Here is a 56,222-nt window from a genome sequence, read left to right on the forward strand (position 1 = left end):
CCCCCCCCCGGCCCCACTGCCGGGCCCCCCCCCCCCCCCCCCCCCCCCCAGGACCGTGGCGGCGTAGGTGCCGCCACCCTCTCCGGTGAGGTCCCGGTAGGCCTTTTGCACTGTCAGCGCGGCGGCCATCAGACCGGCCGCGACGCTCAACATCATCGCGGCTCGTCCTGCGGGGTCTCGTGCGGTTCGCACGACTCATGGCAAGTCTCCGGGCAAGCGTGGAGGTACCGTCACGTACCGACGAGCGCGCGACCATTTGACGCGCGCCCTGGCTCACCGTCGGGCGGTCCGGTCAGGCTCGCGCGGCCCGTCCGGGACCGGCACCGCTTCCGTTCGCACATACGACCGAGGACGGCGTCCGGTTCGCGCCAGTGCGCCTCCGGTGAGTCGCTCCACGAGACGGCCCGGTCGTTCTCGTCCAGGGCGCCGTCGGCGCCGTGTTCAACGAAGCCCGCTCCCAGTCCGGCCCTGCGCGTGCGCGGCCGCGCACGGCCGTCCCCGCCGGTGAACCGTCCGTCGGGTCCATCCGTAGGAGGGGGTGGGGCCCGAAGGGCGCCTGTACGGGCCCAAGGCGGCCGCGGGTGTTCCCGCCGCACGATGTGTGAGGAGAGCAAGGTTGCGAGCCCACTCCATCGAGTATGACGCTGAGCGGATCCTTGTCTTCCGCACGGCGCAGCGAGACGACGGCGCACAGGGGTGGCGGGCCGCACCACGGCTGCGGATCGCCCTGGCCCACGGCGAGCAGGCCCCGTTGGTGGGATTGGGCTGGCGGACGCTGGACGGCGCGGAGGCGGCGATCGGCTTCGAGAGGGACATGCAAGGCTTCCACGGATATCGCCGAGCCACCGACGGCATGCCCGCGGAGTACCGAGGGGTCCTGGAAAGGTGCGAAGAGTTCCGGGACGACGCGGCACACCGGTTCCGCACTCAGCGGAGTCGGGGTGCCGAGTGGCGTGATGGGCCTGATCTGCGACTGCTACTGGAAGACGGCGACGCCTGTGCGGAGCGCCTGGACTGGTGCGATCGAGCGGGTGAAGCCGGCGCGCTCTCCCTACGGGTGGCCCTCAGCGAACCCCACGCCGCGAGCGAGGTGACCAGAGGGGTCGGCACGATCCGGGCACACCACGAGTTCCGGGCAGCGGGTGAGGTCGCCGACAACCTGCTGGACGGCTTACCCAACAAGTGGCTGGGCGACTGGGCCGACGGGGCGTGGCTGGAGTTCGACCTCGTCCGGCCCGCCGCCATCCGCTACTACCTACTCACTACAGCGAATGACTGCCCGGACCGCGACCCGACGGACTGGGCCCTTAAGGGCTCGCACGACGGCTGGCAGTGGAATCGGCTGGACTTACGTGGCGGACAAGTCTTCACCCGCAGGCACGAGGAGCGTGGCTTCACCGTTGCCGAGGGGGACGGCACCGCCTACCGTCATTACCGCATCGACTTCACCGCGAACGCCGGCGCCGATCACGTCCAACTTCGCCGGGTGCGCCTGTTCGAGACGCCTCCGCTCACCACGTACCAGGGTTTCTTCGGCTGTCTGAGGCAGGCCGACGGTATTCCTTCGGGGCTTCGCGGCTCGCCAATCCCGAGGGCGTCGCGGCCCACCGCTGCTGGTATCCGCACGGCCGAGCTCCAACGCCCGCTACCACGCACCGTCTCGGACTGGCACGGCTATCTCTCGGAATACAGCGCCGACATCATCCGCGTCGCCGCTGGCGACGAACTGTCCGGTGTGGGCAAGCGGCGCGGGGCCGGCTGGCTGGGCTACGAGGGTGCGAGCGAGGAGCGCCTGGCGGGCGCCGAGGCGCGCCTAGGTACCCGGCTGCCGCCGAGTTATCGCTCGTTCCTCGGGGCCTCCGACGGTTTCCTCCATCTGGGCCCCTTCATGCGGGAAATGCGCGCTACCCGAACGGTGACCTGGCTCAGAGGGTCGGCCCCGGAGTTCTCCCACTCCATGGACGGCAAGGACAGCCGGGTGTTGGAACGTGCGCTGCTGATCTCCGCGGAGGGGGACGCGCAGCACTGGCTGCTCGACCCGGGTGACGTCTCGCAGGACGGGGAGTGGGCCGCCTACATCTGGGCGAGTTGGTACCCGGGCCTGGGCGAGCGGTACTCGTCGTTCGCCGAACTGGTCGCGGCGGAGCGCGCGAGGTTCGAGCGCCAGGCCGGATACGAGGGACGTGGAGTCCGGCCGGAGGGGGCCAACGAACTGGTCGCCCAGGGGCGCGACCAGGTACGGCGAGGACTACCGGAGCAAGCACTGGCGAGTTTCGAGCGTGCCGCGGTCAAGGGCTCGGGGGCCGGTCTGTACCTCAAGACCCTTCTGGGCGCGTTCTTGGACCTGCGGAGCGCGCACCACGACATCCGCGACGACGTCCTCGGCCGCAAGCACGTCGTAGAGACGATCGGTGCGGACCAACTGCGTGCTGAAGCGGTCCCGTTGTACCTGCGACGCGTGGTGGAGAACCAGGGACCGATGGTCGCGCTTCCCCAGCTGGCGGTCCTTGAAGGGCTCGTCCCCGAACTGGCCCTCATGGCGGGCGAGTCCGCTGCGGAATGGATCGCCCGCGCCGCGGCCCATGTGCCTCCCGCGCTGCCCGAGACGCCGGTCTTTCAACAGGCGCTGGACCAGGCGCGCGTCCTGGCCGGTCGTGGCGCGGGCGACGCGGCGTGGGCCGTCATCGAGGCCGCCCTGCCGCACTGGCACTCCTTCAACCCGCATCGGGTCGTCCCGGTCATCCTGCTCACCGATCCGCTGTTGCGCAATGTGGTCACCCCGCGCCGTGCCCGGTTGGCGGTGACGCTCCCACGAGCGACGGGTCGGACGGCGTGACGCCAGAACGCGGTCACTTGCCTGGGCCGACCCCGCGGGCGGGCAATGGACCAACGCCGCGTAGGCGGCCATGGTGTGTGTCCCGCCGTTGCGATGACGACGCACCGGGTCTCAGCCCATCGCGGGCTGGTGTGGATGATGGTCCTTTGGCCGCGTCGCTGGCTCGAGACGACGGTCGACTGTGCTGTGTCATATGATGCGTCCGTCCTCTGTGTGTCGCTGTCACGATTCGACGTCGGCGCTGTCTTGTCGTCACGTTCCGCTCAGTGACGTTAGTTCCGCATCAGAACTTTGCGTTGCCGTTTCACCAACCCGGCTCGCGGCGGTCTGCGTGCCTCCGCGTCGGGGGTGTCCCGCGAGCTTGCCGTTGCTCAGATGGAACAGGTCGAAGATTCGCTCATGTTCAGACAGAAGTCTCCTTCGCCCAGGACAAGGTGGAGGGCGGGTACGGTCAGCGTCCGGTGGAGCTCGGCGGCCCTGTCGCCCAGTCGAAGGTTGTGCCGTGTACACCCGTCCCCGTCGAGGAATGGGAGGACCGCGTCGACTTGACACCCGATCAGGACGGTCCTGACGAATTCTGAGACAAGCCGGCTTGTTGTTCTCGGTCCGGTCGAATTCCTGAGGTTCCGACCGACCGTCGAGCATGGTGTGTCCCTTGGGGTCCAGGTGTCCTGGGATGGGCTGGAGGTTGTCGGCAGCGCCGACCGGCTCGCCGGATACGCCGGCCTGTCACCGGCCACGCAACTCCGGCCGCGTCAGCGGCAACCTCCGCAAACCGCGGCGCTTCCACTGTGGCCTGCTCAACGCGATGCAGCTCTCCCCGCTCTGCAGCCTGAAGAACTGTCCGGCGTTTAAGGCGTACTACGCGCGCCAACACGCCGAGGGCAAGGGCCACCTGTTACGGCAGCGGCTTGACATCAGCTGTGAGTCTGTTGGGCAGCGAGAAGGGATCCGCAAGGCGATCATCCCCTGAGGGCGCTGGTCGCGGTGCGCGGGTAGAAGTCGGCGTTGCCTTCGAGGGGAACGGTCCTGGCGACGGTGAGTTCAGCGATCAGCCACGCCTCGCCGACCCTGTGCAGGCGAACGTCCCAAGTGCCTCGCATGATGCAGGCGGCCTCACATGGCTCCGGCGCCTGGGCGAAGTGGTGGTAGGCCACAACGTGGCAACGGCAGGCTGCTTGGTCGACGCTGAGTTCGATCACTAGGTTCGCAGTCATGTGGTGGGTGCTCGTGAAGGTGTTGGCCACTGCTCGCGCCTTCTCCACGAAGGCCTCGGCGCTGAGTTCCACAGGGGACGTGCCGAGGTGTGCGCTCAGGTCGAGCCGGACGTGATCGGCGAGAACACCGCGCAGCCCTGCCCAGTCCCGGGCATCCTGTGTAGCAGCGAGCCGGGCGATGGCGTCGGCTATCGCCAGCCGGTCGGCGGGTTCTGCGATGCTGGTCATGACATGCTCCCGGTGCAGTATGCGTGTGGTAAGACGGCAGGGCCGGCGTGGATGTGAGCCCCGGCCCGATAGGGGATCACGGTCCGGTGCCCGGCCGTGATCCCCTATGTGAGCCCGTCCAGCGGGCTGAAGTCAGCGCTCGAGGGGGACAGCGACTCGCCCGGGGAACCGCGGAGTCCGCGCCTCGTCGAGCATGGCCGCGGCGACCGTCTCCCGGCTGACGCGGGCGGGGAAGAATCGCTTGGGCGTCTCGTCGAGACCCACGGTGCGGCGTGTCGCGCTCACGGGACCGTTGGAGAATGGACCGCAGTGGAAGACGGTGCCCCCGGCCTCCAGCACTGCGGCGTCGCCGGTGACCTTATCGGCCAGCTCGGCGCCCATCGCCTTGAGGAGGGTGCGAGTGGCGAAGCCGGCGGCTTGCGAGGACGGCCCCGTGCCATAGGCGCCGAGCCAGATGATCCGGCCCGGGTGTGAGTCGATCACGGCGTGGGCTCCGGCCGCGAGTGCGCCGGGCTTGTCCCCCTTGGCCACGCCCAGGCCTGAGAGCACGATCTCGCTGTCGCTCAGCGCTTCCGCGATGCCGTCGGGATCGCGTACGTCAGCGGCCACGCGGATCAGCCGCGGTGAGTCGGGCACGGTGATACGTGCCGGGGTGCGAGCGATCGCGGTGACGGTGTATCCGCGATCGAGTGCCTGGCGGGTGAGGGCGAGCCCAACGGCGCCGGAGGCGGCAAGGACGGTCACGTTCATGGCGGACTCCGAAATTTCGCGATTCTCGATGTTCGGGCGGTTGCGGGCCGGATCAGGCGATCGTTGAGAGGACCTTGACGGCAGCGGCGTGCAGGGCGGGCGTGGTGACCACGATGGTGTCGGCGCCCGGGGTCCACGGCGTGCCGTCGATCCGGGTGACCACGCCGCCGGCCTCGGTGATCATCAGGGCGCCGGCCGCCACACCGGGCAGGACTGGCTCGTACTGCCAGAACACGTCGTTGTGTCCGTCGGCCACCAGGAGCATCGGGAAGGTGGAAGGCACAGTGGCGCGTACCAGCAAGGCGTGGTCGAGCATTGCGGTGATCGACTGCCCGATGCGGCGGTAGGTGCCGTCCTGGTCGGCTTCGGCCTGGCCAGTCACCACGATCGCGGCGTTCAGGTCGGTCTTCGCCGAAACCTTGAGTGCCCTGCCGTTGAGATAGGAGCCCGCGCCGCGCAGCGCGGTGTAGGTCAGGTCGCCGATGGGCTGGCGCACCACGGCCAGCACTGGCTGTCCGTCGCGGACCAACGCGACGGACACCGCCCACTCGGGCAGACCGTGCACGTGGTTGACGTTGCCCTCGACCTCGTCGACCACCCACCACTCGCCGGATGGCAACTCGATGGTCTCGTATTCGTCGGTCAGCCAGCGCGCTTCCGGGCGCAGCGCGGTCAGCCCCGGGCGCAGGATGTCCAGCGAGACCTGCCCGTCGACAGTGCCGATCCTGAACATGTCATTGCGCCCGGTCGGGCGAGTGGCGGTGGAGTACCTGGCCTCCAGAGCCCGGCCGGCTTCCGCGGCGGTCTCGACCACAGCGGCGAGCAGGACGCGGTCCTCGGCCGAGGCTTCCGGAGTAGCGGAGACAGCGGAGGGGGCGGGAACGATCATGACAAGGCCCTTTCACGAGAGGCCCGGGCCCGGTCGGCCCGTGACACCTCAACGTTATGAGCGAGCTTGGATGATTTCCAGTGCACTGTTGTAAGGCCATCCGTTACTTTGGTGCATGTGGATTTGAACTTGCTGATCGCACTGGACGCCCTGCTGGAAGAGAACAGTGTCGCGGCGGCCGCCGACATGCTGCACCTGTCTCCTCCGGCCATGAGCCGCACCCTCGCCCGTATCCGCAAAGCCACCGGCGACGACATCCTCGTACGCACCGGTCGCACAATGACCCCGACCCCGCACGCACTCGCGATGCGCGAAGAGACCAAAGCCCTGGTCGCCCGCGCCACAGCGCTGCTGACACCGGTCACCGCACTCGACCTCGGAACCCTCGACCGCAGCTTCACCCTGCGATGTCACGACGCCCTCGTCACCGCCCTCGCCCCGGCGCTGACCGCGGCGATCTCCGAGGCCGCTCCGAACGTCTCGATAAGATTCCTGGCCGAACCCTCCGCCGACCTAGCTGATCTCGCACGCGGCCAGACCGATCTGGAGGTCGGAGCCGCAGCACCCGAACGGCCCGAGATCGTCGCCAGGAACGTCGGCAACGACCGCATGGTGGCGGTGATGCGCACAGACCACCCGCTGGCTACCAGCCTGCTGACGCCCCAGCGCTTCGCCGACGCCGACCACGTCACCGTGTCACGCCGCGGACGGCTCACCGGCCCCATCGACGACGCCCTCGCCGATCTCGGCCTCCGCCGACGGGTCCGTGCCTCCTTGCCCACCAGCAACGCAGCACTCGAACTCGCCGCGCGCACAACCATGCTCACCGCGGTCGCTGAACAGGCGTGCCGAACGGCCTGGACCAGCCTGGGACTCTGCGCGCGTGCCCTCCCCTTCGACCTACCTCCCGTACCGGTCATCGTGGCCTGGCATCGCCGCTACGACACCGACCCTGCTCACACCTGGTTGCGCGACCAACTGCTCACCACCCTGCGGTCCATCCTCACCACGCCAGGTCCGGAAACGCTCCGGCCGACCGCGCCTGATCCGTCGTGAAGGTTGCGACGATGTCTTCTCGGCGCCCTGCCCCGCTGCTCGGGGGGCCGTGATCCCGCGTCGTATGTCCTGGACGTTCACCGTCCGTCGTCGGTTAGCGCTCTCGTGCTTGGTAGGTGTCGGTGCTCCCAAGAAGCGTGTGTACGCCGCGCGGAGTGCCGTCAGTCACCTATCGAGACCCGGGCCCGCAGAATGGCGGAGCCTCCGTCAGCCGCGCCGGGGCGTGCGGTGTGCCCGGCGGGCGCAGCCGCGGGCTGGACCAGGGAACGGAAGTTCGCAGCGGTGACCGATCGAGCGTCTCACCACGCAGAGGAGTGACCGCGGCCACCAACGCAGTTGCGACGCTGGCGGGGTGGCAGTCCGGTCCAAGCGGTAGAAGTGAAACCGTGGGTCGACCGCACCGTCAGGGCCTTGGGGACTGGTTGGCGGATCCGGGCGGCACATGATCCTCTAGGTGAAATACGTTGTAGGTCGACCTGTGCAAGATCGGCTGAGTGGAATCCGCGCTGAACGCCTTCGACGTCAGCTTCGACGGCCGACTCTCAACAGCGCGTCAATACCCCCAACCACCCACCCCAGTTACACCGTTCACTTGACAGACCCTACCTGGGACCCGAAGGCACCCACCCCGCCGGCCTCATCCCATACATCCCCCTCGGCAACGCGTCGCCTACCGCCACCAGCAACGCAACCTAACTCGTGGTCTGGGTCACATGAGGGTGCCGTACAGGGAATTTCCGATGGAATCGGCATACGTGTCCGGGCACGCTCGAGGACGACGCGTCCCGCCCGCGAACGGGCTCCGGCCCTGCTCTCCGGCCCCTGGCGCGGACGGTACGCGCAGGGCACGAGGGGCGGACGGGGAGAACCAGAACGCGGCGCTGCCCGTACTACCGATCGGGACCGTCCGCTGAACCGACCCCCTCACGGTCCCGCTGACGCCCCCGACGCGCGCCGGTGCGCGGCCGCGACCGTGAGGTGGCCCGTACAGCACCACAGGAGAGGTACTCGAACCATGCCCACCGCCCTCAACTCACCCCGGCCGTACGAGCCCGGGCCGTCCGCAAGCGGGCGACCCGCGTGCCGGGATGCGGATCCTGCGCTCTTCTTCCCCGGGCCCTCCAAGCGGCGGGAACTTCGCCGAGTCCGCATGGCGAAGCAGATCTGTTCGACCTGCGGTGTGGCCGCGGCGTGCTTGGCCATCGCCGTGCTCAACGGAGAACCGGACGGTATCTGGGGCGGCTACACCACTCCCGAACGCCAGGCTCTCCTGTGGGACGCGCGCTGCCTCTCCCGCGATGTGTCGGACACCGTACGGCAGTTGGAGAGAGGGCAGCGAATAAGGGTGCGTCCGCTCGACTGCCTGCCGGTGCTGCACGCGCTGAGCCAACGCGGGTGGAGCACCGAGCGGGTGGGCGAGGCGCTGCGCCTGTCACCGCAGTCGGTGCTGCGCGCGAGGGAGCGGGCCAGGGCCGCAACCGACTGCCTCACGGCGCTCCACAATGCCGACCGCACGGCGCCGGGAACCGCGAACACGGGCGCGGTCAAAGCGCTCGAGTAACGCTCCCAGCGAGGACGAACTCCTGCGCGCCGGAGGACGGTGACGGAACGCGGTCTGCACGTCGCGCCCGGCCTCGCGGCAGCCCGCCACGGATCCCGTGCTCGCGCTGGCACACCGCGAAGCAGAAGCCCTGTCCTGGCTCACAACTGGACTGACGTTTGGCCAGGTCGTGCGTCATATGGGACTGAAGGGGACCACTGTCAGCAACCTATGTCGAGCGCATCCGCGGCAAGCTGAACGTGGGCAGCAAGCCGATCTGACCTCCCGCCGCCTGACGACCGCCCGCCGCTTCCCACGATGGTGCCGGCCATGCCTGCGGGCCGAGGTCCCTGTGTTCCGGCCTCCCGGTCGGCCGGTGGTGACAACTGAGCGGGCGGGCCGTGGTAGGGCGTCGCGTTCCGCCCCGGGCGACGCCCGCCTCGGTCGGCCACGCCGGGGCTCGCCGCCCGGTTGTGGTGCCGCGCGTGCGGCTCGGTGACGAGGGACGGTGCGGGCAGACGGTGGGGCGTTCGCCCGCATCGCGCCGCACGTTCGGTTCGGGTGTGCTGCGGCAGCGCTTCGTACGGACCTGTCTCAGGCGCGGGCCGCACCGGCGGCGCAGACCATTCTCCGGAAGGCGTCGACAGTCCGGGGATGGGCGGCCTCATCGAGGACGTGCCGCCACTCCGGAGCATCGCCCGTCCAGTGCGCCTCCTCCCGAGCGCTGATCGCAGCTTCCAGTTCCTCATGTCGCCGGGGGTCCGCCGGGCGTGCTTTGGTGACCATGTCCAATCCTCGGTCGGGCTGTGGACGTACGCGTCCTAGACGCAGGTACGGGACACCGGACCGAACGGTTCGCCTTCTCCCCTGAGCCGTAGCGATGACGGGTGATGACGGGTGAGAAGAGCACCCCGCGAGGGCGGCTCACGGACGCCCTCACCCCCGCTGACTGGTCCGCCGCGTCGGCCAGGCGGCCCCGACCGCTGGGCACGGTCAACTCGCAAGCGCTTTCACCTGGCCATATTCCTGTGCGTACACGGCCGGGATTTCTACGTGAGTCTCACGGATGTCTTCGTGGGAGCACCGCTCGAGGATGGCCCCAGGTTCGCAGGAAGGCGAAGGGGCCAGACCATGACCAGCACGGCAACCGAAGTCCGTCCACTCCCTACGCTCGCGCCGCGGGGCGCCGAGGAGAGAATGCGGGTGCTGTACGAGGTGCACGCCGCTTCGTTGCTGCGCACCCTGCTCGGCTGGACCAAGGGTGACCGCCAGGCCGCGGAGGACCTGATGCAGGAGACGATGCTGCGGGCCTGGCGCCACTTGGGCGCCCTGCACGAGGATCCGCGCAGTGTGCGTCCGTGGCTGCTGACGGTGGCTCGGCGGCTGGCCATAGACGCGCTGCGGGCCCGCGCGGCGCGGCCACCGGAGGTGGAGGACGAGCCGCTGGCGCGCATCCCGGTGGTGGCCCAGCCCATGGAGCAAGTCCTCGACCGGCAGGTGCTGCGCGACGCCATGGCTAGCCTTACGGCGACCCACCGCACCGTGGTGGTCGAGGTGTACATCCGTCAGCAGTCGGTGCGCGAGGTCGCCGAGCGCCTCGGTATCCCCGAAGGCACCGTCAAGTCCCGCTCTTACAACGCCTTGCGGGCCCTTCGTGACGCCCTCGGACATGACCCGGCGTTCGAGAGCCGGGGTCCCGGCCGCGCTGTCGCCCTTCGCGGCGGACGCGCGGCGGGGCGTGCGCTGACGGCCCAGCGGGCCGCCTGAAGGCGCATGGCCGAGCGTCACGGCGGTCTCGCACGCGGGATGCGCGCCGATCGTGGCAGCGCCTCCCCGACGGCGGGGCACAAGGGAACCGCTCCGACCGCTCTCGGCAGATGGGGCGAAGGCGGCCCCCCGCTCAGCCCGTCACAGGACCACAGGGTGACCGCTTCGCTCCCGGCGGGCGCGCACCGAAAAGAGCATCGGGACGTCAGCGGCGTTGAACCTGGTACGCCGCGCTCCGGAGGGAAACCGGTAGATCGCCTCACGCACCTCCAGGGCGGCGAACTCGTGTTCGTGGAGCGCTCACGACGTCACCCAGGCCGTGCTGCCATTCGTAGGCGGTGTTGTGGCGGGCACGCGCGTCCGGGTCCGCGTACGTCCCGGGAGCTCGCCAAACCAACGTGGTCCTGCGGAAGTAGTCCCTTGCGACCGTCTGACAGTCATCGGCGAGGATGTCGCCGAACGGATGGAAGTCCGCGAGGTACAACAGCCCGCCGGGCGTGGTGAGCGCCGCGGCGACCCGCGCCCAGCGGTCGATGTCGGTCAGCCACCGCAGCGAACCGAGGCCCGAGTACACGATGCCGAAGCGGCGGCCCTCCAGGGCGCCAGCAGCCTGGTAGACATCGGCTTGCACGAAGCGAACCCCCGGCAGACCCGCCCGCACAGCCAGCGCCCGGCCCTCGGCGACGGCACGCCCGGAAAAGTCGAGGCCGGTCACTCATGCCCCCCCTGCGGACCAGAGAAAGCGAGTCGATGCTGATGTGACACTGCAGGTGGATCAGATCGAGCCCCCTGACATCGCCGATCTCCCCGTCCTCGAAGCAGCGCAGCGAATCGCGCCCCTCCAAGAATTCCATGATCCCGTAATAGGCGCTCTCCAGGTGGATGGGCACCCGTTCGTCCCACAGAGCGCGGTTGGCCTCCAGCCACTCCATGTCCGCCGATGCCACCTCGCCGGCCATCCGATGCCTCCGTTCTCCGCGATCGGACACGACAGGCCGCCCCGGGCACCGCCTTGTCCGGAGCTGCGTGAATCCACCGTGATGCGTGATGGCGCGGTGTCCATCAGAGATACGGATGCTTCGGTCCCTGGGTTCGCCAGAGCACACCGAACCGCACCCCGCCTTCGAAACGAAGGTGCGACCACTTTGATGTCCCCCATTCTGGGACTCCTGCTCGCTTCAACGCTACGGTTCCACGATCCTTCAATGCATCCGCCTGGCAAGCAGTTGGGTGGCACCGGGGGCTCCGAATCAAGAGAGCCATTGCCCCGACGCCGGGCCGCACCCACTGCGAGTGGTCCCAGGAGGTACACCCCATGGTCCGAGCGGACACGCCGCGACGCTGGTCGCGCATGCGTCGCCCTGCGGAACGTCTCCAGCGGCAACTGCCGGGCCAGGCATCGGCGCCAACGGGACACCACCGCCCGGCCGCCCCGCGCCGGCACAACGCACCAAGCACACGCGACGAGCGAGCACACGGACCACACGAACACACTGGCTCCCGACACGAAGACGGACGACTGACGTGAGCGAACCATCCCTGCCGACGGCCATGGCGCCCGCCACGGGCCCCACCACCTCGTACGGAAGCGGGCCGCACGGCGGCACCGCCGACGCTGGTGACAGCGGGTACAGCAAGTCTCTGAAGTCCCGGCACATCAACATGATTGCCATCGGCGGCGCGATCGGCACCGGGCTGTTCCTCGGGGCCGGTGGCCGCCTCGCGAGCGCGGGGCCGTCCCTGGCTCTGGCGTACGCCGCCTGCGGCCTCTTCGCCTTCCTGGTGGTGCGCGCCCTGGGCGAACTCGTCCTGCACCGACCCTCCTCCGGCGCGTTCGTCTCGTACGCCCGCGAATTCCTCGGAGAGAAGGGGGCGTTCGTCGCCGGCTGGATGTACTTCCTCAACTGGGCCACCACCGGCATCGCGGATATCACCGCCGTGGCCACTTACACGCACTACTGGGGGGTGTTCACCTCCGTCCCGCAGTGGGTCATCGCACTCGTCGCTCTCGGCGTGGTGCTGGCGGTAAATCTGATCTCCGTGCGGATCTTCGGTGAGCTGGAGTTCTGGTTCTCGATCATCAAAGTGTCAGCGCTCACCATCTTCATGGTGATCGGCCTCTATCTCCTGGCTTCCCACCACAAGGTCGGCGGCCATGCCGCGAGCCCGACGCTGATCGTCGACCACGGCGGCGTGTTCCCGCGCGGGGTGTGGCCGATGCTGCTCGTCATCCAAGGCGTGGTCTTCGCCTACGCGGCAGTGGAACTGGTAGGCGTGGCCGCGGGTGAGGCCCAGGAGCCGGAGAAGATCATGCCGCGTGCGATCAACTCCATCATGTGGCGAGTCGCCCTGTTCTACGTAGGCTCCGTCGTGCTGTTGTCGATGCTGCTGCCCTGGAACGCGTACTCGGCGGCGGAAAGCCCCTTCGTGACGGTGCTCTCACGCATCGGCATCCCTGCGGCAGGCGGCGTGATGAACCTCGTGGTGCTCACCGCCGCCATGTCGAGCCTCAACTCCGGCTTGTACTCCACCGGTCGCATCCTGCGCTCGATGGCGCTGTCCGGGTCCGCGCCGAGTTGGACCGGCCGCATGAGCCGCACCAAGGTGCCGTACGGCGGCATCCTGCTGACGACGGGCCTGTGTCTGTTCGGGGTGGTGCTCAACTACATCGTGCCGAGCCAGGCGTTCGAGATCGTGCTGGACTTCGCCGCGATCGGGATCCTCAGTACCTGGGGCATGATCATGCTCTGCAGCCTGCTCTTCTGGTACCAGGCGCGGCGCGGGACCGTGACGCGTCCGGGCTACCGGCTGCCGTGGGCCCCGTACACCCAGATCGTGACGCTTGCCTTCCTCGTCTCGGTGCTGGCGCTGATGTGGGCGGACGGGGGCGCCAGCCGGGACGTTGTGGAGGCAGTGCCCGCCGTGATCGTCGCGCTGGTCATCGGCTGGTACGCGGCGCGGGGCAGGGTCGCCGCGATCGCGCGCGCCGCCGACACCCAGTCCGCTCACGCCGACTGACCCGCCGGCAGCCGAGTCCTCCCGGTCGGCCCGGAGCCGTCCGACACCCCGCTCATTCCTGCGATCCCGTGAAGGACGTCATGCGCAACACTCCGTCGCAGCCCTCCGTGCCGGTCCCCCGCACACGGCGGCCCGCGCCACCGTGCCGTGTTCCGACGCACGTCCCGATCGCTCACCTGGTCCGCGGCGACCTCGTCGAAGGGGTGCACCACGGCTCGTTGGCCGTGCTGGGGCCCACCGGCGATGTCATGCTCGAAGCCGGAGACACTGAGGCGGCCTTCTACCCGAGGTCGGCGCTCAAGCCACTCCAGGCGGTGGCCATGGTCCGGGCCGGGCTGCCCATCCGCGAGGAACTGCTGGCCTTGGCGGCCGGGAGTCACTCCGGTGAGGAGCGGCACGTCACCGTGGCCCGGTGGATCCTGGCCCACGGGGACCTGGCCGAGGAGGACCTGCGCAATCCGCCCGATCTCCCCTACGGCTCGCTCGCCCGCGACGCCTGGCTGCGGCGCGGCCTCGGGCCGTCCCGTCTGGCCCACAACTGCTCCGGCAAGCACGCCGCGATGCTACTGACCTGCCAGGTCCGCGGCTGGAGCACCAAGGACTACCTCGACCCCGGCCATCCCCTCCAGCGGGAGATCGCGGCCACGATCGAGGAGTTCACCGGGCAGTCAGTCGCCGCCGTCTCCGCCGACGGGTGCGGCGCGCCACTGTTCGCCGTGTCCCTGCGCGGGCTGGCCCGTGCGGCGAGGCAACTCGCCGTGGCCGTCCCGACTGACGCCGCGGCGGCACGGGTCGCGACCGCGATGCGGGCGCACCCGGAGATGGTGGGCGGCACCGGGCGGGATGTGACGCGGCTGATGCGCGCGCTGCCGGGGCTGCTGGCGAAGGACGGGTTCGAGGGCGTGCAGTTCGCTGCGCTTCGCGACGGCCGTGCAGTCGCCGTAAAGATTTCTGACGGCGGCGACCGGGCCCGCATGCCGGTGACCGCGGCGGCCCTGGAGCGAGCCGGGGTGAACCCCGCCCTCCTGACCGCCTTCGCCACCACGCCTGTGACGGGCGGGGGCATGTCCGTGGGCGAGCTACGGGCGGTGGGCCTCCTCGCCGGAGCCCTGTCATAAGCGGCCCGAGCTCCACGATGACCGCACGCAGCCCGGTGGTGGCCGCCAGGGATGCGCGCGTCCCAAGCCCCTACTACATCGGAGTGCACACGTGAAGGCAGCCGTCATCAGCTCACCCGGTGTGGTCGATGTCGAGACCGTTGACGACCCGGCACCGGGCCCCGGTCAGGTGGTGGTGGAGGTCGCCGCCTGCGGCATCTGTGCCACCGATCTGCACGTGCTGGAGGACCACTTCTTAACCGCCCTGCCGTTCATTCCGGGTCATGAGTTCGCCGGCGAGGTGGTCGCCGTGGGCGCTGGGGTGACCGGCCTCCGCGTCGGTGACCGGGTGGCGGTGGACCCCTCACTGCCCTGTCGGCGGTGCACCGCCTGTCGGCTGGGCCCTGGGGCGGTCTGTCCGCGCCATCGCGTGATCGGTGTCGCCACGCCGGGCGGGGCTGCCGAGTACGCCAGCGTCCCTGCCGCCAACTGCCTCCGGTTGCCCGACGACGTCCCGGTCCGCGAGGCGGCGCTGATCGAGCCGCTGTCCTGTGCCGTCCCGGGTTACGACCTCCTTCGCGCCAGGCCGGGCGCGTCGGTCCTGGTCTACGGCGCGGGCACCATGGGGCTGATGATGCTCCAGTTGGCCGAGCGGACCGGGGCGGCGAGCGTGGACGTCATCGACCCCAACGGCCCCCGGCTGGCGGCCGCCCGCCGACTCAGGCGGACTCGGGCGGTGATGACTGCCGACGACATCGACCGGCCCGATGGTTGGGACGTCGTCATCGACGCCACGGGCAACGAGCGAGTGGTCGAAGAGGCTCTACCACGTGTCGCGACAGGCGGTGTCTACCTACGGACGGGTGCCTCGGATCAGGCGACCCGCGCCGTGGTCGACGCAATCCACCTCCGCGAACGCGACATCACGGTGGCGGACTCGGCCCGCGGGCCCGACAGCTACCGGCGCGCCGCCGACCTGTTCGCCGCCGGGGCGCTGGCCCCTCGTTCCCTCATCAGTCACCGGATGCCACTGTCTGACTATCCAATGGCGATCAAAACCCTTCTGGCCGGGCACGGCCACAAAATCGTCGTGATCCCCGGGTCGTGAGGAGTGCCGGATGCCCACTTCCTCCCGCACCCCCATGCCCGAACCCGCGGCCGACGCTTCGGCCACGATCGATGAGCCGGCCTGCCGCGACATCGATCCTGCGATCTTCTTCCCCAGTTCACGTCAGCAAGAGGCGCGGCGCAGCGTCCGCGTGGCCAAGGCGATCTGTGTGTCGTGCGCCGTCTCGTCGAGATGTCTCGCCACGGCAGTGCGCAACGACGAATCCGATGGCATCTGGGGCGGCCACACTCCTTCCGAACGCCGCTCCCTCGTGCGCGACGCCGAGACACTGACGCGTGATGTCTCGTACGCCATCCGGAGCTTGGAGGCCGGAGAGTCGCTCCGGGTCAATCCGCTCGACCTGCTGGCGGTCGTGCACCTGACGACGATGCGCGGATGGTCGGCCGAACGGCTCGGCCGAGCCCTGCACGTCTCGACGGACACCGTGCTCCAATCCAGGCGAAGCAGCCCTGGTGTGCTTACGGGCGCTCGCCGACGCCGCCAACGCGAATCACATCGCCTGAGACCGTGCCGCCCCGGGCCCAGGCGGTGAACCTGCACCACACGGTGGTGCGCCGGCGGGTGCGCTCCACACCCCAGCGGTGTGCCAGACGCGCGACGATCATCAGGCCTCGGCCGTTCGTGGCCAGCGGCTCCCCGGGACCGGAGGCGTCCGCCCCCCATGCCCCGGCGCCGCGGGGACTGTCACTCACCTCGATCAGCACCTCGGCCGGGGAGATCCCGGCGTCCAGGGTGACTACGAGCACGACGGTCCCGTCGCCGTGTCTGAGAGCGTTGGTGACTAGTTCCGAGACCACGACGCGCACGTCGTCGGACAGATGGGACAGACCCCAGCAGGCGAGCGCACCGACGGCGTGGTGGCGGGCCAGACCCGGAGCCGTGGCACACGACGCGAGTTCCCACCGGAACTGCTGGACGGCGTTCCTGCGCTGGGGAAGGGACATGACGGCGGCGGCGTTGCGGAAGTTCACGGCGAACCACTCCAGGTCCATCCGGGCGGCCTATCGTGTCCCGGCTGTCGATACGGCCCTTTTGCCTGGAAATACGTACGCCGAGCGGTGCGGGTTCATTCCATATGCCCGAAACGGATGATCCGCTTCTGATATGGAGACTTCTGTCGGCAGGTCCGCACCGTTCAGGACGCCGAAGGCCCCTGGCCCGGACGGGCATTCGAGCGACCGGCCCGTGGGCCGGTGCTCCCGGTGACGTGGCGGGAGCGGCCTGGCCAGACGAGACGGCACGGCTCCGGACCCGCCAGCGCGAGCGCCACGGCATGCGGGGCGGGGACGGGCAGATCGTACAACCGGAAGGAGCCCGGCAACCGTCCGGTGGGATCAGCCACGACGAACGTCGGGGCATCCGCCGACGCGGGGGCCCAGACCCCGCAGAATGCGCCCCCCCGCCGCGTTCACTGCGGCCTCCTTGCGGGTCCAGACCCTGCGGCAGGACGCCTCCCGCTCTTCGGGGGGGCGTGATCCTCCACCAGCGCGGCCTCCGTGGGAGGGAAGAACCGCTGTGCCAGCCGGAGGCTTTGCCGCCACGGCCGCGCCACATCGACGTCGATGCCCACCGCCCGTCCTGACCGCGAGCACCACGGCGCCAAAGGTGTGGGAGAGGCTGGACACCAGGTCGACGCCGTGCTTTTCGTGCAGACGCGGCTTGCCCCACCTCCCGGTGGTAAAAGGCCAAGTCGGCTGCCGGGCAACCCACATAGGCGGCGAGCACCTCGCGCAACGCCTGGTGAGCCTCTTCGGTCGGCAAATGCCACAGGTGTGCCGTTCTCGGAGTCGGTGGCAGACCGGCTCCGGGGACCGGTGGGCCGTCACTCATGGCCGCCCGACTCGGTGGAGCGGACGGCCGGCCGACCCCGCCAAGACGCTTGCGGTCGATCTTCCCGTTCAGGGTCAGCTCGAAATACGTCGCGTGGGCGATGGTCTTCGGGACCAGACTTCTCGGCAGGGTCCTGGAGAGCTTCTCGCGCAACTCCGCCGTGGTGCGCCGCGGACCAAAGGAGAAGATAGCCAGATTCCCGTCGACGACGATCGTCACGGCCCTGGTCACGCCGTGGCACCGGTTCAGCGCGTGGTCTATCTCGCTGAGCTGCACACGGTTGCCGAGGATCTGCACCTGATCGTCGCTGCGCCCCAGGAACGCCAACTCGGCATTCGGCAGCGCCCCGTACGATGTCCCCGGTGCGGCACCAACGGACCCTGTTGTAGTCGACGAAGCGGCCTTCGTCGTCCCTGGGGTCGAGGTAGCCGGACATCGTCTGCGGTCCGGACACGCACAGTTCGCCGGGCTCGCGGTTGATGTTGCCCGCGCTGTCGAGCAGGACGTGATCAAGCCCCTCGTACAACGTCCCTATCGGCACGATGCCGTTGACGGAGCATCTCGGCGAGCTCTCCGTGTCCCAACGGTGCACCGTGCAGGTGATGTTGAGTTCGGTGGGGCCGCAGTGGTTGTCGAGCACGGCGTTGGGCACGGCGGCGTACCAGCCCCGGGCGTCCGCGACGTGCGGTGCCTCACCGGCAAACAGGGTGACGCGGAGCGTCGGCAGTGAGCCCGGCCACAGACCCCACCACCGACGCACCAGACCGATGCACTGGGCGCCGACCGTGCGCCACGACGGTCGCGGGACCGGAGCCGGTGGCACAGCGCAGCGCGATCGCAGAGATCTCAGCGAGTGACTACCCTTCCAGGCAGATCGGTGGCTGATCCACCACGAGCAGGGTGGCTCCGGTGTCGGTCATCATCGCAGGTGAGGACGTCGAAACGGGCCGCGCCCGCCGATCCACCGAGATGGGTGAGCGTCATCTGGCCCTGGCCTCATTCGCGTTGTGTCGCCAGACGAGCCATACCCGTGACGAAAGGGTCGGGGTCAGGGTCGCAGCGCACCGGGTACAGCGGCTGCGGCACGGGGGACGACCCCAGCCAGCCGGTCGAGGGCGGTCCTGGCCACGTCGTTCGTGTCCTTGTCGGGAAGAAACGGAAGGTCCGCGCCCTCGGTGCCCGCTCGGGAGTGCCGCGATGACCACTTCTCGTACGCCGTGCGCCCTTCCGGCATCTCAGAGAGCCCGTACGTAGCGCGTGACGATGGAGGTGTGTTCCTCCAGCAGGGGGTTGTCGCCGAACTCTCCAGCGAGGACGTAGCGCGGGTGCGGCACCATCGCCGGGGACAGGCCGGTGATGTTCAGGTCAGGCACGGCCGCTCTCCTTGAGGTGGCCCTGGGCGATGTGCAGTCGCTGGACGTTGCTCGTGCCGTCCATGAACTCGAAGCCCCGGGCGTCCCGGTTCCACTTCTCCAGCAGGGGATGCTCGGTCCAGGCGCCCGGTCCGGCCACCGACAGCGCCCAGGCACCGGCTTCCACGGCCAGGCGTGTGCCGGCGAGCTTGACCCGGGCGCCGAGGTGCGCGCGGTCCGGATCAAGGTCGATGGCGGAGGCGGTCTCCAGCGCGTGGAGGCGGGCGGCCTCGATCCGGTCCTCCAGCGTCTCAGCGCCCGGCGCGTGGGGGAAGTGCTCCCTGGCGTAGTCCCAGATGGCACGTGCGGTGCCGATCGCCAGGGAACCGACCATCAGCCGCATGCTCTGCAACGACCGGATGGCTCCCCACAGCCCCCGGCGGGTGGCGGGCAGGTGCTCGCCCAGCAGCATGCCGGGCGGTACCCGGACGTCCTGGAAGAGCATCTCGCTCAGACGGGCACCGCGCAGTCCTAGCATCGGAAGCGGGCGTGTGACACACCCCGGGGCCGGCAGTTCCAGCAGGACGGCACGCATGCCCAGCATGTGGTCGCCGGTCTTCGCCCACACCACGCCGATGGAACCGCGGTCGCCATTGCCCACGTACCGCTTGGCGCCGTTGAGGACGTGGCCACCGCTGGGGACGGGGTCGAGGCGGGTGCGCACGTGAGCGGCGTCGCTTCCCACGTCCGGCTCGGTCATGGCGAAGAAGGCCCACGTCCGTCCGTCGGCGAGTTTGTCGTAGAAGAACCCCTTCTGCCGCTCGTCACTGAGCAGGTCTACCGTGAGCCCGGCCAGCCCGGGCCCAGGACAGGCCATGACCGCTCCCGCGTCGCCGCGGGCCCACTCGATACTCGCCACGATCCAGTCGACCATGGAGGGCGTGTCGGGGAAGGAGGTGATCAAGGGGTTGCCGGATGTGCGGTAGGCGGACGGCATGCTGCACTCGCGGTACCACGCGTAGGTCGGCGAGTCGAAGTGCGGCTCCATGACGGCCGGGTCGGCGTCGATGGCCAGTGCGCGGCGGCGCAGGTCCGGGGCGAGCCTCGCACACAACTCCTGAGTCTTTCGCTGATCGGCCGTCAGTTCCATGCGGTCTCCCCTTCGCCCGACGCTCGCACCCAAGTGTTGGCGACCAGGTCCGACAGGTACAGGGCGGTCGCGGGGTGGTCGGTGATGTAGCCGCTCGCGCCGAAGAGCATGCACACCCGCCAGTCCAGCCGGTCGATGCGCGCGTGCAGGTAGGCGGCCGAGGCCGGGCGGGGCCGCAGCAGCAGCCCGTCGGCATGGCGGCGCAAGGTCTGCAGCTCGGTCACCGTGTCGGCCACGGACCCCAGAATCAACTGCTTGTACAGCAGCGGCTCCCCCACAGACGTACGGGCCGACAGATGGGCGACCGCCTCGTCCAGCGTCCTGCGCAGCAGTCCGATACGGGCCCGCGCCAGCCGGGGGACGACGGCGGCGCAGGCGTCCGCGTCGGCCGGGCGGTCCTTTGGGAGTCGGACGAACGCCAGCGAGTTCCATCCCGTCGCCAGAGGGACGTCCACCGCCTCCCCCGCCACGGGCCAGCCCTCGGGTACGCCGACCACCGCGCCCGGCGCCGCCGCCGCGATGTCGACGTCCCTCAGCACCAGGGCCAGGGCGGTGGCGAAACCCTTGTCATAGGCGGTTTCCTCGCAGCGGTCGAGGACTGACCGCGACGGCTCGGTCATGCTCCGGCCACCACTTCCACTACGTCGACCTGGATGTAGTAGCCCTGCCCGATGGCAATCACCACGCACCGGTCGCCCTCCTTGAGACAGCCCGAGTCGTCGGCCGTCCTCAGCGGCTTGAGGGCGTCCGTGCCGTAGGTGTGCCCCTCGGACGCCAACAGATCGAGCACGACGCGATCGTTGGGGACGCCCGAGGCGCGGCAGAATCTGTCCCACAGCATCGCGTTGGCGAGGTGAGGCATGGCCCAGTCCACGTCCCGCGCGGTGAGGCCGACCTGGTTCATGGCGGCCTCCACCGCTTCGACGAGCATTTCCAGGTATCTCTTGGCGAACGACCGGCTCCTGCCCGACGACAGACGGATGCCCTCGTGGAAGTCGAGGTCCTTGCACGTCACGCTGGTGAGGTAGCGGTAGTTCTCGCGGCTGACCATGACCGCAGCCGCAGCTTCACCCATGACGGTCATCTGAGGAGTGATCCGTCCCAAGTCGCTGGCGGTTCCCATGCCTGCGCCAACGACGAGCACGTCCCCGCGTGTGGTGGACGGCGACGTCGACCGCACGCAGAAGCGCGGTACATCCCACTCCCGAGATCCCGTAGAGCGGGGCCTTCTCGTCGAGGCCCACGCCTGTCCTGACCCAGTGGACGAAGTCCGGACGCAGGGCGGCTTCCTGCAGGGACAGGGTGTGCCCGTAGACGACCAGGGCGACCGCGCCGTGGCGGGGCAGGGGCCGACCCACGTCGACCAGCAGGTCATCGAGGACCACGTCCTCACCCCAGGCGGGCTCTCCCGCAGCTTGTACATGTGGGCGAACAACCCTTGCGTGAACGCGTCCGCGCCGGCCCGGTCGAGGATCGAGGTCACCGAGTCTCTGTGCTCGGGCACCTTGACCGCGACCCACGACCCTCCCAGGTCCATCAGCGTCGCCTTCCCGTCGTGGTGACGGGGGATGGAAAGGCCCACGACTCGCTCCACCTCAGCCCGCCGTGGCGGACTGCTCCTCCAGCTTGGCCGCCACGAAGTCAGTAACGGACCCGACGCTGCTGAAGACCGCGGGTACCAGGTCCTCGGTCTCGACTTCGAGACCGGTGCGGTCCTCCAGGACGAAGAGGACCTGGATGATGGCGACCGAGTCCAGCCCGAGGGTCTCGAAAAGCCTGTCCTCGTCGCGCAGTTGGGGGAGCTCCTTGTTCAATGCGGCCTCAAGTGCGGCCTTCACGTGTCCGGCGGCGATTTCCCTGCTCATGGGTTGCGGCCTCTGTGTCGTTGGGTGCGGCCCCCCGTGGGGACCGGCGTGGTGGATGGTTCGTCCCGCGCCCGCGCGATTAGGAAAAGCGGTGCAGGATCTGCTTGCCGATGACGTCCACGACGATGTCGCGCCGCCGGATCGGTCGTGCCTACCTTCGGTGGACGAGGACTTCGGCCGGGTAGCCGCGCCGAGAAGGAGCACCGGCGACGCGGTGAGGCCGTAGGCACCGGACATCAGGATCCCCAGTAGGCCGCCCGGTCGCAGCGGTGGCAGTGGCACGCCTTGGCGAGTGTGTCACCAAGGGTGCACAGCGGGCCGCTGACGTTCCAGACCGACGTGCCGTCGGCGACCGGGTCAGCGCCGGGACGGACGGACCACGGCCGGCGTGGTGTGGGCGACCGTCACCGGATCGGCCGCCCTCCCGAGCAACCGCACCGGGTAATTGCGCCGGATCACCGCGCCGATGCCGACCGTGGCCATGTGCTGGTGAGTGCCGCCGCCGGTGACGGCGAAGTTCTTCCCTTGCGACCGCTTCACCGAGCGCACCGCGACGAGGTAGGTGCCGCAGGCCCCGCTGTGAGGTAGCGGGGCCGCCTCCAGGATGAGGCGGGTGTGCGGGTGCCCGGCACAGAACGCTGTCAGAGGCGGGTTCACCTCCTTCGTCAGCAGGTCCGGAACGATCTCGGACTCGTTGTCGAAGTACGGCACCCCCAACCCACCGCCGGTGCCGACCGTCTCCGGGCAATTGGTGGCCTCGTGAACCCGGTCGGCGAGGTCCAGGATGTAGCGGGTGTTGTCGATCACCGCCCGCGGGTCCAGGATGCGCGTTCCCAGGTAGGCGTGGACTCCGACGACGCCGCGTGGGTGAGACGGCCGAGTCCGGGGATGCCGCGCAGCAAGAGGTTTTCGTCCACGCCGAACTGCTGCGGCTTTGCCCGTCGCCAGGCGGGCTCGGGACGGCAAGCGAGTCGGGTTGCCCCTCAGCGGGACACACTGTGCACGGTCGTGCACACGGGCCGCGGCGTCGATGTCGGCGATCTCCTCGAATGACTCGGCAACAATCACGTGGACGCCCGCCACCACGCAGGCGGCGATCTCCTCCGGGCTCTTGCCTGGGCCGAGGAAGATGATGTCGTCCGGGTCGGCGCCCGCTCGCAGCGCGGTCCGCAGCTCCGCGAGAGAGGACACCCGAGTCCAGCTGATAGCGGAGCTGACCGAAGGCGGTCTCGCACGGCACTCATGTCGGATCCCAGCGATGGCAAAATAATCGGTCGGTGAACCCCGGCTCGCGCGGCGATACCACCCGTCAGCCGCAAACGGAAGAGAGCGGCGGATGCGTGACATCGGCTTTATGCCCCAGCACATGGCCCGGGTTGTTTCGCAGTGGACTTATTCAAACGGCGGGACCGGCGCGATCGCAAGTCCCTCGATCTGTGCGGTTCCAGGTCCGCGATCGAGGACGTCACGACAGCCACGCACCGCGTCGGCCGACGACTCGGATCTGGCACCGGAACCAAGGCGCTTGACGGCTTCGGGACTAGTACTCCAGCAGGGTTTCGCTGTCTGACCTGCGGGTTTCGCGGGGCGGCTGGAGTGTAGCGGGCCGTGGCCCGGTCAGGGGCGGTCTTCGACGGGCCGTCCCTCGATCGTGCGACGGCGCCGCAGGTAATGACAGCGACGGGCGACTGCTTGTCGTCGTCGGCGCCAGTTCGACCAGCTCAACGCGTGGTGTCGGCCTCGGTGTCCGCTCAGGTGCGGGGGCCGGGGACGACAAGTTGCCAGGAGTCGCCGAACTTCCGCCACTGTGAGCTCGGCTGTCCCGGCAGTCTCACCGGTTCCGCCCCCTTTTCCCGGGCCTGGTGGGCTGTGGCGGCCAGGAAGGCGTGCGCGAGCATGGCGAGGGTGATGTGCCGGTACCAGCCCACGTAGCGGCGGACTTCATACTGGTCCAGGCCGCACTCGTTCTTCGCAGCCTGGAAACACTCCTCGATCGCCCAGCGCATCCCGGCGACCCTCACCAGCTCCGCCACGGTGGTCGCCAAGGGGGCGTAGGCGAGGTAGTAGGCGATCTCGTCGGGCTTGCCGATGCTGCGGCGGGCCATTGCCCACCGCATGCGGTGGGGGACTTCGCCCTGGTAGTCGAATTCGGCGACAGCCGGCAGCCGCACCGCCGCCCAGTGGTATACCCGCGGTCCCTTCGCGCCGTCGCCGCAGGACCTCTTCTCCCACGCCTCAGCGGGAGCCTGCGCGAACAGGTCCTCGATGCGGGGACAGCCCACAGTGAACTGGGACTTGGGCACGGCCAGCACGTAGCCGATGCCCGACTGCTCCAGGAGCCGGCGGAAGCGGCTCTCCTGTCCGTAAGCGGCATCCGCCGTTACCCACGCGACCGGCAGCAATGAGGCGAGAGCGCGCAGCACGATGCGCCGTGCCAGTTCGCCCTTGGTGGCGAAAGTCCGCTCGCCGGGGATTCTGGCCGTGCGGCAGCGTGTCCGCTCCTCGGTCCAGGACTTGGGGAGGTAGAACTCGCGATCGACCAGGGCGCGGCCGCAGGCGGTGGCATAGGCGGCGGAAACGCCGATCTGGCAGTTTCTCGGTGCGGCCGGCGGTGCCGGAGTACTGGCGCTGGACCCCGGCGGAGGTGGTGCCCTTCTTGATGAACCCGGTATCGTCGATGATCAGGACCCCGTCGTTCTCGCCGAGGTTGTCGGCGACGTATTCCTGCAGGTCATCGCGCTGCGCCGCATCGCGGACGACTCCGAGGAAGACGCCGTGCGGCAGGCCCGAGGCGAATTCTCGTGGGAGGAGATCGGCCGCGCCCTGGGCGTCACGAAGCAGTCCGCCCACGAGCGGCTGCGGCACCTGGACCAACAGCCCTGATCCGCCGAGGAGGGGAATAGTGCAAGTCCGGAACACTGCCTCTTCACCAGTACAGCTGACGTACGAGCAGGTGCGCGCCTACGAGCTGCCCGCGACCGAGGTCAAGCAGGACGATCCGAAGTGGTCGGCCTTCGCCGACCGCTACGGCTTCAATTCCCGTCGCCCGGTGCAGTGGGAGGTGGAGGAGCTGGAGCTGGCCGAATTCCAGCGCCTGGACCTCGCCGCCCTCGCCCCGTACGTCGACCGCGACGTCTCCGCGCGGCAGGGCCGCCTGTGAAGAAGAGCAGCGCCGCGCTCTGGCCGCCTTCTGGTGTCAGTTGCTGGAGGAGGCTGGCGCGGTGGTCGGCAACGGTATGTCGTAGTTCTAGGTGAGCCCTCGAAGAAGCTGGCGACTACTCGAGGACCGTCATTCCGAATGAGCTCGTGGCCGCCGAAGCGGTGGACCTCGTAGCCGGAGAGTTTCGGACGCCTGTCAAAGCGGACCAAGCCCACCTCGTCGAGGCCGTCTAGATGTTCAACGTCTGGAAGTTCATGGCCGGGCAAAGTGAAGCAGCCAGTGCGAGCAGCCGGTGGTGCTGGGGTCGTCGCACTCCCCGGATGAACAGGGCCCGTGCGCGTCGGCGGGCGCTGGTCTGCTGTTCGTGGAGCAGGTGCAGGGCGGCGGTGTCCATGAAGGTGACCTGGTCCATGACCCAGGTCACCGACCGCACGGTGGACGGCAGGTCGTTCGACGCTGCGCGCGGGGCGGGCAGAGCCTCGTGGTCGAGGTCACCGTGCGGACAAATCGCCGCCGCGCCGTTCGGGATGATCGTGCTGATATTCACGGGCACTGACCCCTTCTGCGGGTTGAAAGCCCGAAGGCGGCATAGCCCGGAGTGTGAGGGGCTGGTCGGCAACGGAGGGCGCCATCCGTCCCGGGTTGGGACGGATGGCGCCCATGCCAGCTACCCATGTGTCCGAAAGGGAAGCGGCAGGCTCGCGGTCACCTCACTGGTTCCCCACCAGGAGCAGCATCCACCCGATGTACAAGGTGATGTTGCCTACACGGGTGGCCCCTCTCCCTGTCTGTCATGTCGGCGATGCAAGCCCGCGGGCATGGGACGACGCACGGCGGGCCGGACGCTGTTGTGTACGTCGTGACCATGTCACCGGTCTGCGACAGGGGTGTTGTGGAACGGCGACTCAGGTATCCCTTCGGCTCACAGGCCCCTCATAGTGATCGAACGAGAACCGGGAGCCGGAACGGCTTCGGCTCCCCACCACGGGATACCAAGGGGTTTTTCATGTTCGGCAACCGTCGCAAGGCAGTCCTGGTCTCCGCGGCCCTGGTCGGCAGCGCCATGATGATGACGGCGTGCCAGAACGGGCCCTCGAACGCCGCGCAGGCCACTCCCTCCTCCCCCGCCGGCACGCCGCTCGCCCCGTCCGGCTCGTCCGCAACGGGCGGCGGTGCCCAGAGCGGTGGGAACAGCGCCGCAGGGAAGAGCTCCGCGGGGCAGGGCGCGGCCGGCGGGTCCGGCTCCACGGGGACCACCGGGGTCGGCGGGTGCAGGACTGACGAGCTGCGGATCACGGCGACAGACGACACCATCGGCGGCGACCCCACCGGCAGCGTCGCGGTGGAGTTGAAGAACGTCGGTGGGCGGGCCTGTTCCATGGCCGGATTCGCGGGTGTCGACCTGAAGACCGACTCGGGCACGGTGTCCGCGCGGCGCACCGGGCAGCCCGCCACTCCGATCACCCTCAGGAACGGGCAGGCGGTGTACTTCGGCGTCACCTACCCGTTCAACAAGACGGGCGGCACCGGCGTCCGGATCACCGGGCTGCTGGTGACCCCGCCGAACGAGACGAAGACGGTCAGCCTCAACTGGCCGGGCGCCCCCTCGCTGCCCGTCACGGACGGCACCGGTTCCCCGGTGCGGGTCGGCCCGCTCGGCAGCGCGGGCCAGGGCGGCTGATCACCGGTCTCGGCCTCCGAGCTGTCCGGCCTCAGTCCGGCTTGCGGGAGATGCCGTGGAGGATCGTGTCGGCCAGTCCTGTGGCGATCTCCTCGGGGAGGCCTTGAGGCACGGTGCCCTCGATGGATCGCAGGATCAGTGACCCCGTCAGCATGCTTCCGATGATGTCGGGGTCGATGTCGGGGCGCAGCTCTCCGTTGGCGATCCCGGATCTGAGTACCTGTCGCAGGACTTCCCGGCGGGGCTCGATCACGTCGGCGTAGTAGCGCTGCCGGAGTTGCGGATATTTCATGCCCGCGGCCATCACACCGTTGATGATCTGGGTGGCTCTCGTGTCCTGAAGGCGGGTGACCGTCACGCTGAGCACCCGGATCAGGTTCTCCCGGACGGTCTTCCCGGTCACTTCGGGGATCGGCTGGTTGAGTGAGGCCAGCGCGTCCACGAGCAGTGCGTCCTTGTTGGGCCAGCGGCGGTAGACGGTGTTCTTTCCGGCACCCGCGCGGGCGGCGATGGCGTTGATGCTGATGGCGCCGAGGTCGGTGCCCTCGGAGAGCAGGTCGAGGGCGGCCTGGAGGATGGCCTGTTCGGCGTCCGCGCTGCGCGGGCGGCCCCGCCGGGTGGGGCCGCCGTCGAGTGGTTCCGGGGGCTCAGTCGGCAAGGAGGACCCTTTCATCGGTTCGGGCCGCGGTGGGGGCGGCGGTCACGTCGGTCGTGTCCGGTTCGCTGCGCGACAAGGCGTTGCGGCCGGGAAGCCAGAGTAGAGCGATCAGTACGCCGAGTGCGCCGGCGGCGACGGAGCCTGCCACGGCCAGGTGCATGGCGTGGACGAACGCGTCGTTCGAGGGTCCGACGAGCGCGTCGGCGCGGGGGCCGGCCTTCTCTACGAATGCCTGGGTGGCGGTGATCGAGCCGGACAGGGTCTTGACCGTTGCCGGGTTCGAGTGGAGTGCGGGTACCGCGTCGAGGATCGGGGTCATGCGGCCGCGGTAGGCGGAGGTGAGGATCGATCCGAGAACCGCGACGCCCAGGGCGCCGCCGACCTGGCGGACGGTGTTGCTGATCGCTGAGCCTTCGCCGGCCTTCTCGCGCGGCACGGAGGCCATCACCGCGGCGGTGGCCGGGGGCATCACGTTGGCCATGCCCGTTCCCATGGCGAACAGGGCGATCTCCAGGTGCCAGATCGGGGTGGTGGCGTCGACGAGGAAGTAGGAGCCGAGCGCGAGGGTGACCAGGGCCATGCCGGTGGCGGTGACCGTCTTGTGTCCCAGGCGCTGGACCAGGGCCGCGCTGCGGGAGGAGAAGATCAGCTGGGCCGCGGCCAGCGGGATCAGCAGCAGTCCGCACTTCAGCGGGGAGAAGCCGCGTACGGCCTGCATGTAGAAGGAGAGGAAGAACGTCAGGCCCATCAGGGCGAGGAAGACCAGGCCGACCACGCTGACGGCGGCGGAGAAGCTCTTGTGGCGGAAGAGCTTGACGTTCAGGGCGGGGTGGTCGGTCCTGCGCTCCCACAGGACGAACAGGATCAGCAGCAGTACACCGGCGGCGATGATGCCGAGCGCCTCGGGCCTGAGCCAGCCGATGTCGCCGGCCCGGATGATGCCGTAGACGAAGGCGGTGATGCCGGCGATGGACAGCGGGACGCCGACCGGGTCGAACCGCCCGGGCGCGGGGTTCTTGGAATCGGGGACGAGGAGGAGCATCAGGGCGACGGCGAGCAGCACGATGGGAATGTTGACCAGGAAGACAGATCCCCACCAGAAGTGCTGGAGCAGTACGCCACCGGTGATGGGACCGACGGCGATGGCGATGCCGACCGCGCCGGACCAGATGCCGATGGCCTTGGGCCGTTCCTTGGGCTCGAAGACGTTGGAGATGATGGCCAGTGTGGTGGGCATGACGGCCGCGCCGCCGACGCCCATCACGATGCGGGCGATGATCAGGTCGCCGGGTGTCTGCGCGTAGGCGGAGGCGAGCGATCCCAGGCCGAACACTGTCATGCCGATCAGCAGCAGCTTCTTGCGTCCGATGCGGTCACCGAGGACACCCCAGGTGAACAGCAGGCCGGCGAAGGCCAGTGTGTAGGCGTTGGTCGCCCACTCGAGGTCGGTCTCCGAGGCGCCGAGGCCTCTGACCGGGTCGGCGATGGTCTTGAGGGCCACGTTGAGGATGCTGGAGTCGAGGACGACGACCAGCAGGCTCAGCACGAGGACGCCCAGTATCAGCCAGCGGCGCTTGTGCACCGAGGGGTCGATGGCAGTGGTGGTCATGGAGGGTTCCGTTCCAGGATTACGAGACCTTGCGGTATCGAAAACAACGGTAGCACTATTTTCGATACCAGCAAGGTCCGTATGTCGCGGAGCGGACGGACGGGCCCGGTCAGGTGTCAGCCGTGCAGGTGGCGGCGCAGGTAGCCGTACCAGGTCTCGGTGAACGTCTTGGCGAGACCGGAGGTCGGTGCCAGGACGTCCCAGGCGTGGAAGGCGTGGGCGTACAGGTGGAGGTCGACGGGGACACCCGCGGCGATCAGGCGTTGTGCGAAGTCGATGTTCTCGTCGCGGAAGACGTCGTACTGGGCGGCGGCTATGAAGGTGTCGGGCAGGCCGGCCAGGTCGGCGGCGGTGGCGCGGCCGGGAGCGCAGTAGGGGTGCAGATCGGGTGCGCCCATACGGTCGCCGAGGACGGCCTCCCAGGCGTAGAGGCACTCGCGGCGGTCGCACACGCCCAGGTCGGTGATCTCGCGGCTGGACGCGGTGGTGTTGCGGTCGTCCAGCATCGGGTAGCTGAGCGCGAGCAGGCGGGGCTTGCGGTCGCCGCGGTCGCGGGCCATCAGCGCGGTGGCGGTGGCGGGCGCGCCCCCGCCACTGGCACCGGCCAGGCCGATGCGCTCGGGGTCGATGCCCAGCTCGGCGGCGTGGGCGAGCAGGTGGGTGTAGGCGAGGTAGCCGTCCTCGGCCGCACCGGGGGCCTGCGTCTCGGGGGCGAGCCGGTAGTCCACGACAGCCAGGACGACGTCCAGGTCCAGGGCCATGGTCGCGCCGTGGACGCGGACGAAGCGGTCGTGTGCGCTGCCCACGACCTGGCCGCCGGCATGGAAGTACAGCAGCGCCGGACGCGGTCGCGCGGTGTCGCCGGGGTGAAACACCACGACGTCCAGCGGCGGACCGTCGGTGCGGGTGAGGGTGAGAGTGGAGAGGGTGACGCGCAGGTCCGGGTCGGGCAGCGGGAACCGGGCGAACGCGGCTTCCGCCTGGGCGCGGTAGGCAGGGATGTCGGAGAAGTCCATCAGCGCGCCGTTGGCGCCCTTGGGCACGGCGGCCAGCGCGGCGGCGAGTTCGGGATCGAGATCGTAGGAGGGCACGATGCTGTTCGCCTTCGGTCGAGTGGCGGGGATTCAGTCAGTGGAGGACGTTCAGAGGAACAGGGCCGGCTGGCCGCTGCCGGCGGTGATACCGCCGTCCACGGGCAGCACGGCCCCGGTGATGAAGCGCGCGTCGGTGCTCGCGAGGAAGGCGACAGCGGCTCCGACGTCGTCCGGGGTGCTGTGACCGGCCAGGGCCCGACGCGGATTGAACCGCTCGATCAGCGCCGCCGCGTCGGGGTGGCCGGACAGCTCGGCATCCAGGGTGAGCGAAGGGGCGACGGCATTGACGCGGATACCGTGCGGGCCGAGGTCGAAGGCAAGACCCCGGGTGAAGTTCACGACGGCGCCCTTGGCGGCGTTGTAGGCGCTGAGCATCCGGTCGCCGCCAAGACCCGAGGCGGAGGCGATGTGCACGATGCTGCCGCGGCTGCGTTCGAGGTGCGCCAGCGCGGCCTGCGCCCCGAAGAAGCAGCTGTCCACGTCGGTGGTCATGACCTGGCGCCAGTCCTCGGTGGTGGTGTCCGCGAACTCCTTGTACAACCCCATGCCCGCGTTGGAGACCAGAACGTCGATGCCGCCGAACCGGGCCGCCGCGACGTCCGCCATCGCCTGGACCGCGTCCCGGTCGGTGACGTCGGTGGCCACCGCGAGGGCGTGCTCGGTACCGAGTTCCTCGGCGAGGGCGTCCAGCCGGTCCTTGCGGCGCGCCGCGAGAACGAGGTTCGCACCCTCGCGGGCGAAGCGGCGCGCGATGCCGACCCCGATGCCGGAGCTGGCGCCGGTGACGACCACGGTCTTTCCGGTGAAGCGTTGGTCCACGGGTATGCCTCCATCGTTGCGTCAGCTACTGACGTTAGAACTGTCAGTGCCTGACGCTACATTCCGTCAGGGCCTGACGCAACGTGCTAGCATCGCGCCATGCCGAGAAGTGGAGAAGCGGCCCGCCGCCGACTCAAGGAAGCCGCGCTGGAGCTGTTCCTGGAAAACGGCTTCGACCAGACGCCGGTCGAGGCCATCGCGGCACGCGCCGGCGTCACCGAGCGCACCTTCTACCGCCACTTCGCCGACAAGCGGGAGATGTTCTTCGACGGCGAGGGCGAGCTGCGGGACGTGCTCGTCCAGGCCATCACCGAGGCCCCGCCGGGCACCAAGCCGCTCCCCGCGCTGCGGGCCGCCTTCCACGCCTCGGTGCCGCTCTTCGAACGCAACCGGCCGCTCACCGAACCCGGCGCGCGACTGATCGCCGCCACGCCCGCCCTCCAGGAACGGGCACTCGCCAAACGCGCCCTACTCGTCGAAGCGCTCACTCAGGCCCTGCAAGCCCGACAGGTGGACCCCCGTGTCGCGTCCCTGCTCGCCCAGGTCGCCATGGACACCTGCGCCGCGGCCACGCACCGCTGGATGCTCGACGCCTCCCTGTCCCTGCACGAGCACATCGATCACGCATTCCGGGAACTACGACTGGCCGCCGCAGCCCTCAAGTGAACTGCCCCGGGCAGCGGCCCAGTTGCTGCGCCCTTCTCTCCACGGTCTGCGGGAAGACGCGCCACAGGGAGATGTGCCACGCACGCGCAGATACACAGTGCGCCGAGCATGCTGAGTCGCCCGTCAGGGCGATCGGCTACAGCTGAATGTCGATCTCTTCCACGTCGGTGAACTCCACCCCTAGCCCTGGGGCCCGGGTGTCGTTCGCGCGGAAGTACATCTGGGCCAGGCCCTCGGCCGCGATCCGCTGGAGTTGCTGCTCTGCCGCGCCCTGCTCCCGCGCGGTGAACAACCGGTCGGCGACGTCGGGTGGCAGGGCCTGGGTGACGTCGCGGATGCGGGCGTCGTCGGTGGTGCCCGGTGCTGCGGTGAACCCGAACCGGGCCCGGGTCAAGACGACCAGGCCATCGGTCGAGGCCGCCTTCTTCCGGGCCCTGGCCCGCACCTGTGGCTGCCAGCGCTTCCTGACCTCGCGCTCCAGACGGTCCCGCAGATCCTGCCGGGGCCGCTTGAGCTTGCCCGCCACGTACCGTTCCACCGTGCGCTGGGAGACACCCAGCACCTGCGCGACGGCCCTGGTGCCCTTCAACTGCCGTACGAGGTACTTCATCTGGGCCTGGGCGCTCTGTGGGATGCGGCGGGTGAACGCCCCTTCCAGCGCACGATCCAGGCTCTCCCCGACCGAGTCGGCCACGAGGCGCTACTCCCCTTCTCCGGCCAGCGGATCGTCCTTGATCAGGTTGGCGACGTTGAAAACACCACCGTGTTCCTCGAACTGCTCCTCGGCCCACAGGACGGTCCGTGTCCCCTGGTGTTTGACCATCCCGGGCGACACACCGAGCCGGAAGCCGCCCGGCACCGGCTTGCCCTCAGGCGTGTGGGGCAGGGCATCCAGCGGGGACGGGCCCGGCGAGGGATAGACGACCGCGTCCGTACCGATCGCCACCGGGTACACGCCGGCCGCCGCGGCGGTCCGCATCAACTTGCGGTGGATACCGACGCGTTGACTGGCCAGCACAGCGGCCCGGATGTCCGGGCGCCACGTCTCGCGTTCCAGCGCGGGCCACGGCTCGTAGTACGGCGCCTGGCCACGGTTGCGCTGCCGCAGCTTGCCGATGCCGCCCTTCGCCGTCGCCTTGATCGCGCCCACCAGCAGGCTCATGACCGGATCCGCCTGCCTGGCGTGAGCCATCGCGTCCAGGAACTCGGCCCCGCCCAGGTCGGTCGTGACGCCGAGATCGGCCATCGTGGCCACGTACGCGTCACGCAACCGCTTGTACCAGCCGTCCAGATAGCGGCCGGTCCGGGTCCGCACGTACGCCTCCAGGGGCGCGACCCCGAAACCCAGTTCCACCGCGTACTGCACCGTCGGTGTGGCATACCACGCCGGGCCGGTGGGACGGTCGCCCTTCGGGGTGAAGGGCGACGGGAGCAGGTCGCCGTCGACGGTGCGGCCGTTGATCTGCGCACGGGACAGGTCGACATGGCTCAGGTCGACCAGCCACGAGCCGGGGAGCGCCGGGTCGAAGTCCGGGTCACCGGTCAGGTGGACCGGCCCGTCCAGACCGACGGTGAGGCCGTTGGCGGCCGCGGCGAACGACATGTTGACGTCGACCGCGACCAGGAACGGGTTCATGCACTCCTCGTCGGTCAGCGCACGGCACCAGTCGTAGGGCTCCTCCGTCAGCATCTCGGCCGAGGTGCGCAGGTGGTGCCGGGCGAACTTCCCCTTCAGCAGCGGGTGTTCGTCCGGGACCTCGCACTCCACCACGTCGTACACCGCGGTGAGCGCGTCCGGGTTGAACGCGCGCTTGAACTCACCGCTCGCCTCGTCCTTCTCCGCGCGGGTCGGTGGGCGCAGCGCCACCATCAACTCCAGACCGGTGACGGCCGTGGTGCCACGCGGTGTCATCACCCTCTGCGCGTACGTACCGAGGTAACGGGCGAGGTCGGCCGGATGCATCGTGGGCAGGACCGGGTCGTCCCTGCGGTCCCACTCACGCACGTCCAGGGCATTCCAGGCCGGGATGCACAGCTGGACGCAACGGCGCTGCGAGCCCTCCGCCGGACGGAAGATCCGCGCCCACGGCCCGAACCCGCGCTGGGTCAACTGCCAGCCGGACTTGGCGAGTTGCTTGACCACCTTGTGGCTGTCCGGGAGCCGGCCGGCGCGCCGCTCCTCCTCCGACAACGCGGTGGGAAGGCCGTAGCGCTCCAAGGCGGCCGGAGTCAGAACGAGGACGGGGTCGGCGTCACGGCCGTTGCGGTGCAGCTTCTCCTGCCCGAGCCTCGCCTCGGTCAGCGTCCAGTCGACCAACGCGGGCAAGGACTTGGCGGGGATCTCCAGGATCAGGCCGCCGACGCAGTACGCGAGGACCTGGCCGTCGGCGTCGGCGTCGACCACGGCGAGCGGACCGTTCTCGAACCGCGGGTCAGTGGCGGCGTCCGGTGCGGTCGCCGTCTTCTTCGCCGACGACTTCGCCGCCCTCTTGGCACCTGGGCGCCGGGACGATGTGGCGGGCTTGGACTTGGCTGCGGGCGCCGGGCGGATGGCAGCGACCCAGGCTGGGGCAGGCACCGGGGCCGGGGCCGCCTGAGCCTCGGCAGACGGGGCCTCGTTCGGCGGGGCGGCGGCGGGAGCGGGCAGCGTGCCGGGCTCCGACGCTGGCTCGGCGTCAGGAAGGTGTGGGACATCGGGAGCGGGATAGCGGGCGGCGAGGCCTTCGAGGAGCCGGGCGTAGGCGGCGCGGTGCGGCGGCCGCGGCTCGGTCCTGCCGGACTCCCAGCCCCCGACGGCCTCACGGCGGGTCTCCAGCGCCCTGGCGACCTGGGCCTGACTCAGACCCGCGGCCTCGCGGAGGCGTTTGCGCTCGGCCGGAGTCGGCAGCTCTCCCTGGCTGACCTCTTCCAGCAGCGCGTCCACGGCGCTGAACAACTGATCCTCAGTGGACACAAGCACACCTCCGTGCGCCTCACCTTAGCCTGATCGCACAACGAAGCACGCTGCGAAACGCACGCGAGACGCTCGCTCACGCCATGTTCGCTACCAGCCGCGAGACCCTTGCTGGGGGACGCTGTCAGGTCACCCGTCGTGCGTCGCGCACGATGACCTGACGAACAGCATTCGACTCGTAGAGCGACGATCGTCCAAGGCGAGCGGCGTTCACGTCGTACCGAACGGCGTTCGCCCGTTCGGTATGCTCGCGGTATGCCACCCACCCCGCAGCAACGCCGCGCAGCGCGGAACCATCAGCCCGTTCCCGGGGCGGGCGCGCGGGGGGCGCGTGGGCGGCGGGCCGAGCCGATCACGGTGGACGCCATCGTGGACGCCGCGCTCGCCATCGTGGCGCGGGAGGGCTACGAGGCGCTGACCATGCGCCGCGTGGCGGCGGCCCTGGAGACCGGGCCTGCCTCGCTGTACGCCCATGTCGTCAACAAGGACGACCTGGACGAGCTGCTCATCGGGCGCCTGTGCGCCGAGATCGACCTGCCGGCCCCGGATCCCGCCACCTGGCGGGAACAGATCACCGGTGTCTGCGTGCAAGTGCGCGACCAGTACCTGCGCTTCCCCGGTATCTCCCGGGCCGCGCTCGCCGCCGTCCCCACCAACGAGGACACGCTGCGGCTTGCCGAGGGCATGCTCGCCATCCTTCTCGCCGGAGGCATCACGCCTCAGACCGCGGCCTGGGGCATCGATTCACTGACGCTCTACGTCAACGCCTACACGCTCGAGATCGCCTTGCTCAGCCGTTCCGGCAACGACTGGGTCGCCGGCCGGGACGAACTGCTGAGCCGTTTCTCCGCCCTGCCCGACGCCTTCCCTCAGGCCAGGCGCTACGCCGCGGAGCTGACCGCGGGCACCGGCCACGAACGCTTCGACTTCACCATCGAGTTGCTGCTCGACGGTCTCGCGCGTCGCTGAGTGCCGGTCTTCGGGAGCGGCTGCGTTCGCCTCCCGGCGCCGGCCTGAAACGTCCGGATCGCCATCGCCCCACCGCTACAGGTCCGTTGTTTCTTGATCGCCGCTTCGCTCCCCCGGAGGGCGCGCCGCCGGATGGTCCTCCACCCGTTCTCGAGCCTGCGGCGGCACGGTGACTTCGGCCATCGACCAGGCCGGATCAATCGGGACGAGATACGGGGAGTGGCGACGTGAAGGTTACGGTACGCAGGACCGCGGGTGGGGTCGTGGCGGGTGTGCTCGGTGCGGTGGCTCTGGGGGTGGTCACGGCGGGGACGGCCGCGGCTGACGACGGGTTCGCCGACGACACCGTGGTGTGTTCAGGCGGGGTCGCGAACGTCTGCGCGCATCTGCAGTACGCGGGGACCGGCGGGGACCTGTCCTCGACCCAGGTGCGGGGGCAGGGGACGGCCGCCTCGGGGCAGCAGGTGACGATCGACAGCGTCACTCTGAACGAGACGGTGGTGATCTGGATGGGGCCGCCGACCACGACCCAGGTGGCCACGACCGACCAGTCGACGACCTCCGGTGGCCAGGTGACCGGCACGACCGCGGCCGCGCAACGGCAGTACGGATTCGGGCACTCGAGCGTCTCGTACACCGTCACCGTGACCTATCAGGTCAACGGCGGTCCCGCGGCCACGGTGAACGCCACCGCCCCCTCCTACCTTCCCGTCGGCTGACCGCATCGCACGAACCGGCGCCGCGAGGTGCTCGGGCAGGCGCGGTTGCCCTGGCCGCGCCTGCCCGGGTCACTCGCCTCCGGTGATCATGTCGATCAGGCCGTTCGGGGCGTCGGGGCCGTACATGAGCTCGTGGAGTTCCACGGCGTCGGCGGCTTCCGCGACGCTGCGGGCGAACATGGCGTGTTCGTACTCGGCGAGCGCGGTCTCGGTGTCGTGGGGGTGCGCGGCGAGGGCGTCGCCGAGTTGGGCGGCGTCGTACATGGCCAGGTTGGCGCCTTCGCCGTTCGGCATCACGAGGTGGGCGGCGTCGCCGAGCAGGGTCACTCCGGGCACCCGGTCCCATCGGAGTCCGGCGGGCAGGGCGCTGATGGGGCGCAGGACCGGCGCGGTGTCGGCTTCGGTGATCAGCGCGGTGATCTCCGGCGCCCAGCCGTCGAATTCGCGCGCGATCCGGGTGGTGGCCGCGGCGGCGTCGCTGAAGTCGATGTCGGCGAACCATTCCTGCGGCTTGCGGAGCGCCACGTAGGTGTGAAGGGTGTCGCCGCTCTCCCGGTGGGCCTGGATCCCCTTCCCCGGCACCAGGGCGAAGAAGCCCCCGCCGCCGACCGCCTTCGCGGTGGCCGGGTGGCGGGTGTCCGCGTCGAGGAGGTAGGTCTCCACGTACGAGATGCCGCTGTACTCGGGTGTGGCTCCGGTCAGCAGCGGCCGGACCCGAGACCAGGCGCCGTCCGCTCCGACGAGCAGGCTCGTCGTGGTGGTGGCGCCGTCGGCGAACGTCACCTCGTGGCGGCCCTCGCCGAGGGGCCGGGTGCCGCTCACCTTGTGCCCCCAGCGGACGGTGCCGGGCGGAAGGGAGGCGAGCAGGATCCGGCGCAGCTCGCCGCGCTGCACTTCGGGGCGTCCGCCCGTGCCGTCGTCGGGCTGGTCCAGCAGCACGGTGCCGTCCGGCGCGAGGGCCCGTATCGCCTGACGGCCCTCCAGGACGAGACCGCGGAACTCGTCCTCCAGGTCTGCCGCCCGGAGCGCGGGCAGGCCGTTGTGGTCGTGGATGTCGAGCAGTCCGCCCTGTGAACGCGCGGTCGGGGAGGGCTCGGCCTCGTAGACGGTGGCCGCGATGCCGTGGAGGTGCAGCACGCGGGCGAGCGTGAGTCCTCCGAGGCCGGCGCCGATGATCGTGACGTGTGTGGTCATGGCCTTCTCCTTCCTGGTCGCGCGGGCCGCCGGGCGGGGCTCGACGGTCCCTGGAACGTCGTTCCAGCACACACCACGATGGAACGTCGTTCCAGAGCTTGTCAAGCTGGAACGTCGTTCCAACGCCGTCTAGAGTGAGGGCATGGCCGCCAGAACGCGCCGTCCCGACCGACGGCAGGAACCGCTCACCCGGGAGCGCATCGTCGACGCCGCCGTCGAGCTCCTCGACACGGTGGGCGAGGACGGGCTCACCTTCCGCGCGCTGGCCGAGCGGCTCGCCACCGGTCCCGGCGCGATCTACTGGCACGTCGCGGGCAAGTCCGAGCTCCTGTCCGCCGCCACCGAGGCCGTCGTCACCGCCGCGGTGGCCGACGAGCCCACCGAGCCCACCGGGCCCGCGACGTCACCGCGGGACGGAATCCGCGCGGTCGCGCTCGGGCTGTTCGGCGCGACCGAACGGCATCCCTGGCTGGCGCCCCAGCTCGCGGCACAGCTCTCCCGCAGCCCCTGGGGGGCCGTGGCGCCGCGGATCTTCGAGAGCATCGGCCGGCAGGTACAGGCGCTGGGGGTCCCCCGGGACAGCTGGTTCACGGCGTCCTCCGCCCTCATGCACTACATCCTCGGCGCGGCGGGCCAGAACGCCGCGAACACCACGAGCGCCGACACGTTCGGGCCCGGCGTGGACCGGGCGCGGTTCCTCGACGAGGTGTCGACGGCGTGGGAGAGCCTCGACCCGGACGAGTACCCGTTCACCCGGGCCGCCGCCGGACAGCTGCGCGGGCACGACGACCGCGAGCAGTTCCTCGCCGGGATCGACCTCGTCCTCGCCGGGATCAGCGCACTCCACCCGCCCGCCTCGTAGCCGCGTCCGGCACGAGCGCTCTCCGCGGGCGGTGGCATCCGGTCGGCGGTACCACCGCAGGCCGACGCGCCGACGCGTCACTCCACTGGGCCCGTGTGAAACGGAAGGCCGAGGCCGGTGTGGCGTGGGGTCGTGCGACGCGCCACGGCTGACGGTAAGTGTCGGAGCATCGGGGCTCGCCCCCGGGCGGTGAGGTATCGAGGGTGGGTGACGTCCTCGTGCGCTTCCTGCTGGTGACGGCGGTTCGGGACGGCGATCGGAGGCGGCATGGTGCGGTGGCGTCGTCGGCTGGTGGGTGCGGAGCGGTTGCCGGTCCTGGTGCGGTACGGCCACCGGTCCTGGTGGGTACCGGCGGCGTTGTGCGTGGTGATCGTGGGCGCGGACGCGGCGACGCCGCACTCGTTCGCCGCGGCCAGCTGGCTCGTCCTGGTGCCCGCCGTCGCCGGTGGGCTGTGCGGGCCCGTCGCGACCTCGGTCTTCGCCGTCGTGGTGATCGGTGCCTATCCGCTGCTCGACGGCCGGTGGGGGCCGTCGCAAGGCCTCGGCGTCTTCTTCCTCGTGGTCGCCGGCTCCGCGCTCGCCGTACCGCTCAGCGTGCTGCGGGCGCGGGCCGCCCGCTACGTCGAACGGCTCCGGGGCGCCGCCGAGACGACGCGGCAGGTGGTGCTGCGTCCCGTGCCCGCGGGGTGGGGCGGCGTGGACTCGGCAGCGCGCTACCTGGCCGCCGACGTCGAGGCGCGCGTGGGCGGTGACTTCTACGACGTGCTGGCCACCCCGTACGGCGCGCGGGTCATCCTCGGCGACGTGCAGGGCAAGGGGTTGCCGGCGGTGTCGGTGGCCGCGGCCCTCGTCGGCAGCTTCAGGGAGGCCGCGTTCCACGAGGAGGACCTGATGACCGTCGCCTCCTGGCTGGAGGAACGGCTGCACCGGCAGAACACGCTGTCGACGCGGCTGGGCGCCACCGAGGAGCGTTTCGCCACCGCCGTCGTCATTGGGTTCCCGCACGACGTACCGGGCGAGATCGCGGTGGTGAACTTCGGCCACGACGGTCCCCACGTCATGGGCCGCGGCGGCGTGCGGCAACTGCCCGCGGGGCAGGGTTCACCGATCGGGCTGGGGCACCTGACGGGAGGGCTGCCGCCGGTGCAGCGCGTGCCTCTCGGCCCGGACGACACGGTCCTGATCGTCTCGGACGGTGTGACGGAGGCCCGCGACCGCGCGGGCACCTTCTTCCCGCTCCGCGCGCGTCTGGACGAACTGGCCGGGCGGTCCGACGAGAGCGCCGCGATCACCCCGGAGCGCGTCGTCGACGACATCACCACCGCCGTCATGCGGCACACCGGTGGCCGCCGCTCCGACGACTGCGCCCTGCTGGCCGTGCGCAGGCCCTGACGCGCGCGGCCTGTGACGGGCTGTTCCGTACCCTGGCGTCATGCGGATGCGTCCCACTCTCAACTGGACCCCTGCGGAGGACCTGCCTCCCGCCACCATGGACCTCGGGCCGGTCGTCGACGCGTTGCGCACCGGCGGCGTGCTGGTGCTCAGCGGAGCGGGGATCTCCACGGAGTCCGGCATTCCCGACTACCGGGGCGAGGGCGGGAGCCTGAGCCGGCACACCCCGATGACCTACCAGGAGTTCACGGCCGGCGCCGCAGCCCGGCGCCGTTACTGGGCCCGCAGCCATCTCGGCCGCCGCACGTTCCGCCGCGCCCGCCCCAACGCCGGGCACCGTGCCGTGGCCGCGTTCCAGCGGCACGGCCTGCTGTCGGGGGTCATCACCCAGAACGTCGACGGCCTGCACCAGGCCGCCGGCAGCGGCGCCGTCGTCGAACTGCACGGGAGCCTGGAGCGGGTCGTGTGTCTGTCCTGCGGCGACGTCAGCGCGCGCGGTGACCTGGCCCGGCGGCTGGAGGCGGCCAACCCGGGCTTCGACCCGGTGGCCGCCGCGATCAACCCCGACGGTGACGCCGACCTCACCGACGACCAGGTGAGGGACTTCCGGGTGCTGCCCTGCGTGGTGTGCGGCGGGATCCTCAAACCGGACGTGGTGTTCTTCGGCGAGGCCGTCCCGGCAGCGCGAGTCGCTCACTGCCGGGACCTCGTGGGCGAGGCGTCCTCGCTGCTGGTCCTCGGCTCCTCGCTGACGGTGATGTCCGGCCTCCGCTTCGTCCGCCAGGCGGCCCGGGCGGGCAAGCCGGTGCTGATCGTCAACCGGGACCCGACCCGGGGTGACCCGCATGCCCTGACCCGCGTCGCGCTCCCGTTGGGTGCGGCTCTGGCCACGGTGGCCGAGCGGCTGGACGTCCCGGTCGGGGGCGACGAGGTGGCGCAAGTCGAGTCGTAGCGGCGTGCGAGTCGAGCCGTAGTGACGTCGAGGGTGCGCCGGTCAGTGGCTCGTGTCGATCACGCAGAAGCGGTTTCCGTCGGGGTCGGCGAGGACCACGAAGTCGGGGTCGGCCGGGTACAGGTCCCACGCGACCCGATCGGCTCCGAGGCCGACCAGCCGCTCGACCTCGGCAGCCTGGTCGGCCGCGTCCCGCGCGTACAGGTCGAGATGCACGCGCGGACGGGGCTGGGGTGGCGTCTCGCTCGTGCCGAGTGCCACCTGCACGCCGTTCCCGGCGCGTGGCACCAGGACGACCCAGTCCTCTTGGGCCGGCTCTCGCGGCACGTAGTCCAGGGCCCGCGTCCAGAAGGCCGCGGCACGCCGCACGTTCGAGACACCCAGCACGACTGATCCAACGGTCACCATGGGGCGAGTATGTCCGACGCCCGTGCTCTCACGCGTGCGCATGCCGCGGGGCGCGTCGGCGGTGGCGCGGTGCCGTGGCCTCAGGTGTGCGTAACGCCGCCTCGTCGCTCGGGGCGGTCCGGCAGACGGCAACTGCCGCTGCCGACACGGGCTTTGGGCCCGGCGCGGCAGCGGCAGTCGTGGGAGTACGGCCGTCAGGTGACGGTCAGGGTTCAGCCCTGGGTGTCGAGCTTGCCGACGGAGTGGACCTCCGTGACGTCACCGGTGTTGAAGAAGTCCCAGGGCACGGTGAAGAATCCGCCGTCGCCCCAGCTGGTGCCCCAGCTGTTCTCGATCTTCACGCCCTGGTCGTTGTAACCGACGATGGTCACCTCGTGGCCACCGATGACCGGGTCGCTGGAGGAGTCGCCGGGCAGGTAGCTGTAGTCCGACGCGGTCTGGGAGTTGAGGTTCTCGAAGCTCTGGTGGACCTGGAAGCCGATCACCACGGGCTCGCCCTGGGAGATGGCGTTCTCGATGTCGGAGCGGGCCGAATCGCCGCTGGTGGACAGCTCGTCGAAGCCGGAGAGCTTGTAGTTGGCCGCGTTGGCCCGCTCGTTGGCGTCCGGCTGGGTGGTGTAGTCGCTGGTGCCCTGCCAGTAGTCGGACTGGGTGTCGATGCCCTGCTGCTGTTCCATGGGCAGCGCCACGCTGGCGGTGGTGCCCTCGTCGTCGCCCTTGGCGATCTGCGCGTAGATGTACATGGGGGCCATCGGCGCGCCGCTGATGCCCTGTTCGTTCATCACGATGCCGTAGGCGGAGTAGCCGGTGGCCCAGGCGACGCAGGCGCCGACCTGGCCCTGGTCGCCGGGCGAGAGGGCGTACTGGCTCAGGTCCGCGCTGTCCGGCGCGTCACCGGCGCGGCGGAACACGGCCTGGGCGCGGTGCGCCGTGAGGGCGTGGGCGTGTTCGGCGCGCGACTCCTTGAGGTTGAGGCCCATGCCGTGCAGGAAGTGGTGGGCGTGGGAGGCGGTGGTCTGGTCGGCCGCCGTCGCGGTGGCCGCCGTGAGGGCAGGGGTCAGGCAGGACAGGGCGATCGCGGCGGCGACGCCGGCTGCTATGCGCGGACGCATCGTTTCTGGCTCCTCGATACTCAGTGGGGGCCGTGTCGGCACTCCGCCCGGTGAAGGGCGGAGTGCCGGCACGGTGAGCTCGCCGGAGCGATTCCTTGGTGTTGCCTGTGGATCGCTCGCGGTGCCGAGGAACCTAGATCAGCAGGCATGAACCTGTCATGAGGGAAACAAGACAATGGCGTAAAGGTGACACGGGAGTGCGGTGGGGAACCCGGCACACCGGCGGAAACCGGGGCATCGTCAGGGGTGTTGACGCCGGGCCTGCCCGGCCGGGACACCGCGATGCTCATCCTCGCCACCGTGGCGGCGGGGCTGCCGTACGGAATCCGGAGGCATGGCGGGCCGCCTGACCGGACGCGTCGAAGAAGACTCCGCCCGGTGAGCGCGCGGGGTCGCGCGCTCACCGGGCGGAGTCCTGGAGCACCGCGTCGTTGAGGTCAGCCGATCGTGTAGTGGTAGGGGATGGCGGCGAGTTGGTCGCCTGTGGGGGTGTAGCCGTTCTGGCTGAGTGACGTGGTGTCGTCGAGGTGGATCTCGCCGGACACCGTGCTTCCGGCCGGACCGCTCGGTGTGATGTTGAGGTACAACGTGGTGCTCTGGCCCGGTTGGACCACGACCGGGGCGAACGTCGCGCTCGGGTTCACGCCGAGTTGCCACAGGTCGCCCGAGGGCGAGGTGGCGGACGGGTCGAAGGCCGCCGTGGTCGCGGTCAGTCCCAGGCTCGCCACCGACGACGATGTGGAACCGTCACCGAACGCGCCCACGGGCTGCGGCACGATGTCCCAGTCGCCCTGGGTGATGCGCGGCGACGCGTAACTGCCGTAGGCGTCGTCACCGGAGGCGGTCGAGCCGAGGTCCGGTTCGCCGTTCGCCGGGGAGAAGTCGAACATGACGGGGGCCGTCGAGTGGGCCGTCGCCACGAGCTGTGTGGTGCCGGTCGGCACGATCCACTGCGGTTCCGGTGCGCTCACGCTCAACGGCAACGTCAGGTCGCTCGACGGTGTGAACGAGGTGAGCGCGACGGTCGCCTGGCGGTTCAGCCGGGCGTCGAGGAAGTACGACTCCACGGCGGACGAGTCGTTGTGCACGGTGACACCGACCAGGTGTGAGCGGCCCGCGGGCAGCACACCACCGGTGGGCACGCCCGTCGTGCGGGCCGTGGCCGGTGCGAAGTCGACCGTCCCGTCGAGCGGCGTCGACAGCGCGTTTCCGGTCACCGGATTGCTGAAGGTGACGATCAGCGTCCACCGGCCCGCGGCGGGCTGGAGGACGTGCAGCCGTGCGGCCGAGGTGCTGACGACGGTCTGGTGTGCCCCCGGCGCGCCGACCAGCACCTGGTCGGAGGCGCGTGCCGGGGTCTGTCCGTCCGGCGACACCAGGTAGGCCGTGAACGGGTCGGTGGCATGGTTGCCGAGCGCCAGCCGCACGTCCAGCGCGGGCTGCCGGGCGGGGACGTTCACCTCGTAGAAGAAGGTCTGCGCCGGTACCTCACCGCGCCCGTTCCCGCCGACCACGGTGCCCGTGAAGCGGCCGACACCGCCGCGCACCGGAATGACCGAGCGCAACGTCATCGGTACGGAACTCGGGCCTGATTCGGGCGAGTTGATGGCCACCGACGCGCTCTCGTCCCCGGCCTGGGCGGGCAGCGGCGCGGCCACGCGCACCGCCGTCGAGGCACCGGGGGCGAGCGTCACCCGGGACGGCGTGACCGTGCCGAGGGTGTGGAACGAGGCGACCGTGGCGGTGAAGGCGACCGGCCCGGTGTATCCGGTGGGCCCGGAGGTCGGCTCGGCACGGAAGTCGGTGATCACCGCGGTCCAGGTGCCGGATCGCGGGGCGCGCAGGTCGATGTGTCCGTGGTTGCCGTCGCCCTGCGGCAGGCTGTAGCCGGTGAGCTGCCCGTGCGGGTCGAGGAGCGTCAGGTCGGCGGGCTGCTGGGTGCTGGTCCCGGGGTAGGCGATGTTCGCGTCGAGCCGGTCGGCACCGGGCGGCACGGTGAAGGTGAACCGTGCGACGTTGTGGGTCAGACCGGACGCGTCCTGGTAGGTCGGGCCGCCGTCGCGCAGGGTGACGGTCTTCGTCGCGATCGTCCGGCTCGCGCCGAGTGTGCGTCCGGCCAGCGACACGGTCTGCGGGTCGCGGCCGGTGTTGGTCAGCCGCAGCGACCACCGCGCGGTGGAGCCCGGTTGGCCGGTCGCGTCGAGTTGGTCGGTGTTGGTCAGCAGGGTGTCGCCGACCGGCTTCGGCGCGCCGTCGCCGGTGCGGACCGAGCGCGCGGCCTGGACCGCCCGGTAGGCGTCGACGAGGCCCGCGCCCTGCTCGGACCCCACGACGCCGAGGTCGTCGGCGGTGCCGGTGATAATGCGGTCGACCAGTTGGGGGGTGGGATCGGCGCCGCCGTGGGTGTCCCGGTACGACTGGATCACCAGCGCCGCAACACCCGCCACCAGCGGCCCGGCCTCACTGGTGCCGCCTGACTGGTACACGCCGGTGGGCTTGCCGCGGCCGTTGAGGCAGTCGGGCGCGACCGCCGGGTTCGCCGTGCAGATCGCCCAGTCGAGGTCGCCCGGCGCGACCACGTCGATGCTGCGTCCCTGCTCGGTCGAACCGCCCGACGACAGGGAGCTGATGTTGTCGCTCACCCAGCCGTGCGCGCCGATGCTGTCGTATCCGGCGGTGTCGGACTGCGCGTAGGAGCGGAAGGTGGTGGACGCGCCCACGGAGATCACACCGGGCTGCGAGGCCGGGGACCAGATGGTGCTCTCCAGGCCGGCGTCGTACGAGGGGACCGTGATGGTGACGCCGGCCGCCATCGCGCCCGCGTTGGCTTGTTTGATCAGGTCGGCGCTGGTGTCCGGCATCGGGAAGGAGCCCGCTTCCTCGTTCAGCACGTTGACGTGGTCGACGCCGACCGCGTAGTCGATGGATTCGAGGAAGGCGGAGGTGGTGGTGTAGTCGTCGGCGGCGTAGACCTTGTACGCGTCGAGCGTCACCTGCGGTGCGACGCCTTCCAGGCGGATGCGGCAGGGCTGCCCGAGGGCGTGCGTGGTGTAGTCGGCGAGGTCGTACACCTGCCGGCCCTGCGCGGCGATCATGCCGTCGTCGAGGAACGACTCCAGGTCCTCCGACTCGGTCGCGCCGCCTTCGCCCGTGAAGTCCTTGTAGTCGGCGATGACGTGCGAACCGTCCGCGCGGATCAGTTCGGGGGTGTTCACGTCGATGCTGCCCGCGATGTCGCCGACGATGACGCCCTTGCCCGTCGCGCCGAGCGAACGGGCGGTCTGCTGACGGGAGTTGTCGGAGTCCGCGTGGATCGCCTCGATCGCCTCGGGGTCGAGCTGCACGCCGCCCGCCGCCGCGCAGGCGCCGGGCGGTGAGCCGGCCGACGCGCGCCCGGTGCCTGACGTGCCGTCAAGGCTGCGCGCGGGCGCGGGTCGTGCGGGCTGGTCGATCACCTTGATGGCGGCGTCCGGCACGACCTGCGCGACGGCCGGGTCGGACCGCAGGGCGGTCTCCTCGCGGGTCGAGACCGTGGCGGAGACGGCGTTCAGCACGTCCATCGCGTGGATGTGCGTGGCCCCGCTCGCGTGCAGCGCCTTGATGAGGGGCGTCTGCGTCGTGGCCAGTGCCGACTCGCGTGCGGTCCGCGAGGCCTGGGTGTCCGGCACGTTCTGGTGCTGGTCCTTGAACACCACGATCACCGGCCGGTCCGTGCCTGCCGCCGTGGTCGTGCCGGTCGTCGCGGCCGCGACCGGCGTCGCTCCGCACGCCAGCGCGGTGGCCGCCGCGACGGCGACACACAGTCCGGTCCTTGGTCTTCCACGCCCCATGCGTCTCTCCCTCACCTCGTGCCGCGCGCGTCACGGCGTCGGCGATTATCGCCGCGAGGGACCCGTGGCGACAGGGGGAAATCCCGCCGAGAACGGTGGAGTTGAGGCGTTCGGGCGTACCGCCGGGCCCCGCGCTCAGCGCGAGGACGGGACGGCGTGCGGGCTCGGTGCGGTGGCGCTTCCCGGTACGGCCTCGGAGGGGTCGGCGCCGAGGGAGACGATGCGGTTGTCGGCGTCCACGTGGACGACCCGGGGGCGCAGGGCGCGCGCCTCGGCGTCGTCGACCTGCGCATAGCTGATGAGGATGACCAGGTCGCCGGGGTGCACCAGGTGGGCGGCGGCTCCGTTGATGCCGATCACCCCGGTGCCGCGGCGGCCCTCGATGACGTAGGTCTCCAGCCGGGCGCCGTTGGTGATGTCCACGATGTGCACCAGCTCACCGGGCAGCAGGTCGGCCGCCTCCATGAGATCGGCGTCCACGGTGACGGAACCCACGTAGTGCAGGTCGGCCTCGGTCACGGTGGCCCGGTGGATCTTGGACTTGAACATGGTTCGCAACATCGCTGCACTCCCGGAACGGTGGGCTCCCCGCCCGCGCTTCACAGGTCGGGGGCTGCGCCCACACCTTACAGCCGGTCGCGCGTTCGAGGGGGCGCGGTCCTCCGGGACAGCGGTCTCAGCCCTGCTCCTCCTTCTGCCACAACCCGTCCTTGGGGCGCGGCCTCTCCTTGCCGAGGATGTCGGTGTGCCAGCCGGGAGACAGGACCTCGAAGGAGTTGCTCCTCCTGGGGCCGGACCGCATGGCGAGCACCAGCTTCCTCAGGTGGGCGAGCTGCTCCTCCTCGTCCCACTGGCCGACCGGTTCCGCGGTGGCGCCGTTCCAGTAGGCACCCGGTGTCCAGGCCCCCCGCTCGTCCTTGACCTCCTCGACGGACCCGTTCGGGCCCTGACGGGTGACCGCGCCGCGGTGGGGCTCCGCCTCGGGGCGCGACGGGTCCCTGGGAGGCGGCGCGGTCGCCATCGTGGCCGCCACCAGTGCCTGGGCGGCGTGCCGCCAGGAGTAGCTCTTGAGCAGCTCGTGCAGTCGCTCGGCCTGGCCGCGCGCTCCCGGAAGGTTGCTCCGGAGTCCCTCGATGGCCGTGGCCCAGGCCTGCGCCCGCGAGTCGGCGCCGCCGTCGACCTCCTTGCCGCCGGCGGGGTCGATCGCGACGGGGGCGTCGACGACGCCCATGAAGGAGCCGTTGGTCACCGATGACAGGAACTGGGCCGCGCCGCTCTCCCCGTTGACCAGGACGGGCAGGCTGCGTCCCGCTCCCTCGGTGGCGACCAGTCCGAAGCCCTCGTGCAACGACGGCATGATCACCGCGTGGGTGGTTTCGCGGTCGTGCACCAGGTCGTCGGGGTTCTTGCTGAACGGCAGCATGACGACTCCGCCCTCGCCGTGGGCGTCGACGATCGCCTGCCACTTGGCGAAGGCTTCCGGCGCCTCCTTCGGGTTCGGAGTGCCGCGAATCGTCATCCGGACGTCGAGTCCGCGGCCGCCCTGGTCCTTCGGGCGGCGCAGGATGCCGATCGCCCGCACGGCCGCCTCGACTCCCTTGATCTCGTCCGTGGCCCGCCCGGGCAGCAGCACCTTGAGCTTCCGCGGGAGATGCAGCAGGTACTTGGCCTGGTTGGCCAGTGACGGCTCGACCGGTGTGCCGACCTCGGTGCCCGGGACGAAGTCGTGCAGCGCGGGGACACGCACCACGGTCTCCGAGAGGCGTTCGGCCTCCTTGGTCAGCAGCGATCCCACACCGGCCACCAGGTCGGCCCTGCGCATCGCCTTGCGTTCCTTGATGGCCTTCTCGACGCCGTCCTTGGGCTTCCTCTTGATCTTGTCCAGCCGTACGGGACTGGTGTGCAGGAAGTGCACCAGGCGTGCGCCGGGGTACCAGGCGTCGCGGATCTTCTGCGCGGCGGGGCCGGAGAAGCGGGAGTGGCCGATGACGATGTCGAAGGCCTGCCGGGCGGCCGGCAGCCCGTGCTGGGCCGGCGAACCGCCCGCGACGACGTCGAGGCGGTCCCGGCCCTCCTTCACGCCCGGGACGGAGACGTTGACGACGTGGGCGCCGTCGTGCTGGGTGGTCGTCTTCTCGTGGTCGTAGCCCTCGCGGGAGTCGACGGTGAGAAGGGTGACGTCGTTGTCGTGGTTGAGCCCCTTGACCAGCTCCATGTTGAAGACCGGGACACCGCCGAGACCGAGGCCGCTCTCGTCGCAGACCACCAGCACCCTGCGGCGCTGCTGCCGCGTCCCCTCGTCCCGCTCGTCGCCGTCCGACGTCATGCGCTGCACGGTGTCCGGCCGCGCGGTGCTGCGCTGCACCGGCGAGCCGTGCGCGTGGTCGTGTCCGTCGCCGGTGTGGCGCTGGACGGGCGCGGGGGCGTCGGCCAGCCGTTCGTTGGCGCTCGCCGCCCGTTCGAAGGGGTCACCGGGGTCGGACACCCGCACACCGTCGCCGCGGTCGGTGCCCGCGACCGGGCCCCTGCGTTGCTGGGAGACGTGGGTCAGCTCGTGGAACAGGGTCCGGTCGTCCATGCCGCCGGTCCCCGAGACGATGTCGTTGCCCACGGTGTAGGCGTGGGCGCCCACGTTCGCCGCGGACCGCTGGGCCACCGCGTCCGTGTGCAGCCGTACGGCGGAGAAGTCCTCCTTGAAGACGGACTCGGCCTTCGCGCGCTTCACCGGGTCCAGCGGCGCACCGCCCCGGGACGTCACGTCCCTGATCTCCGCGCCCGCGTCGGGCCGCGCGGTCTCCTCCAGCCCCTCGGTGCCGGGGAGGTGCCCGGAGAGCTTCAGCATCTGGACCACGGCGGCGTTGCCCGCCGCGCGCTGGAGTGCGAGCAGCCGCTGCTGCGGCGCGGGCGACGGCTGCCGGGACGCCGGTGCGGCCTTCGCCTCCTGCTGCTTGTCCCGGGTCTTGCGGATGCTCATCGCGGTCCTCGGTGTCGGTGGTTCCCCGCGCCAGGTTAGGTTCGCGCGACACGCGGGCGCCACGGCAACGAGGGCAATCCTCAAGGCGGTTGAGGGGCCCGTAAGGGCAGCGTGATGTCCGGACCGCCTCCGGGGCCCCGTGATGAGGGCCCCGGAGGCGCGGCCTGCCTACGACTCGGCTTGCCGTGCGGCCGGGACGGCGGGCTTGCCCACCTTGCGGACCGACTCCTTGGTCTCCGCGCCGTGGGCGAACGCGCCCGCGTTCTCGGCGTTGCGGTGCGGTGCCGCCTGCGCCTTGAGCCGGGGCAGCACGCGGCGCAGGTCCTCCAGGAACAGGTCGGCCAGGTCGTGGCCGAACCCGTTGCGGATCACGACGCGCAACGCGGCCAGATCGGTGCGGTGTTCGGGGAAGGTGTACGCGGGCACCAGCCAGCCGCGTTCGCGCAGCGCCGCCGAGACGTCGAAGACGGTGAAGTTGTCGATGTCGTCGCTGACGCGGAAGGCGAAGACGGGCAGCTCACTGCCGTCGGTGAGCAGGGTGAACGGGCCGAGCTTGGCCACCTCGGCGGACAGGCGCGTCGCCACGTCACGGCAGGTCTGCTGCACCGTGCGGTAGCCGTCGAAGCCGAGCCGCAGGAAGTTGTAGTACTGCGCGATGACCTGCGCCCCGGGCCGGGAGAAGTTCAGCGCGAACGTCGGCATGTCACCGCCGAGGTAGTTCACGTGGAAGACCAGGTCGTCCGGGAGCGCCTCGGCGTCCCGCCACAGCGCCCAGCCCACACCGGGCATCACGAGGCCGTACTTGTGGCCCGAGGTGTTGATGGACGCGACGCGCGGCAGCCTGAAGTCCCAGGGCAGCTCCGGGTCGAGGAACGGCGCGATCATCCCGCCGGACGCCCCGTCCACGTGCACCGGCACGTCGATCCCGGTGCGTTCCTGGAGGGCGTCGAGCGCCGCCGCGATCTCGGCCACCGGCTCGTAGGCCCCGTCGAACGTCGAGCCCAGCACCGCCACCACACCGATGGTGTTCTCGTCGCACAGCTCGACGGCGGCCTCGGCGGACAGGCAGTAGCGGTCGCCCTCCATCGGCACGTAACGCGGCTCGACCTCGAAGTAGTCGGCGAACTTCTCCCAGCACACCTGGACGTTGATGCCCATCACCATGTTGGGCCGGTCGGCCGGCTTGCCCTCGGCGCGCCGCCGGTGCTGCCAGCGACGCTTGAGCGCCAGGCCCGCCAGCATCGCGGCCTCGCTCGACCCGGTGGTGGAACAGCCCACCGCCCGGTCCGGGTCCGGGGCGCTCCACAGATCGGCCAGCATGTGCACGCACCGCGCCTCGACCTCGGCGGTCTGCGGGTACTCGTCCTTGTCGATCATGTTCTTCTCGGCGCACTCGGCCATCAGCGCCTGCGCCTGCGGCTCCGCCCAGGTGCTCACGAACGTCGCGAGGTTGAGCCTGGCGTTGCCGTCGAGCATCAGCTCGTCGTGAATGATCTGGTACGCGACGTCCGGGTCGATTCCGTCGTGTGGGAGCTTGAACCGGGGGACGGATATCGGCTCCCGGCTGAAGACCGGGTTGGCCGTCAGGTGCTTGCTGACGTCTCGGTGCTGGTGGGGACGCTTGAGTGGCATGAAGCTCTTTCACCCTCTTCGTACGCGAGCACTACGGCGCGCCGCCCGGCCCGCGGTCGGACGGCGCGAAGCACCCAGGCTAGTCCTGTTCTCCTGGCGTCTTCCCGGCGCCTGCGGCGGCACTCCCCCGGCGTACTCACGGCGTACGCCACGGCGCCCGCGACTGCGCGCCCCGGCTACGTCAGGGCGCGCTCCGGCTAGGCCACGGCGTCGGCGGCGGCGCGGCCGGCCGCACGGCCCGAGAACAGGCAGCCGCCGAGGAAGGTGCCCTCCAGGGCGTTGTAGCCGTGGACGCCGCCACCGCCGAAGCCCGCGACCTCCCCGGCCGCGTACAACCCCTCGACGGGGTTGCCGTCCTGGCCCAGGGCGCGCGAGTCCAGGTCGGTCTGGATGCCGCCGAGGGTCTTGCGGGTGAGGACACGCAACTGGACGCCGATGAGCGGTCCGGCCTTCGGGTCGAGGACGCGGTGCGGGCCGGCGACGCGGCTGAGCCGGTCGCCGAGGTAGCGGCGGGCGTTGCGGATGCCCTGGATCTGGGCGTCCTTGCTGAAGGGGTTGGCGATCTGCAGGTCGCGGGCCTCGATCTGGGCGCGCAGCACGGCCGGGTCGAGGAGGGGTTCGTCGGTGAGGGCGTTCATCTTCGCGACGAGTTCGTCGAGCGATTCGGCGACGACGAAGTCCGCGCCGTGCCGTTTGAACGCCTCGACCGGCCCGGGGGCTCCCTTGCCGAGCACACGTTCGCGCAGCACGGCCTTGCGGTCGCCGCTGGTGATGTCGGGATTCTGCTCGGAGCCCGACAACGCGAACTCCTTCTCGATCATCTTCTGCGTGAGGACGAACCAGGAGTGGTCGTAGCCGGCGATGTCCTCGGTGGTACGCAGGTATTCGAGGGTGCCGAGGGTGTCGTAGCCGGGCAGGCAGGGATCGGGCAGGCGCCGGCCGAGGGCGTCGAACCACATCGGGGAGGGACCCGGCAGGATGCGGATCGCGTGTCCGGGCCAGACGGGGTCCCAGTTGCGCACGCCCTCGGTGTAGTGCCACATGCGGTCGCGGTTGACCAGCCGCGCCCCGGCGGCGGCGCTGATGTCGAGCATCCGCCCGTCCACGTACGCGGGCACACCGGTGATCATGTGCCGGGGGGCGGTGCCGAGCCGCTTCGGCCAGTAGCGGCGCACGATGTCGTGGTCGGCGCCGATGCCACCGGTGGTGACGACGACCGCCTGGGCGGTGAGTTCGAAGTCACCGACGCGGTCGCGGTTGGAGGCCACGCCACGCGGCGAGGAGTCCTCGGCCAGCACCGTTCCGCGTACGCCGGTGATCGCACCGTCCTGGACGACGAGTTCGTCGACACGCCGCCGGTGATGGAACGTCAAGAGGCCTTCCTGAAAGGCGCGTTGAGCGCTGCGGACGAAGGGCCGCACCACGCCGGTCCCGGTGCCCCAGGCGACGTGGAAGCGCGGCACCGAGTTGCCGTGTCCGTCGGCGCGCAGGTCGCCGCGTTCCGCCCAGCCGACCATCGGCGTCAGCTTGATGCCGTGCGAGTCGATCCAGGAGCGCTTCTCACCGGCGGCGAACTCCACGTAGGCGCGGGCCCAGCGCACCGCCCAGGAGTCCTCGTCCTCCAGGCGGTCGAAACGGGCGCTCCCCCGCCAGTCGTTCCACGCCAGGTCGAAGGAGTCCTTCACCCCGAGGCGGCGCTGCTCCGGCGAGTCGACCAGGAACAGTCCGCCGAAGGACCAGTACGCCTGGCCGCCGAGGTTCGCCGCGTTCTCCTGGTCCACGAGCGCGACGCGGCGCCCGCGGGTGGTCAGTTCGTGCGCCGCGACCAGCCCGGCGAGACCTGCTCCGACGACGATGACGTCGGCGTCCATGGCGGTACTCCATCCTGTCGGGGCCCGCCGGGAGCGTGCGCGGCGGGCGAGGGATCGGCGGGTGGGCGGTCAGCGGTCCGCCGTGTCGAGGGCCAGTCGGCGGTCCGCCGTGTCGGGAGACAGCAGCGCGAGCAGGAGTTGCCTGAGCCAGGCGCGGGCGTGCTCGACGTCGCGGTCGAGCAGCAGTTGGGTGGTGACGCCGTCGTACGCGGCGATCACCGAGTGGGCCGCGCTGTCGGCGCCCCCGAGAACGGTGGGCAGGCGCCGGGCCTCCGCCAGGACGGCCAGCCGCTGGGCGATGGTCTCGCGAAGGCGGCGGCGGTGCTCCAGCAGCGCGTCGGCGACCCGCGGGTCCCGGGCCGCGTGGACCAGGAAGTCGGTCTTCACCAGCAGCCATTCGCGTTCCAGCAGCAGCGCCGCGGTCACCCGCTCGACGGCGGGCTCCAGGTCGAGGCCGGTCGGCTCCTGCGCCAGCGCCTGCGTGACCTGCGCGGCGATCAGCTCGGCCCGTTCCTCGTACAGCGCGAAGAACAGCTCCTCCAGGCTGCCGAAGTTCGAGTAGAACGCGCCGCGGGTGTATCCGGCCGCGTCGCAGAGCTCCTCGATCGACACCCGGCCGAACCCCTTGTCCGCGAACACCGCGAACGCGGCCTCCAGCAACCGGGCCCGGGTCTGCGCGCGTCGGCGTGTCACCCGCGTCCGCGTTCGCCCGTCCGGCGCCGCGCTGGAAGCCGCCGGAGGCGTGTCGGTCGTCGCCATCGTTCTCACCTCGATACGGCAACGTATCAGATGCGGAGGTGTATCCGATACGGGCATGTATCGAGCCGGGGGTCCGCCCGCGTGGCGTCCCTCATCAGAAGAAGTCGGACAGCCTCAGGCACGACTGCCCGCCTGCCTCCGCCCGTGGCCGGATCACCACAACTCTTGCGGCTGTGCGGCGTTATGCCGTACGTGAAGACCCAGATGCGAACCAGGGCACTGCTGGCAGGTGTGCTCACGGCGGCCGGGACACTGGTGCTGGCGCCCTTCGTCGTGGCCGCCGAGACTCCCGTCGGTCCGCGCGGGGCGTACACCGAGACCACGTTGCTGTTCGGCACCCAGCGCCCCGAGGGCGGCACGCCGGTGACGGCCGCGCAGTTCCAGCGCTTCCTGGACACCCAGGTCACCACGCGCTTCCCGGCCGGCCTGACCGTCGATGACGGGCGCGGGCAGTACCGGGACCGGCACGGCGTGATCGAGAGGGAACGCTCCTACCGGGTCGTCATCGTCTACCCGACCCGCGAGGCGGAGTCGGCGAACGCCAAACTGGAGGCCGTCCGCAGTCTGTACGACCGCGCCTTCCGGCAGGAGTCGGTGGGGCGCCTCGACGAGAGCGTGCACGCCTCGTTCAGCTGACGCCGTCGGTCAGTCACGACCGCCCGGGGACGGCATCCGTTCCCCCAGCCGCCGCAGCGCGATGTCGCACCAGGTCAGCGTCTCGCGCTCGAAGGCAGTCCCGCGCAGCAAGGTGAGGTACGGGCCGATCCGTTCCGCCTCGGCGACGTACTCGTCCTCGGTCCGTCCGGCCAGCATCCGTGAGCGCAGGCGCTCGTAGCGGGAGAGTTTGGCCTCGGCCCGTTCGCGGCGCTCGGCGATCGCCGTCCGCACGGCACCGAGGTCGCCCACGTCCGCGCACTGCACCTTGACCAGCAACTCGTCCCTGATCGCGGTCGGCCGGCCGACCGGCTCGGCGACGTAAGCCCGTACGGCCTCCCGTCCTGTCTCGGTCAGGGAGAACAACCGCTTGTCCGGGCGCCGGTCCTGCCGCACCACCCGGGCGGAGATGAGGCCCTCGCCCCGCATGCGCTCCAGCTCCCGGTAGAGCTGCTGCGGGGTCGCCGTCCAGAAGTTCGCGACCGAGGCGTCGAACGCCTTCGCCAGGTCGTAACCGGATGCCTCGCCCTCGAGGAGCGCGGCCATCACCGCGTCGCGCAGCGCCATGGCCTCAGGGTATGTCACGGCGTTCATTCAACGAGTTGCGTACTCGAAACCGGACAAGTACGGGCACCAGTACGCGGACAGGCGCCCGAAAAGGCATCTGGACAAGCCCGATGTGCGGCCATTAGCCTCCGATCCACCTAGTCAATTAGTTGACTATCATCCAACGTGAGAGGTGATCCCTTGCATCCCTTCCGCAAGGCCGTCGAGGCAGGCGACCACGCAGCGCTGGAGAACCTCCTGGCGGAGGACGTCGTCTTCACCAGCCCGGTCGCCTTCAAGCCCTATCCGGGCAAGGCGATCACCTCCGCGATCCTGCGGGCCGTGAGCACCGTCTTCGAGGACTTCGCCTACGTCCGCGAGATCGCCAACCCGGACGGCCGTGACCACGCGTTCTTCTTCACGGCCACCGTGGGCGGCAAGACGATTCAAGGCTGCGACGTCCTCCACTTCGACGAGGACGGCCGGATCGACGACTTCCTGGTCATGGTCCGTCCGCTCTCGGCGGCCCGGGCCCTGTCCGAGGCGATGGCGCCCCACTTCGAGCAGATCGCACGGGACGCGGCGGGCGGCTGACCCGGCGAGTGAGACGGGGTGCGGGGTCCGTCCCGATGGCCCAACGTCCTTGCGGTTCAGCGGACTTGCGGGAGTGAGACAGGGCAGGAGAACCGGGCGTTGTCAGAGGCAGCGGGTAGAAACGGAGCGACTGACAGTCCACCGGCGATACTCACGAGGTACCCCTGATGCGCCCTGCCCTGCCCCTCCCCCCGGACGATGACGGTCCGCGAGTGTCCGGCATGTTGCTGATCCGCACCCACCACGGCGACGACGCCGCCTGGCGTGACGTGCTCTCGCGCATGGGCGAACTGCCCGGGCTGGTCGCACCGCGCTCGGGACGCGACGCCCACGCGGTACCGCGGGGGCCCATCCCCCGGCGCCTGATCGTGGTGGACGACCGCGCTTGGCAGGGCGCCACTGCCGAGAAGGTGCGCGAGGCCCTGAACGAGGACGGGACGTGGATTCCCGACCTGGTCCTGCTGGCCGACGACAGGACCACGGCCGGCCCTCATCTGCGTCCGCTGCTGGCGTTCCGCGGCACCGAGGGGGACGCGTTCCGGATCACACCCCGCCAAGCGGCCCTGACCTACCTGGTGCTGCACCGCCCGTACCAGAAGACGACCCTGGAGCGCTTCGAGGAGGAGGCCCCCGCCGAACCCGACGGGGAGTCCGGGGAGGAGTGGGAGAACGGCCTCCCCGACCCCGTCGGTGCCTGCCTGGAGTCGCTGAACCCTCCGCCGCGCTACGAGCCCCCGACCCGGGCTCTGCCCCCGCTCACCCAGGAGACCTTCGGTCTGCTCGTACGCACCGACTTCACCGATGACGCCGCCTGGACGTCGCTCCTCGACACCGTGCACCGCCCGGGACCGGGCTATGACGACCCCATCGAGGACTTCACCGACGACGTCGACGCCGTGGACGACCCGGCGTTCGAGGGCTCCAGCCCGGAGCAGCTCATGGCACTGGTCCGCGACAACCAGGACCCCGGGCAGGTGACGGCGGACCTCGTGATGATCGCGGACGGCACCACCATGCGCGATCCCGACCGCCACGTCCTGGTCGTACCGCTCGCAGGTCCCATCGGGCACGCCTTCCGAATCATCCCTGAGCGGGTCGGGATCATGGTGTGCAACCTGGCGATCGGCAACATGGGCATCGAGGCCTTCATGGACGACTAGACCAAGGCCGACTTTTCGGGAAGACGTGTCCGTCATCGAGCCGGGGCTTCACCACGTCCTTCAGATTCGCGCTCGGCACACAACGAGGCCGGGCGATCGTGCCGGGCGCCTTCCCGTCTCCGGGCCCGCACGCTCCGCTTGTTCTCCGGGCAACCGGAAGCACGTTGCCACTAACTGATCGTTTCAGAATGAGGCGTCGGACGGTCCTCCGTCGTCGAGCCGCTGGAGAA

At 70.3% G+C, this 56,222-nt stretch carries 49 protein-coding genes and 2 pseudogenes; 21 read left to right on the plus strand and 30 right to left on the minus strand.

Annotated features, from left to right (window positions below):
* The first annotated feature begins 616 nt into the window (after positions 1-616).
* Together K7472_RS29405 and K7472_RS29410 are read left to right on the plus strand one after the other, a co-directional pair.
* On the plus strand, positions 617-2,836 hold the full coding sequence (locus K7472_RS29405) for an SMI1/KNR4 family protein (protein ID WP_252396447.1): 2,220 nt from the start codon (positions 617-619) through the stop codon (positions 2,834-2,836).
* Positions 2,837-3,512: 676 nt separating this feature from the next.
* Positions 3,513-3,809, plus strand: coding sequence for a hypothetical protein (locus K7472_RS29410; RefSeq protein WP_308014140.1), 297 nt, complete (start codon positions 3,513-3,515; stop codon positions 3,807-3,809).
* On the opposite strand, the gene K7472_RS29415 is transcribed toward K7472_RS29410, so the two are convergent.
* The 3 genes from K7472_RS29415 to K7472_RS29425 form a co-directional block, all read right to left on the minus strand.
* Complete coding sequence (locus tag K7472_RS29415; protein WP_222981786.1) at positions 3,799-4,281, minus strand: nuclear transport factor 2 family protein; 483 nt, start codon at positions 4,279-4,281, stop codon at positions 3,799-3,801. The genes K7472_RS29410 and K7472_RS29415 overlap by 11 nt on opposite strands.
* A gap of 132 nt (positions 4,282-4,413) precedes the next feature.
* Positions 4,414-5,031 (minus strand): NAD(P)-dependent oxidoreductase, encoded by a 618-nt coding sequence (locus K7472_RS29420; RefSeq protein WP_222981788.1) that lies wholly within the window; start codon positions 5,029-5,031, stop codon positions 4,414-4,416.
* A gap of 52 nt (positions 5,032-5,083) precedes the next feature.
* Positions 5,084-5,845: an inositol monophosphatase family protein gene (locus K7472_RS29425; protein WP_222981790.1), complete on the minus strand. Its 762-nt coding sequence runs from the start codon at positions 5,843-5,845 to the stop codon at positions 5,084-5,086.
* Between the two features lie 204 nt (positions 5,846-6,049).
* On the opposite strand from K7472_RS29425, the gene K7472_RS29430 reads away from it, so the two are divergent.
* The 3 genes from K7472_RS29430 (at position 6,050) to K7472_RS29440 (ending at position 10,283) form a co-directional block, all read left to right on the plus strand.
* Positions 6,050-6,976 (plus strand): LysR family transcriptional regulator, encoded by a 927-nt coding sequence (locus tag K7472_RS29430; RefSeq protein ID WP_308014141.1) that lies wholly within the window; start codon positions 6,050-6,052, stop codon positions 6,974-6,976.
* 1,015 nt (positions 6,977-7,991) lie between these two features.
* Positions 7,992-8,537, plus strand: coding sequence for a WhiB family transcriptional regulator (locus tag K7472_RS29435; protein ID WP_222981792.1), 546 nt, complete (start codon positions 7,992-7,994; stop codon positions 8,535-8,537).
* 1,110 nt (positions 8,538-9,647) lie between these two features.
* Positions 9,648-10,283, plus strand: a complete 636-nt coding sequence (locus K7472_RS29440) for a sigma-70 family RNA polymerase sigma factor (protein WP_252396449.1) — start codon at positions 9,648-9,650, stop codon at positions 10,281-10,283.
* 259 nt (positions 10,284-10,542) lie between these two features.
* Here K7472_RS29440 and K7472_RS29445 read toward each other — a convergent pair whose 3' ends face one another.
* Entirely contained in the window at positions 10,543-10,998 is a 456-nt protein-coding gene (locus K7472_RS29445; RefSeq protein WP_372458119.1) for a class I SAM-dependent methyltransferase, read from the minus strand.
* Positions 10,999-11,834: 836 nt separating this feature from the next.
* Between K7472_RS29445 and K7472_RS29450 the strand changes: the two genes are divergently transcribed.
* The 4 genes from K7472_RS29450 (at position 11,835) to K7472_RS33790 (ending at position 16,059) form a co-directional block, all read left to right on the plus strand.
* Positions 11,835-13,301 carry an amino acid permease gene (locus K7472_RS29450; RefSeq protein ID WP_222981863.1) on the plus strand — a complete coding sequence of 489 codons (1,467 nt, stop codon included), beginning with the start codon at positions 11,835-11,837 and terminating at the stop codon, positions 13,299-13,301.
* Positions 13,302-13,381: 80 nt separating this feature from the next.
* Positions 13,382-14,419 carry an asparaginase gene (locus tag K7472_RS29455; RefSeq protein ID WP_222981796.1) on the plus strand — a complete coding sequence of 346 codons (1,038 nt, stop codon included), beginning with the start codon at positions 13,382-13,384 and terminating at the stop codon, positions 14,417-14,419.
* 91 nt (positions 14,420-14,510) lie between these two features.
* Positions 14,511-15,506: an alcohol dehydrogenase catalytic domain-containing protein gene (locus tag K7472_RS29460; RefSeq protein ID WP_222981798.1), complete on the plus strand. Its 996-nt coding sequence runs from the start codon at positions 14,511-14,513 to the stop codon at positions 15,504-15,506.
* 34 nt (positions 15,507-15,540) lie between these two features.
* On the plus strand, positions 15,541-16,059 hold the full coding sequence (locus tag K7472_RS33790) for a WhiB family transcriptional regulator (RefSeq protein ID WP_372458123.1): 519 nt from the start codon (positions 15,541-15,543) through the stop codon (positions 16,057-16,059).
* On the opposite strand, the gene K7472_RS29470 is transcribed toward K7472_RS33790, so the two are convergent.
* The 6 genes from K7472_RS29470 to K7472_RS29495 all read right to left on the minus strand — a co-directional run bounded on the left by K7472_RS29470 (position 15,986) and on the right by K7472_RS29495 (position 20,934).
* A complete protein-coding gene (locus K7472_RS29470) occupies positions 15,986-16,519 on the minus strand; it encodes an ATP-binding protein (protein WP_222981802.1) in 534 nt (177 codons plus the stop codon). The two genes, K7472_RS33790 and K7472_RS29470, sit on opposite strands and share 74 nt — an antisense overlap.
* Positions 16,520-17,349: 830 nt before the next feature.
* A complete protein-coding gene (locus K7472_RS33795; protein ID WP_372458120.1) occupies positions 17,350-18,180 on the minus strand; it encodes an AMP-binding protein in 831 nt (276 codons plus the stop codon).
* A 412-nt stretch (positions 18,181-18,592) separates the two neighbouring features.
* Positions 18,593-18,730 carry a hypothetical protein gene (locus K7472_RS29480; RefSeq protein WP_222981806.1) on the minus strand — a complete coding sequence of 46 codons (138 nt, stop codon included), beginning with the start codon at positions 18,728-18,730 and terminating at the stop codon, positions 18,593-18,595.
* Entirely contained in the window at positions 18,723-19,859 is a 1,137-nt protein-coding gene (locus K7472_RS29485; RefSeq protein ID WP_222981808.1) for an acyl-CoA dehydrogenase family protein, read from the minus strand. The genes K7472_RS29480 and K7472_RS29485 overlap by 8 nt, the downstream gene beginning before the upstream one ends.
* Positions 19,850-20,479, minus strand: a complete 630-nt coding sequence (locus tag K7472_RS29490; RefSeq protein WP_222981810.1) for an acyl-CoA dehydrogenase family protein — start codon at positions 20,477-20,479, stop codon at positions 19,850-19,852. Before K7472_RS29490 ends, K7472_RS29485 begins: the two co-directional genes overlap by 10 nt.
* On the minus strand, positions 20,476-20,934 hold the full coding sequence (locus K7472_RS29495; protein WP_222981812.1) for a 3-oxoacyl-[acyl-carrier-protein] synthase III C-terminal domain-containing protein: 459 nt from the start codon (positions 20,932-20,934) through the stop codon (positions 20,476-20,478). Before K7472_RS29495 ends, K7472_RS29490 begins: the two co-directional genes overlap by 4 nt.
* A gap of 229 nt (positions 20,935-21,163) precedes the next feature.
* On the opposite strand from K7472_RS29495, the gene K7472_RS29500 reads away from it, so the two are divergent.
* Entirely contained in the window at positions 21,164-21,421 is a 258-nt protein-coding gene (locus tag K7472_RS29500) for a hypothetical protein (protein WP_222981814.1), read from the plus strand.
* A 33-nt stretch (positions 21,422-21,454) separates the two neighbouring features.
* Here the strand turns inward: K7472_RS29500 and K7472_RS29505 are convergent, their stop codons facing one another.
* The 3 genes and pseudogenes from K7472_RS29505 to K7472_RS29515 all read right to left on the minus strand — a co-directional run.
* Positions 21,455-21,724, minus strand: a complete 270-nt coding sequence (locus K7472_RS29505) for an acyl carrier protein (protein ID WP_222981816.1) — start codon at positions 21,722-21,724, stop codon at positions 21,455-21,457.
* Between the two features lie 357 nt (positions 21,725-22,081).
* On the minus strand, positions 22,082-23,071 hold the full coding sequence (locus K7472_RS29510; RefSeq protein ID WP_222981818.1) for a type III PLP-dependent enzyme domain-containing protein: 990 nt from the start codon (positions 23,069-23,071) through the stop codon (positions 22,082-22,084).
* A 404-nt stretch (positions 23,072-23,475) separates the two neighbouring features.
* Positions 23,476-24,463 (minus strand): annotated as a pseudogene (locus tag K7472_RS29515) (IS701 family transposase); the annotation flags it as partial.
* A gap of 214 nt (positions 24,464-24,677) precedes the next feature.
* Here K7472_RS29515 and K7472_RS33025 point away from each other — a divergent pair.
* Entirely contained in the window at positions 24,678-24,884 is a 207-nt protein-coding gene (locus K7472_RS33025) for a hypothetical protein (protein WP_252396450.1), read from the plus strand.
* 229 nt (positions 24,885-25,113) lie between these two features.
* Here the strand turns inward: K7472_RS33025 and K7472_RS29530 are convergent, their stop codons facing one another.
* Positions 25,114-25,431, minus strand: coding sequence for an STAS domain-containing protein (locus K7472_RS29530; protein ID WP_222981820.1), 318 nt, complete (start codon positions 25,429-25,431; stop codon positions 25,114-25,116).
* Between the two features lie 459 nt (positions 25,432-25,890).
* On the opposite strand from K7472_RS29530, the gene K7472_RS29535 reads away from it, so the two are divergent.
* On the plus strand, positions 25,891-26,565 hold the full coding sequence (locus K7472_RS29535) for a DUF4232 domain-containing protein (RefSeq protein WP_222981822.1): 675 nt from the start codon (positions 25,891-25,893) through the stop codon (positions 26,563-26,565).
* A 31-nt stretch (positions 26,566-26,596) separates the two neighbouring features.
* Here K7472_RS29535 and K7472_RS29540 read toward each other — a convergent pair whose 3' ends face one another.
* The 4 genes from K7472_RS29540 to budC form a co-directional block, all read right to left on the minus strand.
* Positions 26,597-27,223 carry a TetR/AcrR family transcriptional regulator gene (locus K7472_RS29540; RefSeq protein ID WP_222981823.1) on the minus strand — a complete coding sequence of 209 codons (627 nt, stop codon included), beginning with the start codon at positions 27,221-27,223 and terminating at the stop codon, positions 26,597-26,599.
* A complete protein-coding gene (locus K7472_RS29545) occupies positions 27,213-28,832 on the minus strand; it encodes an MFS transporter (RefSeq protein WP_222981825.1) in 1,620 nt (539 codons plus the stop codon). Before K7472_RS29545 ends, K7472_RS29540 begins: the two co-directional genes overlap by 11 nt.
* Positions 28,833-28,948: 116 nt before the next feature.
* A complete protein-coding gene (locus tag K7472_RS29550) occupies positions 28,949-29,923 on the minus strand; it encodes an alpha/beta hydrolase (protein ID WP_222981827.1) in 975 nt (324 codons plus the stop codon).
* A 51-nt stretch (positions 29,924-29,974) separates the two neighbouring features.
* Positions 29,975-30,745: a meso-2,3-butanediol dehydrogenase gene (gene budC, locus K7472_RS29555; RefSeq protein WP_222981829.1), complete on the minus strand. Its 771-nt coding sequence runs from the start codon at positions 30,743-30,745 to the stop codon at positions 29,975-29,977.
* Between the two features lie 99 nt (positions 30,746-30,844).
* Here budC and K7472_RS29560 point away from each other — a divergent pair, with 99 nt between their 5' ends.
* A complete protein-coding gene (locus tag K7472_RS29560; RefSeq protein WP_222981831.1) occupies positions 30,845-31,411 on the plus strand; it encodes a TetR/AcrR family transcriptional regulator in 567 nt (188 codons plus the stop codon).
* 136 nt (positions 31,412-31,547) lie between these two features.
* Here K7472_RS29560 and tpg read toward each other — a convergent pair whose 3' ends face one another.
* Complete coding sequence (tpg, locus tag K7472_RS29565) at positions 31,548-32,105, minus strand: telomere-protecting terminal protein Tpg (RefSeq protein ID WP_222981832.1); 558 nt, start codon at positions 32,103-32,105, stop codon at positions 31,548-31,550.
* A 6-nt stretch (positions 32,106-32,111) separates the two neighbouring features.
* Positions 32,112-34,364 (minus strand): telomere-associated protein Tap, encoded by a 2,253-nt coding sequence (tap, locus tag K7472_RS29570; RefSeq protein ID WP_222981834.1) that lies wholly within the window; start codon positions 34,362-34,364, stop codon positions 32,112-32,114.
* A 255-nt stretch (positions 34,365-34,619) separates the two neighbouring features.
* Between tap and K7472_RS29575 the strand changes: the two genes are divergently transcribed.
* Positions 34,620-35,333 (plus strand): TetR/AcrR family transcriptional regulator, encoded by a 714-nt coding sequence (locus K7472_RS29575; RefSeq protein WP_222981836.1) that lies wholly within the window; start codon positions 34,620-34,622, stop codon positions 35,331-35,333.
* Between the two features lie 227 nt (positions 35,334-35,560).
* On the plus strand, positions 35,561-36,052 hold the full coding sequence (locus K7472_RS29580) for a hypothetical protein (protein WP_222981838.1): 492 nt from the start codon (positions 35,561-35,563) through the stop codon (positions 36,050-36,052).
* Between the two features lie 69 nt (positions 36,053-36,121).
* Here K7472_RS29580 and K7472_RS29585 read toward each other — a convergent pair whose 3' ends face one another.
* The gene (locus tag K7472_RS29585; protein WP_222981840.1) at positions 36,122-37,246 is read right to left on the minus strand and encodes an FAD-dependent oxidoreductase; all 1,125 of its coding nucleotides are present in this window, start codon (positions 37,244-37,246) and stop codon (positions 36,122-36,124) included.
* Between the two features lie 142 nt (positions 37,247-37,388).
* Here K7472_RS29585 and K7472_RS29590 point away from each other — a divergent pair, with 142 nt between their 5' ends.
* The 3 genes from K7472_RS29590 to K7472_RS29600 all read left to right on the plus strand — a co-directional run bounded on the left by K7472_RS29590 (position 37,389) and on the right by K7472_RS29600 (position 40,452).
* On the plus strand, positions 37,389-38,108 hold the full coding sequence (locus K7472_RS29590) for a TetR/AcrR family transcriptional regulator (protein WP_222981842.1): 720 nt from the start codon (positions 37,389-37,391) through the stop codon (positions 38,106-38,108).
* A gap of 267 nt (positions 38,109-38,375) precedes the next feature.
* On the plus strand, positions 38,376-39,500 hold the full coding sequence (locus K7472_RS29595; RefSeq protein ID WP_222981844.1) for a PP2C family protein-serine/threonine phosphatase: 1,125 nt from the start codon (positions 38,376-38,378) through the stop codon (positions 39,498-39,500).
* Between the two features lie 40 nt (positions 39,501-39,540).
* Positions 39,541-40,452, plus strand: a complete 912-nt coding sequence (locus K7472_RS29600; protein WP_222981846.1) for an NAD-dependent protein deacetylase — start codon at positions 39,541-39,543, stop codon at positions 40,450-40,452.
* Positions 40,453-40,494: 42 nt separating this feature from the next.
* Here K7472_RS29600 and K7472_RS29605 read toward each other — a convergent pair whose 3' ends face one another.
* The 8 genes and pseudogenes from K7472_RS29605 to K7472_RS29640 form a co-directional block, all read right to left on the minus strand.
* Positions 40,495-40,860 (minus strand): VOC family protein, encoded by a 366-nt coding sequence (locus K7472_RS29605; protein ID WP_222981848.1) that lies wholly within the window; start codon positions 40,858-40,860, stop codon positions 40,495-40,497.
* 212 nt (positions 40,861-41,072) lie between these two features.
* A complete protein-coding gene (locus K7472_RS29610; RefSeq protein WP_222981849.1) occupies positions 41,073-41,972 on the minus strand; it encodes a C1 family peptidase in 900 nt (299 codons plus the stop codon).
* Between the two features lie 437 nt (positions 41,973-42,409).
* Entirely contained in the window at positions 42,410-45,802 is a 3,393-nt protein-coding gene (locus K7472_RS29615) for a S8 family peptidase (protein WP_222981850.1), read from the minus strand.
* 135 nt (positions 45,803-45,937) lie between these two features.
* Entirely contained in the window at positions 45,938-46,363 is a 426-nt protein-coding gene (gene panD / locus K7472_RS29620; RefSeq protein WP_222981851.1) for an aspartate 1-decarboxylase, read from the minus strand.
* Positions 46,364-46,478: 115 nt separating this feature from the next.
* Positions 46,479-48,776, minus strand: a complete 2,298-nt coding sequence (locus tag K7472_RS29625) for an eCIS core domain-containing protein (RefSeq protein ID WP_222981852.1) — start codon at positions 48,774-48,776, stop codon at positions 46,479-46,481.
* 168 nt (positions 48,777-48,944) lie between these two features.
* Positions 48,945-50,408, minus strand: coding sequence for a glutamate decarboxylase (gene gad / locus K7472_RS29630; protein WP_222981853.1), 1,464 nt, complete (start codon positions 50,406-50,408; stop codon positions 48,945-48,947).
* Positions 50,409-50,605: 197 nt separating this feature from the next.
* A pseudogene (locus K7472_RS29635) lies at positions 50,606-52,309 on the minus strand (FAD-binding dehydrogenase); the annotation flags it as partial.
* 39 nt (positions 52,310-52,348) lie between these two features.
* Complete coding sequence (locus K7472_RS29640; RefSeq protein WP_222981855.1) at positions 52,349-53,038, minus strand: TetR/AcrR family transcriptional regulator; 690 nt, start codon at positions 53,036-53,038, stop codon at positions 52,349-52,351.
* 204 nt (positions 53,039-53,242) lie between these two features.
* On the opposite strand from K7472_RS29640, the gene K7472_RS29645 reads away from it, so the two are divergent.
* Complete coding sequence (locus K7472_RS29645; RefSeq protein WP_222981857.1) at positions 53,243-53,674, plus strand: DUF3574 domain-containing protein; 432 nt, start codon at positions 53,243-53,245, stop codon at positions 53,672-53,674.
* Positions 53,675-53,683: 9 nt separating this feature from the next.
* On the opposite strand, the gene K7472_RS29650 is transcribed toward K7472_RS29645, so the two are convergent.
* Complete coding sequence (locus K7472_RS29650; protein ID WP_222981869.1) at positions 53,684-54,259, minus strand: PadR family transcriptional regulator; 576 nt, start codon at positions 54,257-54,259, stop codon at positions 53,684-53,686.
* A gap of 180 nt (positions 54,260-54,439) precedes the next feature.
* Here K7472_RS29650 and K7472_RS29655 point away from each other — a divergent pair, with 180 nt between their 5' ends.
* Together K7472_RS29655 and K7472_RS29660 are read left to right on the plus strand one after the other, a co-directional pair.
* Positions 54,440-54,832 carry a nuclear transport factor 2 family protein gene (locus K7472_RS29655; protein WP_222981859.1) on the plus strand — a complete coding sequence of 131 codons (393 nt, stop codon included), beginning with the start codon at positions 54,440-54,442 and terminating at the stop codon, positions 54,830-54,832.
* A 221-nt stretch (positions 54,833-55,053) separates the two neighbouring features.
* Positions 55,054-55,992 (plus strand): DUF6924 domain-containing protein, encoded by a 939-nt coding sequence (locus K7472_RS29660; RefSeq protein ID WP_222981871.1) that lies wholly within the window; start codon positions 55,054-55,056, stop codon positions 55,990-55,992.
* Positions 55,993-56,222: the final 230 nt, after the last annotated feature.

The sequence above is a fragment of the Streptantibioticus parmotrematis genome (genome assembly GCF_019890615.1).
GTDB classification, from domain to species: Bacteria; Actinomycetota; Actinomycetes; order Streptomycetales; family Streptomycetaceae; genus Streptantibioticus_D; species Streptantibioticus_D parmotrematis.

Coding starts and splice junctions, on each gene's coding strand:
- K7472_RS29410 (WP_308014140.1), top strand. CDS start 3,513: ATGGGCTGGAGGTTGTCGGCAGCGCCGACCGGCTCGCCGGATACGCCG.
- K7472_RS29415 (WP_222981786.1), bottom strand. CDS start 4,281: ATGACCAGCATCGCAGAACCCGCCGACCGGCTGGCGATAGCCGACGCC.
- K7472_RS29420 (WP_222981788.1), bottom strand. CDS start 5,031: ATGAACGTGACCGTCCTTGCCGCCTCCGGCGCCGTTGGGCTCGCCCTC.
- K7472_RS29435 (WP_222981792.1), top strand. CDS start 7,992: ATGCCCACCGCCCTCAACTCACCCCGGCCGTACGAGCCCGGGCCGTCC.
- K7472_RS29440 (WP_252396449.1), top strand. CDS start 9,648: ATGACCAGCACGGCAACCGAAGTCCGTCCACTCCCTACGCTCGCGCCG.
- K7472_RS29450 (WP_222981863.1), top strand. CDS start 11,835: ATGGCGCCCGCCACGGGCCCCACCACCTCGTACGGAAGCGGGCCGCAC.
- K7472_RS29455 (WP_222981796.1), top strand. CDS start 13,382: ATGCGCAACACTCCGTCGCAGCCCTCCGTGCCGGTCCCCCGCACACGG.
- K7472_RS33790 (WP_372458123.1), top strand. CDS start 15,541: ATGCCCGAACCCGCGGCCGACGCTTCGGCCACGATCGATGAGCCGGCC.
- K7472_RS29470 (WP_222981802.1), bottom strand. CDS start 16,519: ATGGACCTGGAGTGGTTCGCCGTGAACTTCCGCAACGCCGCCGCCGTC.
- K7472_RS29485 (WP_222981808.1), bottom strand. CDS start 19,859: ATGGAACTGACGGCCGATCAGCGAAAGACTCAGGAGTTGTGTGCGAGG.
- K7472_RS29490 (WP_222981810.1), bottom strand. CDS start 20,479: ATGACCGAGCCGTCGCGGTCAGTCCTCGACCGCTGCGAGGAAACCGCC.
- K7472_RS29495 (WP_222981812.1), bottom strand. CDS start 20,934: ATGGGTGAAGCTGCGGCTGCGGTCATGGTCAGCCGCGAGAACTACCGC.
- K7472_RS29505 (WP_222981816.1), bottom strand. CDS start 21,724: ATGAGCAGGGAAATCGCCGCCGGACACGTGAAGGCCGCACTTGAGGCC.
- K7472_RS29510 (WP_222981818.1), bottom strand. CDS start 23,071: ATGTCACGCATCCGCCGCTCTCTTCCGTTTGCGGCTGACGGGTGGTAT.
- K7472_RS29535 (WP_222981822.1), top strand. CDS start 25,891: ATGTTCGGCAACCGTCGCAAGGCAGTCCTGGTCTCCGCGGCCCTGGTC.
- K7472_RS29545 (WP_222981825.1), bottom strand. CDS start 28,832: ATGACCACCACTGCCATCGACCCCTCGGTGCACAAGCGCCGCTGGCTG.
- K7472_RS29560 (WP_222981831.1), top strand. CDS start 30,845: ATGCCGAGAAGTGGAGAAGCGGCCCGCCGCCGACTCAAGGAAGCCGCG.
- K7472_RS29575 (WP_222981836.1), top strand. CDS start 34,620: ATGCCACCCACCCCGCAGCAACGCCGCGCAGCGCGGAACCATCAGCCC.
- K7472_RS29585 (WP_222981840.1), bottom strand. CDS start 37,246: ATGACCACACACGTCACGATCATCGGCGCCGGCCTCGGAGGACTCACG.
- K7472_RS29590 (WP_222981842.1), top strand. CDS start 37,389: ATGGCCGCCAGAACGCGCCGTCCCGACCGACGGCAGGAACCGCTCACC.
- K7472_RS29595 (WP_222981844.1), top strand. CDS start 38,376: ATGGTGCGGTGGCGTCGTCGGCTGGTGGGTGCGGAGCGGTTGCCGGTC.
- K7472_RS29600 (WP_222981846.1), top strand. CDS start 39,541: ATGCGGATGCGTCCCACTCTCAACTGGACCCCTGCGGAGGACCTGCCT.
- K7472_RS29605 (WP_222981848.1), bottom strand. CDS start 40,860: ATGGTGACCGTTGGATCAGTCGTGCTGGGTGTCTCGAACGTGCGGCGT.
- K7472_RS29610 (WP_222981849.1), bottom strand. CDS start 41,972: ATGCGTCCGCGCATAGCAGCCGGCGTCGCCGCCGCGATCGCCCTGTCC.
- K7472_RS29615 (WP_222981850.1), bottom strand. CDS start 45,802: ATGGGGCGTGGAAGACCAAGGACCGGACTGTGTGTCGCCGTCGCGGCG.
- panD (WP_222981851.1), bottom strand. CDS start 46,363: ATGTTGCGAACCATGTTCAAGTCCAAGATCCACCGGGCCACCGTGACC.
- K7472_RS29625 (WP_222981852.1), bottom strand. CDS start 48,776: ATGAGCATCCGCAAGACCCGGGACAAGCAGCAGGAGGCGAAGGCCGCA.
- gad (WP_222981853.1), bottom strand. CDS start 50,408: ATGCCACTCAAGCGTCCCCACCAGCACCGAGACGTCAGCAAGCACCTG.
- K7472_RS29640 (WP_222981855.1), bottom strand. CDS start 53,038: ATGGCGACGACCGACACGCCTCCGGCGGCTTCCAGCGCGGCGCCGGAC.
- K7472_RS29645 (WP_222981857.1), top strand. CDS start 53,243: ATGCGAACCAGGGCACTGCTGGCAGGTGTGCTCACGGCGGCCGGGACA.
- K7472_RS29650 (WP_222981869.1), bottom strand. CDS start 54,259: ATGGCGCTGCGCGACGCGGTGATGGCCGCGCTCCTCGAGGGCGAGGCA.
- K7472_RS29660 (WP_222981871.1), top strand. CDS start 55,054: ATGTTGCTGATCCGCACCCACCACGGCGACGACGCCGCCTGGCGTGAC.